Source organism: Bifidobacterium oedipodis, assembly GCF_012932425.1.
GTDB lineage: Bacteria > Actinomycetota > Actinomycetes > Actinomycetales > Bifidobacteriaceae > Bifidobacterium > Bifidobacterium oedipodis.
Genome location: NZ_JAAIII010000004.1, coordinates 288,358 through 346,028, shown reverse-complemented (window position 1 = coordinate 346,028; position 57,671 = coordinate 288,358). Strand labels below are relative to the sequence as shown.

The window sequence follows — 57,671 nt, the reverse complement described above, 5'->3', positions numbered from 1 at the left end:
TCGTCCGCGACAAAGCGGAATACCATTGTTTAGATTACTCGCTGCTTACTACAAATTCATGAGATGGTGCAGCAAACCATTGCTCATAACGTCGCATATCGGCAAACAGTTGCGTGAATAACAGTGAGCCCGTCATAGGGGATCCTGTGTGTGCTTCGAGTCATTCAGGCTCAACTGCACAGTGCAAGATCGGCATATGACGGGCTCCCTATAGTTGATATGCGTCAATGTGACGCGACCGATGTTTAACGGAACGTCACTGGGCTTCGATGGCGGTGAGTGCCACGGTGTTGATGATGTCCTGCACCAGAGCGCCACGGGACAGATCGTTCACCGGCTTGTTCAGGCCCTGCAGCACCGGGCCGACGGCCACAGCGCCGGAGGAGCGCTGCACGGCCTTGTAGCCGATGTTGCCGGCGCACAGATCCGGGAACACGAACACGTTGACGTGACCGGCGACGTCGTTGCCCTTGGCCTTGGTGGCGGCTACGGTAGGCGACCAGGCGGCGTCGAACTGGATGGAGCCGACGACGGCCAGCTCAGGAGCCTTCTCCTTGACGATCTTGGTGGCTTCCTCGACCAGATCCACATCCGGGCCCTTGCCGGAACCGAGGGTGGAGTAGGAGAGCATGCCGACCTTCGGCTCGATACCGAACGCGGCGGCGGTTTCAGCGGACTGGATGGCGATATCAGCCAGCTGCTCGGCGTTCGGGTTCAGGTTGATGGCGCAGTCGGCGAACACGGCCACATGATCCTTGAAGCACATGAGGAAGGCACCGGAGACCAGCGACTGACCGGGCTTGGTCTTGATGACCTGCAGGGCCGGACGCACGGTGTTGGCGGTGGAGTTGATGGAGCCGGAGACCAGGCCGTCGGCCTTGCCAAGCACCACAAGCATGGTGCCGAAGTAGCTGGCGTCGGTCAGCTGCTTGCGGGCCTGTTCTTCGGTCATGCCCTTCTTGGCGCGCAGTTCGCACAGCTTGGCGACCATCGGCACCAGCACTTCTTCGTCGCTCATGGACTGGAAGGTGGCCTTCTCCAGGGACTTCAGACCGAGTTCGGCACCGCGGGCCAGGATCTGATCCTTCTCGCCCACGATGATGAGGTTCACGATATCGCGCTCAAGCAGGTAGTCAGCCGCCTTGATGATGCGGTCTTCTTCGCCTTCGGGCAGCACGATGGTCTTCTTGTCGGCCTTGGCCTTGCCCAGCAGGCTGTACTGGAAGGCATAAGGAGTGACAGGAGCGTCGAAGTCGGCGGCGAGGGCTGCTTCGAGCTCTTCGGCCGGCACGTTCTCGACGAACGCTTCGGAAGCGGCCTCGGCAGCGCCTTCCTCGTCGAAATCGACCTTGGGCAGCACCCACACCGGCACGCCAGCGTTGGCCAGCGCTTCCTTGGAAGGGGCGACCTGATCGGCTTCTGCGCCGGTGACGAACACTCCGATCACCTTGGTGCCGGCGGCTTCGACGGTGGCGGTGGAGGCGGCCACAGTGGCGGCCAGCTGCTCAGGGGTGCGATTGATGGTGCACACAGCCAACAGCACGGGGGAGGCCAGATCGGCTGCCACGTCGGCATTGAAGGAGAAGAGGGAAGGATCGTTGATAGCGGACTTATCGGTGCCGACAATCACGGCGGCTTCGGCGTCGAGGGCGGCAAGGGCTTCGTGGTAGGCGGCCACGATATCAGCACGGGAGCCAGCCTTGTCTTCGCGGGCGCGCTTGGGGCACACGCCGGTGGCCTGCTCGCGGGTTTCTCCGGCGTTGGCAGCGGCCAGCAGCACGTCGGTGAACGTTTCCTTCTTGCACACGGCAGGACGGAACACAGCCGTCTTCTTGCCTGCGCTGGCGAGGGCATTGACAACGCCAAGGGCGACGACATTGCGGCCGTTGGCGGCTTCAGGGCTGATGATGGTAACGGAAGTAAGACTCACGATGTCTCCTATTCGAACTGCTCATTGTGTGATTGTTACTGGTTCACACCAGTGCTCATTCTAAAACAGGAGCGTTATCGTTCACGGCGGTGTTGCTGTCAGTTTCGTTTGCATACATAGTGATATGGCTCACAGTTGCATGTTGATATACGAAAAGGGATCCGAGATTGCTCTCGGATCCCTTTCAACCGTTAACTAGAACGGTGAGTCAGTGAATTAGACTCACTCGTTGTCGCCGGCGGTGGCAGCGGTGGCGGAGACGGCACCCTGCTTGTTGGTGTTCACATCGGAGTAGACCCAATCGGTGTAATCCGGGTGATCGTAGCCGTTGTCGACAGCGAACTGGAAGGCTTCGGTACGGAAGGCCTCGAGCTCGTCGATCTTGGCGGCGTACTTGTCGGCGTCGATCATGCGCAGAGCCTCAGCGGTCAGGGCGTAGCGATCCATGTCGTTCACGCGAACCATGTCGAACGGCGTGGTGGTGGAGCCCTGCTCCTTGTAGCCATGCACGTTGAAGTTGTCGTGGTTCGGGCGATCGAAGATCAGGCCACGCACGTCGTGAGCGTAGGAGTGGTACGCGAACAGCACCGGCTTGTCGGCGGTGAAGATGTCAGCGAACTCTTCATCGGTCAGAGCCTCGTTGTTCTCCTTGGCGGACTGCAGCTTGACCAGATCCACAACGTTGACGACCTTGAACTTGATGCCGAGCTCGTTGAGCTTGTCGGCAGCAGCCATGATCTCCTGGGTCGGAACGTCGCCAGCGGCGGCGAGCACAACCTGAGCCTCATCGTTGGACTTGGCGGTGGAAGCCCACTTCCACTCGGCGGCACCGGCGGCGAGCTCTTCACGAGCCTCGTCCAGGGTCTGCCAGGTGGCGGCCGGCTGCTTGCCGGCGAAGATCAGGTTGATCTTGTTGGTGGACTTGTAGCACTTCTCAGCCACGGCCAGCAGCATATTGGAGTCAGCCGGGAAGTAGATGTCGACCACGTGATCGTTGTTGAACGTCTTGTTCAGCATCACGGAGGAGACACCCGGATCCTGGTGGGAGAAGCCGTTGTGATCCTGACGCCACACGTGAGAGGACACGAGCAGGTTCATGGAGGCGATCGGCTTACGCCACGGGATCTCGCGCACGGTGGCCTCAAGCCACTTGGCATGCTGGTTGAGCATGGAGTCGATCACGTGCACGAAGGACTCGTAGGAGGACCAGATGCCGTGACGGCCGGTGAGCAGGTAGGCCTCGAGGAAGCCTTCCATCTGGTGCTCGGAGAGCTGCTCGACAACAGCGCCGGAGTGAGCCATGTGCTCGTCGACCAGCGGGGAGATGTAGCCGGCATCCCACTGCTTGTTGGTCACTTCGTAAGCGGCCTGCAGACGGTTGGAAGCGGTCTCATCCGGTCCGAAGATGCGGAACTGGCCCATGTTGTTCTTGAGCACGTCGCGGGTGTAGACGCCCAGACGACGGGTGGCCTCGAGCTGACCCCAACCGTGGCCGTACTCCTTGACTTCCTTGACCTCGTAATCGTCGAGGTTCGGCAGGTCGAGGTCCTGACGCAGCACACCACCGTTGGCGTTCGGGTTGGCACCGATACGCAGCTCGCCCTTCGGCATGAAGTTGGTGACTTCGGGCTTCAGAGCGCCGTTGGCGTCGAAGAGCTCCTCAGGCTTGTAGGACTCCAGCCAGTTCTTGAGGACTTCGAAGTGAGCCTCGGTATCGCGGGCGGAAGCCAGCGGCACCTGGTGAGCGCGCCAAGAACCCTCGGTCTTCTTGCCGTCGATGAACTTCGGGCAGGTCCAACCCTTCGGGGTGCGGAAGATGATCATCGGGTAGAACGGACGGTGCATGTCGTCGAAGTCGGCGGCGTGCTTGATGTCGCAGATTTCGTCCCAGATCTGCTCGAACAGGTCGGCGAAGCGACGGTGGATGGACATGTGGTCCTCATCGTCGAAGCCAGCAACGAACTCGTAGGGTTCGTAGCCCATGCCGTGGAAGAACTCGTGCAGCTCTTCGTCGGAGATACGGGACAGGATGGTCGGGTTGGCGATCTTGTAGCCGTTGAGGTGCAGGATCGGCAGCACGATACCATCGGTGCGCGGGTTCACGAGCTTGTTGGACTGCCAACCGGTAGCCAGCGGGCCGGTCTCGGCTTCGCCGTCGCCGACGATGGCCGGCACGAACAGGCTCGGGTTGTCCATGATGGCGCCGTAAGCATGAGACAGAGCGTAGCCCAGCTCGCCACCTTCGTGGATGGAGCCCGGGGTCTCCGGAGCGAAGTGGGAGGGGATGCCGCCCGGGTAGGAGAACTGACGGAAGAACTTCTGCAGACCAGCTTCATCCTTGGTGATCTTCGGGAAGGTCTCAGTGTAGGTGCCGTCGATGTAGGACTGAGCGGTACCGGCAGGGCCACCGTGGCCCGGGCCCATGATGATCACGGTGTTCTGGCCGTGGTCAGCGATGAAACGGTTGATGTGGCCGATGAGGAAGTTCAGGCCCGGGGTGGTGCCCCAGTGTCCGACCAAGCGGTGCTTGACGTCCTCACGGGTGAAGGGCTCCTTCATCAGCGGGTTGCTGCGAAGGTAAATCTGTCCGATGGACAGATAGTTCGAGGCGCGCCAGTACTTGTCAACGCCTTCGAGCGCTTCCTCAGAAACCGGAGCATTCAGCTTCTTCCAAGGGGTGCCAATAACAGGATTCGTCATGTGTACTCCTGTACTCCTGCACATATGTGCGATTGATTATTTCCGTTTGGTTTGCGGGCCGTGGTTCCTTGCGTTGCCATGGTTTTCCGTTCCCAATCACTCGTCATGGTACGTGGACAACGCGACTTTATGAACGATTTGTTGCGGGTGTGTTTGAAATTGTTAAGAAAAATTCGCTATTTGTTAGTTTTAGGCGTTCGATTGTCCGTATCGATTATATCGATAAAGAGTTATAAAAGCTTGAGATTTCAAGGAAAATAGGGATTTTGAATGCGTTTGCACGTTCGATTCGCAGTGTGCGGAATCGGCGTGTTTTGATGGTTGGGCGTAGTTTTTGTGAGATTTTCGCACATCCTGTTCGCGTGTCGGTCTTGTCGGCTTGACCGGCGATAATCGAGCCTGTCTAGCTTATACAGTCCCGATGAACGTTAGGGGAATATCAATGGCAAATGGTCCTGTGCTTGTCGTCGATTTCGGCGCCCAGTACGCCCAGCTCATCGCCCGCCGCGTGCGTGAGGCCGGTGTCTATTCCGAACTGGTGCCCCACTCCATGCCTGCCGACGAGATTCTAGCCAAGGATCCGAAGGCGATCATCCTGTCCGGCGGACCGGCGTCGGTGTTCGAACCCGGTGCCCCCTCCATAGATACTAAGGTATTCAATGCCGGAGTACCGGTGCTCGGCATTTGCTACGGCTTCCAGGTGATGGCCTACGAGCTTGGCGGCAAGGTAGATAAGGCCGCGCTTGGCGAATATGGCAAAACCGAAGCCGTAATCGACGATGCCGCCGATATTCTTGCCGGTTCCCCGGCCGAACAGACCACGTGGATGAGCCACGGCGTAGCCGTGGAAACCGCTCCCGAAGGCTTTAAGGTGCTTGCCCATACCGAAGGCGCACCCGTGGCTGCCATGGCCGACGAGGCCCGCAAGCTTTACGGTGTGCAGTGGCACCCGGAAGTCAAGCATTCTCCGCTTGGCCAGGCCTTGATCGAAAACTTCCTGCATGAGTGCGCAGGCCTGCCGCGCGACTGGGATGCCTCCAGCATCATCGAGGATCAGGTCGCCAAGATTCGCGCCCAGGTCGGTGACGCGCAGGTGATTTGCGGCCTGTCCGGTGGCGTCGACTCCGCCGTGGCCGCGGCCCTCGTGCACAAGGCCATCGGCGACCAGCTCACCTGCGTGTTCGTGGACCACGGTCTGCTGCGCAAGGGTGAAGCCGAACAGGTCAAGCATGACTTCGTTGAGGCCACCGGCATTAAGCTCATCGCCGTGGACGCCTCCGAAGACTTCCTGACCGCGTTGAAGGGCGTTTCCGAACCCGAACGCAAGCGCAAGATCATCGGCGAGAAGTTCATCCGCACCTTCGAGAAGGCGCAGCGTCAGGTCATTGCCGAGGCAGGGGAGAACGGCAAGGAGGTTAAGTTCCTTGTGCAGGGCACCCTCTACCCGGATGTCGTCGAATCCGGTGGCGGCGATGGTGCGGCCAACATCAAGAGCCACCACAACGTCGGCGGCCTGCCGAAGGATCTGAAGTTCGAACTCGTCGAGCCATTACGTACCCTCTTCAAGGATGAGGTGCGTGCCATCGGCACTGAGCTCGGTCTGCCCGAAGCTATGGTGTGGCGCCAGCCGTTCCCCGGCCCGGGCCTGGGCATCCGCATCATTGGCGAGATTACTAAGGAACGTCTTGATCTGCTGCGCGAGGCCGACGCCATCGCTCGCGAGGAGCTGACCCGCGCTGGTCTTGACCGCGATATCTGGCAGTGCCCGGTTGTGCTGCTGGCGGACGTACACTCCGTCGGCGTGCAGGGCGACGAGCGCACCTACGGCTCTCCGATTGTGCTGCGCCCTGTTTCGTCCGAGGATGCTATGACTGCTGACTGGTCGCGTGTGCCCTACGATGTGCTCGCCACGATCTCCACGCGCATCACCAACGAATGCCGCCAGATTAACCGCGTGGTGCTGGACTGCACCTCCAAGCCCCCGGCAACCATCGAGTGGGAATAATAAAATTAGCAGTTATCGGTGCATAAATTGACGATACTGAAAAATATTCCCCGATAAACGCAATATTTGCTATACTGGCTTCAATCGGAAGATTGGAGCCAGTATGCGTTTGTTCAAACGTGAGGACTACCTTCGAAAGATTCGTGGGTTCTATCATGACGACGGGATGATTAAGGTCATCACCGGGGTTCGCCGCTGTGGCAAGTCGTGTCTCATGCAGTGCATCGTCCAGGAGCTCAAAGATGAGGGTGTATCTGACGACCGCATCATGCACTTTGATCTTGACCGGTATGGGTTCCGATCCGTTAAGACTCCGGACCAGCTTGAGGCTCTTATCGAACCCGCCCTTGAGATTCCGGGAATGAAGTACCTCTTCATCGACGAGGTTCAAAACATCGACGGCTTCGAGGAGGTCGTCAACGAGTTTCGCAACGAGGGCAATTTCTCGATTTTTATAACCGGCTCCAACTCGTATCTGCTCTCGGGCGAGCTTTCGACCAAGTTGACGGGACGCTACATCGAGTTCGAGATGCAGACGCTGAGCTTCAAAGAGTACTGCGATATGAAGCGGTTCCTCGACCTATCCGTCGATGCGAACCTCGCTACCGAGCTTGACCGCTACATCTTGGAAGGCGGATTCCCCAAGTCGCTCGACTATCCCGATATGGCGGATAAACGCACGTATGCGCAATCGGTCATCAGGGAGATCTTCGACAAGGATGTCCGTGGTCGCGTGAAGGTTAAGAACGTATCGGTGTTCAACCATGTGCGGGACTACGTGATCAACAACTTTGGTGCGACGACCTCGCTCACAAACATTCTCGATGACCTCAACAAGAAGCAGGGCGTGAAAATCAAGCGCGAGACGCTTCATAGGTATCTGCAGATACTCGAGGATGCCAAAATCATCAGCAGGTGCACGCGATTCGACATGAAGTCGCGCAAATCGCTGCAGGGGGAGCAGAAGTACTACCTCGCCGACCTGAGCTTCTACTTCGCCTTGAACACCGACAACCGCATCAACTACGGTCCGGTGTTGGAGAACATCGTTTACAACTACGCGCGTAGCCGTGGTTATGAGGTGAGTGTGGGGCGCATCGGCAATCTGGAGTGCGACTTCATCCTGCGGGACAGTGAGATGGGGTATGCGTACGTCCAAGTGGCGATGACCATCATGAACGACCGTGCGACCGAAGACCGCGAATACCGTCCTTTGGAGAACATCAAGGACAACTACCCCAAGTTCGTCATCACGCGCAACGATCCCATTCAGAGGCGCAGCGGCATCGTGCACGAGAACATCACTGAGCTGATTGGAGAGGGCCGAGAGTTCTCGCCGGGCGAATAAGTGAGCTTTAGATATGGACGTCTTTGCTAAGTGCGGCTGGAAGGATTGACAATGGGACGGCTTAATGTAATTCAAAGTGAGCTGAAGCAGCTCGACGGGGGTTTATTCCAGAAACTCGCTGAGGCTTATGTGTGTCGTAAGCTTGGTCTTCGATTTATAACAACTCTAGGGTCGCAACCTGGTACGAATAAACCGACAAAAGGTATCCCTGACGCCCATAGTTTGACGGACTCCGAAGCAATTCTTATTCCGTTTACCACCGCGCAATGCGATTCCTACAAAAAGCTAAAGCGCGATATCGAAGAGTGCATTTCCGTTCGGATTCCTGAAGGACGCAGCAGAAGAATCGTTTGCTGTCACCTTGTATGGCGGCTAACCCCAGAACAAGAGGGTAAGTTAAAGGAACTTCACCCCCAAGTTGAGCTACTAGGCCCATCGATCATTGCGATGGACTTGGCACACAAGTATTACGATCTTGCGGCGGACTATCTTCATATACACGTGGGTGTCGATGCTCTTGTCACTCCGGCTGGATGGGTCGAAAGGGAGGAACGAAGAGGCTATGCAACTCCACAATCGGGATTGATTCGCAATAGGGAAAAAGAACTAGTAGAATTCAGAGACGCTTTCGCTCGAAGTCAGATAATCGTTATTCACGGCCCCTCCGGAAGCGGAAAGACAAGGTTGGCGCTTGAGCTCGTGAACCAATACGCGCACGATAAGCAGGTTGGTTCATATGTTTTGTCGAAAATGCATGGCGTGGGCGTGGCGGAAGATGTCAATGCTTTCCTTTCGGAAGGTGAGGCTGTTCTTCTTGTTGACGATGCACAACAGTGTGATGGTCTCGACGCGGTTCTTGAGACGGTTGTGAAGAACACTAGGCTCCGAGTAGTGCTCACCGTGCGGGAGTACGCTTTTAAGCATCTGATGAAAAATGTGCGCAGTTCGGTGAGATACGAGGAATTCTTCTTGAAACCATTGGAGGATGAGGATGTAGAGGCATTGCTGCGAGATGATTATGAAATAACCAACCCCTTTTTCCTTGAGAAGATAAGGAAGATTGCTCGCGGTAACTTGAGACTTGCGATAATGGCTTCTCTATGTGCGAAGAGGGATGGCTATTCTGGCATCGAGAGCGCCTATGAGATCATGGATCTCTTCTACAGAGGGCTCGTCAACGGGCTTAAGAAGGATGACCTTACCCTGTTGTCGTATCTGAGTGTTCATTCTCCCTGCGATTTAAAAGAGAATGATCCGGTTTACGGCAACCTTCTATTGAGTGGAATGTCCCATTCTGTGATGGTGCAAAGAGCGAGGGTGCTGCACGACCGTAATATTCTCGATCTTTTAGAAGGTCCTGATGGAACCATCGCAATCAAGTTTGAGCAGTTGAACCTTCGAGATTACTGCATATATAAAGCGATTTTTGAAGAGCATCTTATTGATCTGGACGTTTTCATAGCGCGGTTCATTTTTGAGGAACGGGCGAAGGTCGTCGTGGTTCTCAATGTCCTCATTTCCGTATTCGGTGATGAACAAACGCTTTCCCACATCACATCGGAGTGTGAGAAGGTTTGGAGAGAATCTGTCACAAGGCCAGACGCAGAGCGCTGCGAAATCATGGACGTTCTGCATCCGCTTATACCTGATGACGCATATCGCTACGCATGCAATGAGATTGATGAAATGTCGGTGTCTGTTATTCCGATATCAGAGCAGGGGAATTACGGACGGGAAGCGACCGGCGTGGTTCCCGTTAGCTTGGCTATTCTCTGTGGACTCAAGAATCTAGACCGTTATCCTGATGCAATCCCCGTCCTGCTTGATGGTGTAGAAAAAGGCTGCTTTAGGCTCGGGGACTATAAGTCAGCTGTTGAAGGGCCTCTGGCGATAAATATGCATTCTGCTGGAGGTGAACTCAGATACGAATTTAAGCTTCTTGATGAGATGCTGCGAAGGGCTATTGAGAACCCTGATTCTCGCAACCTTCAGTTTTTCGGATTGAAGCTATGCGAGCAGTATCTAGCTCTTTCTCATGTGTCGACAGAGGCTGATGAAGGAGGGACGATTCGTTTCTTCAGCATTGAGATGCCAAAAACCGAAGCCGTTCTCGACTTAAGAGATCGAGCGATAGCTTTTCTCTGCACTTTGCTTGGAGTATCGGACTATCGAGCCGATGCGGCCAAAGTCCTTTTCCCACATGTCGGGATATGCAAAAAGGGTTCGGTTGACGAAGATGTCCGTTTCTTTTTGGAGAGCGGCATAAAGTCGTTCTTACGAGCCATGCCTGACGACTATGTTCCCGTTTCACGGGAAGAGCGCGAGCTTGTTTATCGCTGCTCGCTGGCTTGTGAGGCGCTTTCCGCGGAAGGACGGGAGAAAGTGAGGTCTATCCTACCCCCGGCTTATTTCGACCGCGAAGAACTGATGAAGAGCTTCAGGCCTGATGAGGATGAGATTCTTTCTGTCACTAAGGACTGGGGAACAAGGCGTTTCGAGGCTGTGCTCCGCGTCAATCAGGGAATGTGGCAGCGGCAAGAGCTTGACCAGTACGATGCCGGGTCTCTTATAGATAGGGTGTTTATGTCTTTGCTGGCAGAGGATAGACCTCCTATTGACGTCGAAAAGACATTCGGTTTTTTCTGCGACCTTCATGACGCCGATCAGAAGATATCTCTCGGTCCGGTAATCGTCGAAAGAATCGCGCAGAGGATAGGTTGGCGACTGATGCTCGATCAAATGCAAGCGCATGGCCTTTCGGCTTTGGCAGCGATAGGTATTGCGGCTGCGCCCTCTGAGTTTTTGACGGAGAATGATCATGACATTCTCATCGCAATGGCTGAATCTGGTCAGATTATGATGCACATTGATGATGTCATTGGCATCGAAGCAAAGTCAGTCGGTTTTGCGAGAACCTACTGCGCAGCGGTCAAGGATCCATTACTTTCCAGACCGGGATACGCAAGCTTCTTTTTTCAGTCACTTTTCGGATCAGACGACCTATTGGCTTTTCTTGATACTTGTTTTGGAAGCGACCTAGAAGACTTGATGGAGATATATGGGTCTAATATCTTGGATGACCATTTCGATTACTTCGGCGTCCTGTTCAGGTATCTTGACGAAAGGGGAGCCGATCCGATTGGCTGTCTGATAAAACAACTTGAGGGCGCTGACTCTTCCTGCAATCGTTGCAAGTTAATTCGAAGAATGGGTCATGCTTCGGGACTTTGTGATTCGAAAGAGAGGGTACTTGAGGCTATTCAGCGATTGATTTCCTGCAGTGAGTTTCCGGAGTATGACGTTTATGACCTGTTGTCTTATAATGAATATCTAGAAAATGACTTTGATGTTTCTGGATTTATTTTTGACGTTCTGGAGCGCGGGCTGAATGTGGGAGACGTGCCAAAGTACTATTCCATAGTTCTGTCGGATATTCCGTTCAAGGATCGAGCGGAGCCGTATGTTTCCTTATTAAGCAAAGATCCAGAAGGCAAGTTTTTGAGTATCCTTCCGTTCGGATCTTCGTCTTATGTCGGGTCTGGTGAAGAGGGGTTTGCTTCAGCGTATCGCGAGGAGATAGAAATAATCGAGTCGATATCAAAGTCTCTTCCAAGAGACAGTCGTTTTAGCTCTCACAGAGGGCGTCTGCATGAGATTGTTCAGGCAAAGAAGCGGGAGATTGAGCGGGAGAGGTGGCGGAAGTTCCACGAGTCAATTTGATCCGAAGTGAAGTGGCCTGATTTTTGTTCCGCCTCACTATGAAGGCGGAACAAAAATCAGGCCACTTCAATCCATTTCACCGTGGGGTATGTTTGAGATGAGGAAGATCTCGCTTTATATGTTTCAAACCTTGGGATTGGGATAGCAGGCGAGGCTGACGTGGCAACTAGAGCGAAAATCAAGATTTCGGACGATATCGAACCCGCAAAATGCTGGACGATGAATATGAGAGATCCGGATGTGTGGACAACTGGCTGTAGTGGGGTTGCTTCAATTTGAAAAGCATGCGGTTGGGAATAGGAATCCATTCGGGAAAAGTACTGCTGGTATTTCATATTGGTTTCACATTGCCGGGATAGCCTGCGTGCAGAGTTGCGGATATCAGGCTTGAGGTATGCCGCAGAAGGACACGTATAAGGAGTGCGGCAATGGTAAAACGAGCTTGGCTGTATATCACAAGGAAAAGAATCAAGACGTTGGTTCTGCTTCTGGTGCTGTTTGTGATGGGAACGTCGCTGATCAGCGCGTTGGCCATCCAAAAGGCGGCGGCGGTCTCGGAGGAGCGGATGCTGGAAAGAATCGGCTCGGGATTCTCCATCTCCAACAATCTGCAGTACAACATGGGCACCAGCCGCGGCGAGGGCAATGTGCCGGCACAAGCGGTCGATGCGCTCTGCGAGGTGGAGGGCGTCACGAAGTGCCTGAAACGTATGAACGGCATCGCCGAAATGGAGAACGCCAAGTTGGTTCCGCTCTCCGGAGCGACAGGAAGTGCGGAACCGAAGGAATATGAACGGGTGCTGGCCTTTACCGGAGAAAACGATTCCTCTCTGGATAAGAGCTTCACGGGAGGCATTCTCAAGCTGAAAGAAGGCAGGCATCTGCAAGATGGCGACCGTAACAAGGTGCTGGTGCATGAAACCTTCGCCAAGAAGAACGGATTGCATATCGGCGACGCGCTGACCCTGTCACCTAGCGCATATGACCAGGAGAACCGCAACCAGTCAGGACAGGCGGTGAAAGCACAAATCGTCGGATTGTTCTCAGGAACGAATCCGATAACGCCGACCATGCGGGAGGAGATGTGCGAGAACACCGTGTTCAGCGATCTCGATACGGTGAAGCAGCTGTACGCGTATGACGAGGGCGAAGAGATCTATCAGGACGCGACCTTCTATACCAAAAGCGTCTCCGCTACACCGGAGGTCATGAACAAGGCGAAGAAGCTGGATGTGGACTGGAAATCCTACGAATTGACGCAAAACGGAAGCGACTATGTGGCGCTTGGAGAGTCCGTGGAAACGCTGGGCAGAATGATTCGCCTAATGCTGGGTGGAAGCATTATCGTCGGAGTTGTAGTGCTGTCCTTCTTCCTGTTCATGTGGGTACAAGGGCGCAAAAAGGAGATGGGCATCCTGATTTCCGTAGGTATCTCGAAAGGGAAAATCGCAGGACAGTTGTTATGCGAGGCTTTGATCATTGGAGTGTGCGGACTGGGACTGTCTTACTTCGGAGGGCGGGCGATCGCCAAGTCGGTCGGAGCGTATTTTGTGAACCGGGTATCTGAAGAAAGTGTCAACAACCTCAACAACGGACTTAGCGGTATGCTGGGAGCGGATCTGGAATCGGCTGCTACGGCGCAGACGATAGACCATCTTGACGTTATGATCGGCAATGAGGAGGTTATCGCTCTTTTTGCAATCGGTATGCTCGTGATTATGGCAGCGGTTTTCGTCTCTGTCCTGCCGATCCTGAAGAAAAAGCCGAAAGAGATTCTGACGCAGATGAGTTGAGAAGGATATGGCTCAATGAAAATATTGGTGGTTGAAGACGAGGAATCGATCAGAGAAGGAATTGGCGAATTTCTACGAAGCCAAGGATATGAGGTGAAAGAAGCCGCAGACGGCTTGGAAGGCTTAGATGTTTTTCGGGAATTCCAGCCGGATCTGATGATTCTCGATATTATGATGCCAAAGATGAACGGGCTTGCCATGCTCAAGGAGATTCGAAAAACAAGTCGTTTGCCGGTGCTGATGCTGACGGCAATGAGTGATGAGAAAACCCAGGTGGCGAGCTTTGATGCTCTGGCGGATGATTACATCAGCAAACCATTTTCCCTGCTTATTTTGAAGAAGCGTGTGGAAGCACTGCTTCGCAGAAGCGGCAGGTCTGAATCCGTGTGGACATGCGGAGAGGCGAAAGTCGATTTTGATGGATTTCAGGCTTGGTATCAGGAGGAGGAAGCTGATCTCAAGCCGAAAGAAATTCGGCTTTTGAAGTATCTGGTAGACCACACAGGGCAGGTGCTTACCAGACAGCAGATGTTGGATCAGTTGTGGGATATGGAGGAAGCGCCGTTCGACCGAGTAATCGACGTCTATATCAAGAACCTCAGAAAGAAACTGCATTTGGAATGCATCACAACGGTGAAGGGAGTCGGCTATAAAATCCAGTGAGAAAAAACACAAAGATCTGTTTTGGAAAACATTTCTTTGGATTCTGCTGTTGTTCGGATGCATCATCGCGGTGGTGCATCTGTCGCTGTATGCTTTGTTCCCGGTCGTGTACACACAGCAGATACAGTCGGCATTGGACCGCGATGCGGCGGTCATCGGGGAAATGCTGCAAACAAGCGATCGGGAGTCAAGCGAGGAGTTTCTCCAGACCTATGCGAGGAAGAACCAGCTAGGCGTGCTCGCGCAATTCGGTGATGAGACGGTGTCTTTTCAGGAGGGGACAATCGCCGTTCTGGAGTTCTTGGACTCCGGAGAAGAACTCTCCGTTCGGGGGAGCGGGGATGTCGAAACGATCCTCACTGCGCATGGAGCAGTGCGTCTGCAGGATGGAACGGCCGTGCGGTTTCAGGTTATGGAAAGTACGGCACCGGTAAAAGAAGCGTGGCGGATCACACGTCTTGTACTTCCGGTGACGACGCTGCTGTCACTGGTGATATCGTTTGCGTTCTCGTGGCTGTACTCGAGAAAAGTGACCCGACCGGTGCTGGCCATGATGGAGGAAACAAGGGAAATGAAGGTGAATTTCCTCCGCAGCGCATCCCACGATTTGAAGACGCCATTGGCGGCACAACGGATTCTTCTGGAAAACATGCTGTTGGGTGTGGGGAAATATAAGGATCGAGAGAAGTATCTGGAAGAGGCGATCGGACAAGTTGATCAGTTTACCAATATGGTCAAAGAGATTCTGGATGCATCCAGAATGTCGGAATTTTATCAGGAGACGAGCCGCATTTCCATTACCGAAAAACTTCATTCCATGCTGGGGGAGCAGGACATGCAGATTCAGCAGAAAGGACTTGAGGTAGCGCTTCAGGTTCCGGAACAATATACCGTCACCATGAATGAGACGCTCGCCGACTGCATACTTGGCAACCTCGTCGATAATGCGGTGAAATACTGCGAGGATGGTGGGCGCGTGGAAATCACGTTAAGAGGGGACAACCTGCGGATCTTCAATTCCTGCGTGCCGCTTCAAGAAGAAGACTTGGAGCAGGTCTTCGAAGCATTCTATAGGCCGGAATATTCAAGGCATACGCATGCGGAAGGCAATGGTCTCGGGCTCTATATGGTCAAAGAAGGATTAAGGCTCTCGAAGATTCCTTACACGTTCCAAGCTCAAGACGATGGCATGTGTTTCCAAATGAATCTAAAAAAGGTTCGTAATTTCATATAGGTTTCATATCTGCCAGTTAACGTCCATATCAGAATACAGCAAGGAGACGTGTATGACGGTATGGAGACAAGCCTGGTATTATGTTGCCAGAAAACGAGAAAAAACCATGGTCGTGGTGGCGATACTGGTCACTATTATGGTTTTGCTTAGTGCGGTCCTGACTATGCAACAGGAGGAGTCCAGCAAGCGGCTGGATTCCGGGCAAGGCGTGCAGCAGTTTTCGACTCAAGTAGACATGGCACAAGTCGAAACGGTTAAGGCCGTGGAAGAGACGAACAGTACGATGCAGACTCTGCTTCAAATCATGGTTGTGATTCTGATTGTTATGAGCATTGTGGTGTTGTCTTGTTTGCTGGTCTTCCGAATTCGAGAGAGAAAATATGAGATCGGTATTCTCATTTCGATAGGAAGAAGAAAAGAACAAATCGTAGCGCAGCTTGCGGTGGAAATGCTCTATCTGATAGGGATGGCGATTCTTCCGGCATTGGTTATAAGCGTGGGGCTGTTGCAACTTTTGGGCTACGGGATTCGCATAGAGAGTTTTCTGGAAGCGATCGGCATTTGGATAGTGGCGGTGCTGGTGTCCCTTGTCGTATCCGCTCTGGGAATCATGACCAGAAACGCCAAGACAATTTTGATGCAAATCGATTAGGAGAATAACAGTATGTTGCAGTTACAGCAGGTAGGGTACATCTATCATAACGAAGCCCAAAAGCAGGTTTTGAACAATGTGACTCAGACGTTTGAGCCGGGGAAATTCTATGCGATTGTTGGAAAATCCGGCGCAGGAAAGTCGACGCTCCTGTCGCTTCTGGCAGGACTGGACGAGCCGACCACCGGAAAGGTATTGTTCCGCGGGGAAGACATCGCACAGGGCGGATTCGAGAAGCACCGCAAAGAACACGTATCGCTGATTTTTCAGAACTACAATCTCATCGATTATTTGACGGCGTTGGAAAACGTGCGTCTGGTTCAACCCAAAGCCGGAGTGGAAGTTCTGGAAAAACTGGGAATCAGCGCGGATGAAGCCAAGAGGAACGTACTGCAGTTATCCGGCGGACAGCAGCAGCGAGTGGCCATCGCGAGGGCAATGGCGGCCGATACTCCGGTGATTCTGGGCGACGAGCCGACCGGCAATCTGGATGAGCAGATGGCGGCGGAGATCATCACCATCCTGCAGAAGCGTGCACATGAAGAGAACAAATGCGTGATCGTCGTCACGCATAGCAGCCAAGTCGTCAAGGGCGCGGACGTGGTGTTGGAGCTTGCGAGGAAAACACTGGTTTCCCGTTCCTGATTTGCCTTTTGAACGGCTACAATTGTCGGGTTCGAGTGGCTTCCATCTCGCAATGTTCGTCGATAAGGAGTGGTGATGCAGCGTCCGATTATGACTTCCCGTTCGTTCCTGCGCATGCCGTGCGCTGAGGCTGGGGCCGACGATGAGTCCGTGGCACAGGATCTGGTGGATACGCTGGAGGCCAACCGGTCGCGTTGCGTCGGCATGGCGGCGAATATGATCGGCGTGAACAAGCGAATCATCGTGTTCGTAGACGATGAGCTGAGTGGGCGTATCAGCGTGATGTTCAATCCGGTGATCACCGCCTGCGACGGCGCATTCGACACCAAGGAAGGCTGCCTGTCCTTGGACGGCGAACGCCGCACATTACGCTACCGTCGCATCGAAGTCGATTATCAGGATCGTCGCCTGCGTGCGCGCCACGCCACCTTCACCGGTTGGACCGCGCAGATCATCCAGCACGAGGTCGATCACTGCAACGGCATCGTCATCTGATAACTGCTCGCTAATGACGAAGCGGGCGACAGTCAGCCGGCCAACGATCGTAGGAGGAATTTAATCTCGGCGAAGAATTCGCGCACCATATTGTTGACCAACATATCGGGAGGGGAGCCGGCTGGCAATCCCTGCGCCTGCGGCAATCCTTGGACATGCGCAATCTGCAGCGCGCGGAACATGTGAAAGTTGTTGGTGACCAATCCTACGGAGGCATCGGCAGTGCTTTGACCTCCATCAGCCGAAGCTTTATCAAGCAGCTTCAGACTGTAACGGATATTTTCTTCGGTGGTGGTTGACTTGCTTTCTTCAAGAATACGGTCGGCGCTGATGCCGTGCTCTTCAAGATATTCCGTCATGCCCTGTGCTTCAGGGAACGGCTCGTTGGCACCCTGCCCGCCGGAGACCACGCATATGGTTTTCGGATTATCGTTGAGATAGTCGATTGCTGTGTTCAGTCGATAGCGCAGCACACGACTGGGCCCGCTTTCACGCACCTGCGCGCCCAGCACAATCACATAGTCGAGTCCTGGGCCCGCAGTGGTGTTCATTGCAGCGATGATGCGCGCCTCCACCACGCCGAAGCATGCCACGCCTAGAATCAATACCGTGACGATTACGTTGCGCATCATCTTTGGCAGTAGCGCCCACCAATGCAAGAGGAAACTGAACCCCAGCAGTGCGAACAGCGCGGCGAACACCAGCCAAACCATCCAGAAACTTGTGCCGGAATGCGTGCCGAGCACGGCCATAGAGTAGGCGGCGCATGCCACCGCCAACACTATGCAGATACCGAATACAACACGGCTGCCGATTGTCCCCATAATCAGACCTCCTCATGCGTTCCCCCAAGCCTAGCACCGGCGAATATGATACGGTTTGCCCAATTTAGCGTTCTTTGAAATATGCGAACAGATGGCTCTCCTTGATGAGCGCGACATTGCCCATCGCCGATAACACATATGCCGTGTACACAGTAAGACAGGGTTGCACAATCGTTGTTGTTACGGCGGCAAAATCCACCGCATCAACAAGCCATGCGGACAGGGCATATGACAGAGGTACGGTAAGCAGTGCACAGATGAGGATTGCTGCACTTGATTCGATGCAGAGCTGCAATACCAGAGCTGATTTGGATACGCCGCAATGGAGCGCGGAAGCAAGTTCCATACGTCGCAATCGTACGATGATCGTACCGAATAATGCTCCAAGGATTGCGGCCAGAGCGGGTAACCCGATGGTAAGACGGTTCATCCACATAGCCTCGCCATCGAAGGCCTCGCCTTGTGAGGAATTGAGCTGACTGAGCGTGATGGAATTGCCGTTGTCGGACTTTGCGGTCGGTGTGAGCGCTGACCATATGGCATCGCGAACCTGATCGGATTGAGGCCATGTGCGGACCCAGCAGGCGTCGAAGATATCCGTGTCAGGAACTTCCTCCAAAGCCGCGTAGGAATAACCAGGCATTCTGCCATCGTCCGGATAGTCATAAGTGCCTTTGACGAGTGCATGCTGCCCATCCTTTAACGCTAAGGTATCTCCTTGCTGCAGGTTGAGTGTTGAAGCGAGTTCGTTCGAGATCAACAGACCCTGTTGTGTTGCATCTTGCTTGGCTTTGAGCACTTTGGCGAATCCGGAGGTGATTGCATATCGCGGCGTCTGCGTATCGGGAAGCGCCGAGACGACAAGAGAGTCAATTTCCCTGATGGCTCCGGAAGCTTGGACATCGTATAGATCGGACAAATTGTCGCATGATGTTCCATCAATACCATTCGGAGCGCCAAGCACAAGGATATTCGCACCAATGGCTTGATATTGCGTCGCTTTATTGAGGATTTCCGTAGAAATTCGCAGTTCGATAGCTGCCGCACCGCCAGACAGTAGCGTAAGAGTTGTCACGATGGTGATGAATCTGGCGGAACCTGCCATGATGCCGCGCCACGCTTCGGAAAGAATCGATGATAATCTCATTGGTAATCTTTCAAATCAATAATGTCTGTGCAGGCGTCACGAGTGCGTGAATCATGAGTGGAGACTACGACTATGGTGTTGGCTCCCGCCATATGCGCTAGCGATTCGCTTACGACAGCCGCAGTGGTCATATCGAGTTGGGCGGTCGGTTCGTCAACGAGCATCAGCGAGGGGCAGGCGGCAAAGGCCCTGGCCAGCATTAGCCGTTGAGCTTCTCCGCCTGATAGATCGGAAAAACGCTGAGTTGCTATTTTTCCCAGATTGAAACGTTCAAGTAGATGCGATGCCTGCGATTCTGCCTGCGAACGAGTGCGCCCTTTGGCAAGCAATGGCAGACAGACGTGATCGATGGCGGTACGCTGGGCGATTCCATGAGGATTTTGAAATACCCAGCGCATGGAGGCTACCTCGTGGCGCTCCACTGTTCCCTGCGTCGGTCTGGTCCATCCTGCGATGATGCCAAGCAGGGTAGATTTGCCGGACCCGCTGGGACCCGTAATCGCATAGACATGTCCCGGTAAAAGTGTGGCGTACAGATCGTGAAAGAGCAACGGGCCGGTGCCATAATGGTGAGCGATATTGCGGAGTTCAACTTGCATCGCACGATTGCGTTTCTGGTGAGATCTGAATGGTCTTCGGAGCGTCGCCGTCTATGGTGATCAGTGTGCGGCCCAGCGAACTGCCTACCACATGTGCGTTCACGGGTTTGTTATTGCTGGAATCGACTACACACCCATCGGATCGGTTAAGTCCGATCAATGATTCAGCCGGCACCGAATATACATTGATGCTTTGTTTGAGTTTGTAGTTCACCGGCACACTGGTAGTGGATTGCTCGTCTTTGTGATTGTCCAGATAGGTGTTCCACGAAAGCATGGCTGCCAGAGCGTTTGGATCTGTCACTTCGCCATTGTCGTCAATGGGATAATCCTGTTCGTTGATGGTGACGACCCGTTCCCCGGCGATACGATTCTGCGGTAAGGCATTGGCTTTGATCCGCTGTACCCCAAGGCTGGTTGTGAATGCCGGCATATCGGAATCCGCAGTGACACTTGCTCCTAGTTCCGCCGCGCATCCGGTGGTGGACATATTATCTGTGGAAATCCAGACGATGAGATTGTGATCGAATACACCGTTTTGCGCGGTTCCTCCGGCCAGAGCGTATAGCGCGCGCCAAGCGTTCCACGTATTCCAATCGAACGTGCCGGAAAGGGAAGTCCCATACCCCAGCCGTGCCAGTTCATTTTGTAAGGCTTGTATGTCATCGCCTTTGTCCCCGTATGCAAGGTCGCGGAACAGCGGCACTTCGGTATGCAAACTGATCAGCGGAATACCATCAATGTCATATTCGTGAGAGCCAGATGCGATAAGCCCATCGGTGGGGCATTCAGCATACGTGATTGTGCCATCCATCGGGAACGGTATATTTCGAGCCTGCGAGGAGGTGACGTCAAGATTCAAGGTGCGTGCATCGTCATATTGAACCTGATGCAGAGCCATTGAACCCACATTGTTGGATGATGCAAGTGAAGGTGGCGTCGCATGATGTGTCAGGCCGATGGCTAATCCGGCTCCAGACGCCAAACAGGCGACCATGCATGCCGCGACAACAGCTATACCGTGTGCGTGGTGCCCATGTTTCGGTGCCTCTTCCATGTGAGGGTGTCCTTTCGACTTCCCGGTGTCACTTATTGGGGTTTGCCAGACATTGAGCGAACTCGTTTGAGCCGGTGTCTAATTGCGAACTTCCCTGAGGTTTTGCTGATTCGGTGAGATAATCCTGCTTGGTGAATGATTGGGGAACGATTTTCTTGCGCTTCAGACAATCCACAATGAGCTCAATCTCGTCTGCATTCGTTGGATTGGTTGCCATGCGTTCATACAGATCACGGATCAGCAGGTTGGTTCCCCGAGCACATTCCATGCTATCGGCAGTGACTTTTTCCGAATCATATCCGTCATCTGCGTTCATGCTTTCCTGCATAAGACCAGTGGATTGATCCGTAGTGAATTCAATGTTGTCACCCTTGGAAACCATGCACTGCTGATAGCGTTCATTGGCCTCGCGATAGTCGGATTCACTGATTTTCCCTGCATCGATCGCTCGTTTGAGTACTGTGCGTTCAAAATCGCTTGTGGCGGATTGCAGTGCCTGCTGCAATTGAGCATCATATGAAGCATCCGGTTGAGATGATGATTGCGTTGGCGGGTTTTCATCTGCTTCAGAAAATGATGAGCAGGCTGACAGCGGCAATATGAACGATATGACGCTCACGGCAACCACTACTTGTGTTCGTATATTCATGAGTCTCGAATGTATGGGGAATGCGTGCGAAGCTGGGCGATATTGACGTGCTTTTGACTGGAATTGACCTATTGCTGACCTCGTTGAATGAGGCTGCTACAGTGAGCCCCAATATCGGATAAGGGGGTGCCCATGAAAGCGCTGATTGCGGAAGACAATGCGAATCTGGCCGATGTGGTGAGTATGGGATTATCAATGGAGGGGATTCAGACGCGTGTTGCATATGACGGTCGTGATGCCATGGAGGAGTTGGACAGTTGCGATTATGACCTGCTGATTCTCGACAGGGATTTGCCTGGCGTCCACGGCGACGAGATAGCTCGCAGACTGAGCGAGCGTCATGATCCAGTCCACATTCTTATGCTCACTGCCGCAGATAAAACCGAAGATGTGGTGCAGGGGCTAGGGCTTGGTGCGGATGACTATGTAACCAAACCGTTTGATTATGCGGTGCTGCTGGCGCGAGTCAATGCTGTGCGTCGCAGAAAAGAACTCTGCGATGACGCGGTGATTCAAAAGGGAGAATTTCAAGCCAATTTTCATACCGGTGTCATCACCGTTGAAGGGAGGCGCCTCCGGTTTGGACAGCGAGAGCTTGCTGTTCTGAAAACATTAATTCAGGCCCAAGGCGGCGTGGTTGGCGCAGATCGTTTATACAAGGAAGTTTGGAAGGACGACCATGCTCGTACCCGAGGCATCGTCAAAACAACAGTGTATTCGATACGTAACAAAATAGGTTTGCCTGGTTTTATCGAAACCATTCCAGGTCAAGGATATCGGATTCCATGAAGCGCATCGGATTCATGATTCGGCGTTCTGTTATGAGACCACATGTGAAGTGGTCCACCCGTGCGCAACTTATTGTCGTTATCGGTGTCGTATTTGTTCTTTTGACAGCCATTGTTGCGATAGGCACTGCCGTTATTGTCGATAGACAAATTGACACAGTGACGGTAGGACGTGCGTTGCATGCGGATGCTGGGACTGCCGAACAATATCGCCAATTGGATTCTGAACATAGCTTTTCCGCGAATCCTGATGACCCGTATGTGTCGGTGGGTGCGAACGGCACGACTCGTGAGCTTGCCATCAGCGCGTCACGTGGCAACGAGACAGCGCGCAATCTTCTGCTTGCCGCCACTGTTCTGCCGATTGTGGTATTTGGTATGTTGTCCGCCGTAGCGACGTGGATTATTGCCACGCGAGTGCAGCATCGAATCAACTGCGTCGCGCGGCAGTTGCGCACATCCGATAGAGGTTTGCTCAAACATGCCATTCATGTTCCCCAACGCAACGATGCGGCGTCCATTATTACACAAGCATATAACACTGCGGTAGGGGATTTGAATGAGACAATCGCCAGAGAAAAGCGGTTTATAGCCGACGCCTCGCACGAGCTCAAGAATCCGCTTGCCGCAACATCCGCTGCTCTGGAGATACCGTTGCATAACGGTATCCTCGATGATCGAGCATTGCCTTTTATCGAGAAGGCACTGGCCTCCAACCGAGGCTGCATCATCCTAGTAAATCGCTTGCTGGAGCTCGCCAAAATTCAAGGACTCGATCAAGCCCATGTCGATACGATTGACCTGGCAGACATTGTCAGGGAGGCCCTGTGCCAGCTCGGCGATTCTATGCCAAGTGACTTGAGCGTAAGCATTCAGTCGGAGTCGGTTATCGTCCACGCAGATGAGCTTCTCATGATCCAACTCGCTAAGAACCTAATCCAGAATGCAGTCGAGCATAACTGTGCCGGTGGGCATGTATGGATTGTTACTAAGCAAGACAATGATGCGCGCGATACCTGCTATGCCATGCTCATGGTGAGTAATACGGGCGAGGATTTGACCAATATTGCGATGGATGATTTGTTGGTACCGTTCAATCGTGGGCATGCCAGCAGGACTAGCGCTCGCGGATCATCTGCAGACCTGCGTGTTAATCATGGGCTAGGACTATCAATCGTCCACGAAATTGTACTGTTGCACCACGGCATGATGAATCTTCAAGCAAGAGCGGAAGGTGGTTTATCCGTCACGGTTCGAATTCCCCTGGACTCGTATGAGAATTGATACTGGTTTCCGGTCTGTGGTTAATCTTCTTGAACTGAAAATCGGTTTTTCGAACGTGTGTGTGGTGAATTCGTACCAAACTTCAAGCTAGAAGACGTGGTGCGGGCGGTGGTGTAAACTCCCTATGGTTTTGAGTGAGGTATGGAGAATAAGGACCGCTGACGTGACAAGCCAGAGATTCGTCGGATTGGATGGCATCAAGGGGTTCGCCCTGATTGCCATCATGCTGTATCACTGCCGACAGGGCATGCTGCCTGGTGGCTTCTATGGGGTGGACGTGTTCTTCACCGTGTCGGGTTTTCTGACTGCGGTGAGCCTGTTCCGCTCCCTTGCCCGCACTGGCAGTGTGGATTTGGCGCGATATCTTCCCAAGCGTGCTGTGCGCCTATACCCGGCGATAGTAGCCATGGTGCCGATTATTGTTTCGCTGGCATGGCTGTTCGACCACGATATGCTGGTCGCCATTCGCGATCAGGTCATCACCGTGGCGCTTGGCTGCTACAACTGGTATGCCATCGCCTCAGGGCAAAGCTACTTTGATCAGATGAATCCCCAGGTGTTCCGCCACCTGTGGTTCGTCGGCGTATTGATGCAGTTCTACATAGTGGTGCCACTGATTGCATGGCTTATGTGGCGCATCCGGCGAAGCTGTTTCGTTCTGCTGATCCCGGTGGGATTGGCGGCTGTCAGCAGTCTGCTGATGTGCGTGTTGTACCAGCCCGGCGGCGATCCCACGCGCGTCTACTTCGGTACCGATACCCATGCCACTGGTTTGTTGCTTGGTGTGGCTTTAGCATGGCTGGTCACTGGGGCAGAGCGCACGCAAACGCATGGTGAAGCTCAATCGCACGCTCCACGCACCATCCAATCCGCGAATATGGAACAGTTGTCCCAACAACTGCCACAATCTACTGAACCTCCTGCACCATCTCTTGTACCTGTTACACCTGCCACGCTGCCCCCAGCGAGCAATACGGGCCGATTGGTTGGCGGACGCGTATGGAATGCAGTCATGCCTCTGCTGGCCTTCATCAGTCTGATCGTGCTGATTGCGCTCGCGATCAACGGCAAACAGGATGATTTCGCCTTCCGCGGCGGCATCCAGCTTGCCAGCGTGCTGGCTGTGCTGCTGATTGCTGGAACCATCAGTGCCGAATCTTGGATGCAGGATCTGATGGTATTCAAACCATTGGCGGCTCTCGGCACCTATTCGTATGGCATCTATTTATGGCATTGGCCATTGTGGATTGCCGTCACCGCGCTTGCCCCGGCGTTCATCACATCCAGCGGCACGAGGGTGCTGGTGTTTACCTGCATACTGACGGCTGTGGCCGCGACCGTGTCTTGGCTGGCCGTCGAACGGCCGGCGGCCTCACATTCGCTGCTGGACGTTGTGCTGCCATGGCGTGGCAACGCATTCCGCATCGCCATCGTCGACGTGATACTGGTGGCCAGCATCTTCGGCTGTGCGCAAGGCATTATCCATGCCCCTGCCAAAACGGCCATGCAGTATCAGTTGGAGCAGCAGGCGCGCGAACTGGAGGCCACACAGCAGCGAACCGGCAACCTGTTGCGTCATCCCGCGCCGGCACCGCCCAAGCCCAAGCATGTGATGCCTGCGGGGCGGGATATCACCGCCGTCGGCGACTCGGTGATGTTGGCCTCATCAACAGGCCTGTCCGCAGTGTTTCCGGATATTATGACCGATGCCAGCGTATCCCGTTCGATTATGGTGGCGCCGCAGATCCTGCAGGATTATGAGCATGCGGGCACATTGCGGCAGTGGGTTGTGGTGGGTCTCGGCACCAATAGCACCATTACCGGCGACCAGTTGGATGGGCTGCGCAAGATTATCGGTCCGGATCGTGTGTTGGTGCTGGTTACCGCGCACGGAGATCGCACCTGGATCCCTGAAGCCAACCAAGCCATGTCCGACTATGCACAGGCTCACAAGGATGATGTGGTGCTTGCCGACTGGAACGCGGCGGTGAGCGCGGATACGGCGATACTGGCGTCCGACGGCATCCATCCGTCCCTAGACAGTGACCTGTATGCGCAAACGATTAAGTCGTCCATCGAACAGTGGATAGCGGCGGGGCACTGAGAGGGAATTAATCGGGAGCTGATCGCTACTAGCTGGTGCTCACCGAACGAAACGATGCGCGGCGACGCGGTATGGTCGGTCCCAGTCGCCAATCGCGGCTAAACTAGGATTTTGCATCTGCGAAAGCACACGTTGGGAGTAATGGTGAGCGCAATCCTTGAAGGAAAGCCCGATAAAAACCTGATTCTCGTCACCGGACGGATTCACCCGAAACTGGCTCAGGACGTCGCCGATCAGCTCGGCATCGACGTGCTGGAGACCACCGCATACGACTTCGCCAATGGCGAGATGTACGTGCGCTACACCGAGTCGGTGCGTGGTGCCGATGTATTCGTGCTCCAAAGCCACTACCAGCCGATTAACAAGGCGATTATGGAGCAGCTCATCATGATCGATGCGCTGAAGCGTGCCTCCGCTCGTTCCATCACCGCCGTCTGCCCGCTGCTTGGCTATTCTCGCCAGGATAAGAAGCACCGTGGTCGCGAGCCCATCTCCTGCCGCCTGGTTTTCGACCTGCTGAAAGCCGCCGGCGCGGATCGTATCATGTCGGTTGATCTGCACGCCGCGCAGTCGCAAGGTTTCTTCGATGGCCCAGTGGATCACTTGGTGGCTATGCCGGTACTGGTGGACTATATTCGCGATCGTTTCCAAGGTCATCTGGACAATGTCGCCGTTGTCTCCCCGGATGCCGGCCGTATCCGCGTGGCCGAACAGTGGGCCCAGCGTCTTGGCGGCGGCCCGCTTGCCTTCGTGCACAAGACGCGCGATATCACCCGTCCGAACCAGGCCGTCGCCAACCGTGTGGTCGGTGACGTGGCCGGCAAGGATTGCGTGCTTGTCGACGATTTGATCGACACCGCAGGCACCATCGCCGGTGCGTGCCGGGTACTGCAGGACGCCGGTGCCAACTCGGTGACCGTGGTCGCCACGCATGGCGTGCTGTCCGGTCCTGCTGTCGAGCGTTTGAGCAATTGCGGTGCACGTGAGGTTGTGCTCACCGACACGGTGCCGATTCCTGAGGAAAAGCGTTGGGATGGCCTGACAGTGTTGTCCATCGCTCCGCTGCTCGCTTCCGCCATTCGTGCGGTTTTCGAGGATGGGTCGGTGGCCGAACTGTTCAACACCTATCCCGAGCATCACGGGCAGGGCTTCCTGTTCGCCTGACCTCCCGTCACTCTGCGTTGTCGACATTATCGACGCTGTTGGCAACCGCGCGACACTTCGGTGGCGGATGGCGCAGGGCTATGGTATAAATAAACACTTGTGAGCTTTGGCTCACGATTCCCCCATGGTGTAATGGCAGCACACGGGTCTTTGGAACCCTTTGTCTTGGTTCGAGTCCAGGTGGGGGAGCAGCGAGACGGTTACCCGACATCCGGGTGACCGTCTATTGTTTTTCACAGCAATACTGTCCACGGTCGTTGTCTGCTGTCATGCATGCCCTGTGCTGCGCTGATAATGCTGATAATCGCGACCGTCACACCAAGGAAGGGACAACCGCACCCATGGCACTATCCGCCGCCATCATCCTCGCCGCCGGCGAGGGCACCCGTATGCGTTCCAACAAGCCGAAGGTTCTGCACTGTTTCGCAGGACGCACATTCCTGCACCGGGTTATGGATTCCGTGGCAGCGCTCGAACCTGAAACGCTGGCTGTGGTGGTGCACTATCAGGCCGAACGTGTTTCCGAATATGCACGCAACTATTATCCGCAGGTCACTATCGTCAACCAGGATGATATTCCCGGCACCGGCCGCGCCGTGCAGTGCGCGATGTCCCAACTGTCACAGAACAGCGAGCTGACCGGCCCTGTGCTGATCGCCGCCTCCGACATGCCCTTGCTGGATGCCGACACGTTGCGCCAGCTGCTGGAATTCCATGAGCGCAGCGGCAACGGGGCAACGGTACTGACCACCATCCTCGACGATCCGACCGGCTACGGGCGTATCATTCGCGACCGCGACGGCAATGTGCTGCGAATCGTGGAACAGAAAGATGCGAATCGCAGTGAACTGGCGGTACAGGAAATCAACACGTCCGTTTATGTGTTCGATGCCCAGGTGCTGGCACGCGCCATCGCCGGACTGAAATCGAATAACGCACAGGGCGAATTCTATTTGACCGACGCATTGGAAACCGCCAAGGCCGATGGTGCCGTCGGCGCCTTCGCCGCGCCGGATCCGCTGAGCGTGGAAGGCGTGAACGATCGCGTGCAGCTGGCGGCGCTGTCCAAGGCACATAACCGCCGCGTCTGCGAACATTGGATGCGTGAAGGCGTGACGATTCTCGATCCTGATACCACGTGGATTGAGGACGAGGTGACCATTGGGCGCGATGCCACCATCCTGCCGGGCAGCTTCCTGCAAGGGCATACGGTGATCGGCGATGATGTTGTGGTCGGCCCCTACACCACACTGATCGACGCAACCGTTGATGACGGCGCCGTGGTGGAGCGTTCGCGTGTGCAGGAATCGCATATTGGTGCACGTACGAATATCGGCCCGTGGACCTACCTGCGTCCGGGCAACGAATTCGGCGAAGAGGCGAAGGCCGGCGCGTTCGTGGAAATGAAGAAGGCACACATTGGCAACGGCACCAAGGTGCCGCATCTGAGCTATGTCGGGGACGCCGAAGTGGGCGATCACACCAACATCGGCGGCGGCTGCATCACCGCCAACTACGATGGCGTGCACAAGCATCGCACCACAATTGGTTCCGGTGTACACGTTGGCGCGGGCAATATGTTCGTCGCGCCGGTGCAGGTGGGCGACGGTGTAACCACAGGCGCGGGCTCGGTGGTACGCCATGCCGTGCCGGACGACGCCATGGTGTATTCGGAAAACACGCAACACACTGTTGAAGGCTGGAAGCCTGCCTGGGAGCGCTGAAAGGAGTTTCATGTCCGCTCTGCAATCATCCATAGACGCCATCCGCATCGCCGCCGAAGCGGCCGACCGCATCAAAGCCACTGATATCGTGGCCTTCGACGTGGCCGACCTGCTGGGCATCACCGACATCATGATGATCGCCGGCGCATCGAATGAACGCCAGGTGCTTGCCGTGGCCGAGGAAATCGAAAAGGATCTGTTCGTCAAATGCGGCGGCCGCCAGCCCCGCTCGCGCGAGGGCGTGAGCGAAGGCCAATGGGTGCTGCTTGACTACGGTGATTTCGTCATTCATGTGATGCATGAGGAATCTCGCGAATTCTACGGGCTGGAACGCCTGTGGAAGGATTGCGCACAGATCGATTTGCAGCTGGCGCATCCCGAGCGCTCCGGCGACGAATCCGACTGAGGGGAGAAGCCAATGGCTGCACAGCATGTTCGTTCCATTTTTCTGGTCCGTCATGGGCGCACGTCGTATAACGCGGCCCATCGCCTGCAAGGACAGGTTGATATTCCGCTTGACGCCGTGGGCGAATGGCAGGTGCGTCAAAGTGCGGCGGCGTTAAAGGATTTGTATGTGGATCGTCGCCCCGAAGTGACGAACCGACTGATTGTCTGCTCTGATTTAAGCCGAGCCCGCGCTACGGCGCAGGCTTTCGCCGACGCGCTGGCTGACGGGACTGAAGTGCATCCCGACGTGCGCGTGCGCGAACGCAGCTTCGGTGATTGGGATGGCCATGCCGTCGCCGAATTGGCCGAACGTTATCCTGAGGATTTCCGCTCATGGATGGAACATCGCGGCGGAGAGCTCAAGTACGGTGCCGAGCCCAAGGAAGACGTCGGTCGTCGAGGCGTCGAAGCGTTGCATGACTGGTCCACGCGCGCCGGAGCGGACACTGACCTCTACATCTTCTCGCATGGTGCGTGGATTTCGCAAACCCTGCAAACCCTGCTGGGTATCAGCGTTGTCGATCCGACGTTCGCATCGGTGCTGTCCATGAGGAATGCCCACTGGGTTCGTCTGATTCCCATGGATCTGTCGGATGGCAGTGTGCGCTGGCGTCTGATGGACTATAACCATGGTCCCGCCGTGGCGGATACCGAGGAATGGGAACGCGAACGGTAAGGGGCTCTACAGGCGGCCGTAAGGGCGGTGGTGTTTGTTGCGCGTCGGGCTGATTTCGTTGCGGAATTGGTTCGACGCGCGACACGCCCACACTGGTCTGGCTTGCCAGATTGAATTTCTTTGGGTAGAGTAACTCAGGTTTGTTGCTAAGGCTTACTTGGCAATAACGAATAAATGAATTTTGGGGCTATAGCGCAGCTGGTAGCGCATCTCCATGGCATGGAGAGGGTCAGGGGTTCGAATCCCCTTAGCTCCACGAGGAAGCCGGCTTGTTCGGTTTCTCTGCTGGTTCGCAGCGGGTGGTATGCTCCTGCGAATCGGATAACTTCATACGGGGCTATAGCGCAGCTGGTAGCGCATCTCCATGGCATGGAGAGGGTCAGGGGTTCGAATCCCCTTAGCTCCACAGATAAAGAGGCTTGGAAATGTTCGTATTCCAAGCCTCTTTGCTTATCTGGCTGCTGTCGTCAAAAAGTGGCATGGGCGGCGAACGTCATGTTCCACTGGGCAATCACCCAATCGGGATTAGAGTATCCCAGTGCTAGCCACCAGACCAGCAGCAATACGAATGTCATCGTAGCCATAGGAATGCGTTCATTGAATAGTCGCACGAAGGCGAGCGCCAATACTATCGCCAGTACCGCGATGAAGCTGAGCGACAACCATCTGAGCCAGGTCATGCCGTATGCGGCGATATACAGTGCAAGCCGTGTCGCGGCGGAAGCCAGCATCACGCCAGTGGCGGCAAGCAACCCAATCTGCATGCCCATAATCGGTTTCGTGCGTGGCGCGAACAGCAGCACCAGAGCGAAGCCGCCGAGATTCAACGCGGCGACCAGCAGCAGCTGGAAGAACCCTTGGCGAGCGTATTCGGAGTAGGTATATCCCGCAGGCAGACCCGCTCCTGCGAACAGGAACGTGAACTGGAACGCACAGAATATTACGTACAAGGCCAGTACCATGGCGAGCACCACAGTGGTGATCGTCGCGTCACATGCTCGCCGCTGCTGTGCACGTGCGAGGGCATGCAATTCGGGTTCCGCACGGCGTTCATCCACGCTTGCCAGCAACGAATGCGCAAGCGGAACAAGCACGATGATGATGGACGTATGGAAGACGAATGCGCTCACGTTGATGGTGTCGATGACATGCACCACGGCATAGGAAAACACCTCGTCCGCCTGCATGAGCAATGGAACCAACAGTGCGACGATAGGCAGCGCGATGAGCAATGCGATACCGATTTTGCGCAATGTGCTGCCCTGCGCCCCCGAGCTTGTGCCGCTGCGGTTCGCCGAACTCAGATCCGACAGTGTGCGCGCCAACGCGCCCCAGCGGGTAAATGGGCTAACAAACCAACCTCCCAGCCAGTCTACGACAAGCTGAGCGGGCCGGCGTCGGTCGAATAATCCGGGGGAGAGCTGCAGAGCGGCCATAAGCAGCGAAGGCAGCACCAGTACGGAAGTCAGTGCCGCATATATCGCATTCGCCGGTATGCCAGACGGGCTAATGCTGGCGAATGTGTGATTGAACATCATCAGCCATACGCAGCAGGCGACGGCGGCGGTATTGGTGAGCCACCACAGGGGAGAGCGTTTGGCTTTCACGGCAAACAGAGCAATATCTATGGCGGTAACGGTCAGGCAGAATAATCCCCAGGTCGTCCATACGCAGGTGCGGCTGTCAATGGTAAGCATCAGGCGATCGAATAGTACCGGAACCGCAATCGCCGCAGCCAATATGGCGAGGCGATGGGGGAACGGCGCTTCTGGAACGGGTGCCGGCGACGGCTGGGTGGCGGTTGCGTTGTTGATGGTGCTGGTGTCGTTTGCGTCGTCGGCGTTGGTTGCTGCGCCGGTGGTATCTGTGGTGTCGGCGTCGACATCGGCATTGGTGTTGACGCCGACATTGGTGTTGACATCGGGGGCTTTGGTGTCTTCGGATGTGGCCATGGACTTGTTCGTTGTAGTCATGCCTCACACCATAAACTATCGAATAACGATAGATTGTTATCGAAACTCATATTCTTCACCAATGTTGCATATCGAATAACGATAGTTTATTATCGAATTGCAATTACTGTCTCCTTAGTTGAATGGAGGAAGCCATGGAATCGACAATTCATGAGGAACGTCATCCCGCGGCCATCAGAGCGTTGAAGACGTTGATTGTAGTGGGCGAGCTCATCTGCCTGTTCGGACAATGGCTGGTATTCGAGCTTTCCGGCGAAATTGTGCGCATGATTCCCGAAACCGCGCCGGCATTATGGCCATATCGCATCGCTGGCGTGCTGGGCGTACTGTGCTTCGAAATCGCGCTGATTGCCGTATGGCCGCTGCTGACGCTGGTCGAACGACAGGATGTGTTCTCCGGCCGGGCGGTGCGCTGGGTCGACCTCATCATCGGCTGCGCCTGTGCGGAAGGGGTGGTCATGCTTGCTGTGCTGGTCTTCTCCAATCTTGGGCTCAGCTATGCGTCCCCCGATGGAAGCGGAACGATCGCGGCCGTTCTGGGCGCGCCGCTGTTCGAGATTGCGTTGGTCTGCGCACTGCTGCTGATCGCCGCATTCGTCTTGCTCATGCTGGTCATGCGCTCGCTGCTGACCCAAGCCATCGCTCAGCGTCGCGAGCTTGAGGCGGTGATCTGATGGCCATCCGCGTGAATCTTGATGTCATGCTCGCCAAGCGCAAAATGAGCGTGAATGAGTTGGCGGATGCCATAGGCATCACGCCGGTCAACGTATCGGTATTGAAGAACGGCCGCGCGAAAGCCGTGCGATTCACCACGCTCGACGCCATCTGCAAGGTGCTTGACTGCCAGCCCGGTGATCTGCTGGAATATGAGGCTGAAGAAGGCTGAGGCTGCGCAACATGCCGAAGCGGCAATTATTTTCTTTAGGCAAGTATTTGTGATTGAATGTTGGCGATATCGACAAAACATTGCATAAAGGAGCGAGTGTGGCCAGTCTGCTGCTAGCGGTTATCTATCTGGCGTTCATCAGTCTGGGGTTGCCAGACGCATTGTTGGGGGCGGCCTGGCCCATGATGACCGAGGATTTCGGTGTGCCGGTCTCATGGCAGGGCGGCATTTCGATGATTATTTCCGCCGGTACTATCATCTCAGCGCTACTGAGCGACCGCATGACACTGCGTTTTGGCGCCGGCCGCGTCACCGTGGTGTCTGTGGCGATGACCGCACTGGCGCTGTTGGGCTTCTCCCTGGCGCCAAACTATTGGGTATTGCTGCTGATCGCCATTCCCTACGGCCTTGGCGCGGGCGGCGTGGATGCGGCACTCAATAATTATGTCGCCATCCATTACGAAAGCCGCCATATGAGCTGGCTGCACTGCATGTGGGGCCTCGGGGCATCCATCGGCCCATACATTATGGGCTTTGCGCTTGCCGGCGGGCAAGAATGGCCGTGGGGCTACCGCTACATCGGCATCCTGCAGGTGGTGCTCACCGCCATCTTGCTCGTCAGCCTGCCGTTGTGGAAAGCTCGCAAGCAAACGGCACAGGATGCCATTGCAGCTGAGGGGGAGAGTTCTCCGACCGAGCCCGTCAAACCTCTTGGTGTTAAAGGCGTTATCGCCATCACCGGTGCCAAAGAGATCCTGGTGATGTTCTTCTGCTACTGCGCGCTCGAATCCACCGCAGGATTGTGGGCCAGCAGCTACATGGTGCTCCATGAGGGCGTGGATAAGGCCACAGCCGCCAGCTGGGCCAGCTTATTCTACGTGGGCATCACCGTGGGGCGCGGTCTGTCCGGATTCCTGACCATGCGATTCGACGATCCCGCCATGATCCGTATCGGCCAAGCCGTGCTGCTGATTGGCCTGCTGACCATGTTCGTGCCATTGCCGAACCATCTTGGCGTTGTGATCGGACTGGTGATCGTGGGACTTGGCTGCGCGCCGATTTACCCCTGCGTTATCCACTCGACCCCTGGATATTTCGGTGAAGACAAATCGCAGGCCATTGTCGGCGTGCAGATGGCATGCGCCTATGTGGGCTCCATGCTGATGCCGCCTGTGTTCGGCCTTATTGCGCAATACGTGTCGATCAGCCTGTACCCGTTCTACATGCTGGCGATTCTGGTGCTTATGGTTGTTATGCATGAGCGTTTGCGCAAACTGCATGCCATGCAGACGCTGCGCGCGGCCTGATACTGCGGCGTACGCCAGATTCGCGCTACGGGTCGTATAATCGAACACATGTACGATAGTTTGCGCCTGTTCGCCGAACCCACCAGGGCATGGTTCGCCCATGCCCTCGGTGTGCCCACCGAAGTGCAGGCCCAAGCATGGCCAGCAATCCGATTCGGGAGCAATGTGCTGGTTATCGCGCCGACCGGATCCGGCAAAACACTGACGGCCTTTCTCTCCGCCATTGACCGGTTGATGCAGGGGAGTTCTTCTGCGTTTTCTGGCAACGCCAATACACAGTCCGCCGAAACCTCCTCTCAGACCGTTGCTGACTGCGCACCCGCCCCCGAACATAATCCGAATGATTCAGGGAAACAGTCACACGTGCGCAAGGCAAAGCCCACCAAAGGCGTTCGGGTGCTGTATATCTCACCATTGAAGGCGCTGGCGGCGGATGTGGCCAAAAACCTGGAAATACCGCTTGCCGGCATTGCCGCCGAATGCGCTGCCTGCGGACTGCCTGCGCCAACAGTCAGCATCGCCACCCGATCAGGCGACACCACGGCGGCTGAACGCCGACGTATCGCCACGCACCCGCCTGACATTCTGGTGACTACGCCCGAATCGTTCTATCTCATGCTCACCTCCAAGGCCCGCACGGTGTTCACCACTGTGGACACGGTAATCGTTGACGAAGTGCATGCGCTCGCCGGCACCAAGCGCGGTGCCCATCTGGCGCTGAGCCTTGAGCGGCTGGAGGAGCTGGTACCGTCATCCTTTCAACGCATCGGGCTCTCTGCAACGGTGAATCCGCCTGAAACGGTGGCGCGGTTCCTTGGCGGCAATCGACTGGTGAATATCATCAATCCAATCTCATCGCCGCAGATGGATCTTAGCGTTGTCGAGCCGTTGGCTGATATGCGCGATTTGCAATCCGCGAACGTCAAACATCGTGCGGGAGGAATTGATGCGTCTCAGCCGGGCACACCGGAGATTTCCGGCGTGACGCCCGCCATGCGACGTCTGGCGGAACGCAAAGGGCTAACCGGGCGTCGCACGCTGGCCAAACCCGATGGCGACGGCATCGGCTATCAGGCCATCGTCGGGGCAGCGGGGGATGGGCAGGGCGGTATGGGCTCGGCTACCGACGGCAATACCGGCTCAATGTGGCCGATTGTGGAGCATAGCGTGCTGGATGCCATCCTCGCCCACCACACCACGTTGGTATTCGTCAATTCGCGCGGACTCGCCGAAAAACTCACCGCCCGCTTAAATGACCTATACGCTGAACGCACGGCATCGTCATCAACTACTCCTTTCGACACCGGCTCCCCAGAAGGTCGCTCCTCATATGCGCAGCATTACGATGCCGTGGTCGGAGGCACCACACAATTGGTGCAGGCGCATGATGCCGCCGATACCATCGCCATGGCCCACCATGGGTCGGTGTCCAAAGATCGACGTAAACGCATCGAAGAGGACTTGAAACACGGGCGTTTGCGCTGTGTAGTGGCAACCAGCAGCCTCGAACTCGGCATCGACATGGGATCGGTTGATCTGGTGATTCAGATCATGCCGCCGCTATCCGTCTCCAGCGGTTTGCAGCGCGTGGGCCGCGCCGATCATCGTGTCGGCGGCGTCTCTCATGCACTGTTCTACCCGATGACCCGCGAACAGATCATCGGTGTGGCAGCAAGTATCGAAAGCATGCACGCCGGCGATATCGAGCCGATTCACGTGCCGCGCAATCCACTTGACATCCTCGCCCAACAGACCGTGGCCGCGGCGGCGATGGAAGATCTCGACGCCGATCGATGGTATGCAATCGTGCGTCGCGCCGCACCGTTCGCGCAGTTGGACAGGGCGACATTCGACGCGGTGATGGGCATGATGACCGGTGCCTACAATACCGAGGATTTCTCCGCCTTCCGCCCGCCGCTGATGATGAACGAAGACAATGGACAGATCGCCGCCCGCCCCGGTGCGCAACGGCTGGCCGTCACCTCAGGGGGAACGATACCCGATCGTGGCCTATACACCGTGGTGCTGCCGGAAACCGACGCCGGCAAAGGGCCTCGCCGGGTGGGCGAACTCGATGAGGAAATGGTCTACGAATCACGCGTCGGCGATGTCATCACGCTTGGTACCTCCACATGGCAGATTCAGGAGATCACCCGCGACCGTGTAATCGTCACACCTGCACCAGGGCGCACGGCACGACTGCCATTCTGGCATGGCGACGGCGCAGGACGCGACGCTGGCTTCGGCCGAGCCAAAGGCCGGTTCCTACGCGAAATCAGCGCCGGATTACTATCCCGTTCCTCTGAGCAGAGTGTAGTGGAAGCGGAGTCGAAGGATCTCGCCGCACGCTTCTCGCCGGCGATCATGCAACGCCTTGCCGCCGATGGTCTCGACCACAATGCCATCAGCAATCTTGCCACTCTGCTGGGCGAACAACGCGCCTCCACCGGTGTGATACCGAACGATCGGCATCTCATCCTTGAATGTTGCCCCGACGAGGAAGGCGATTGGCGCATCATCCTCCACTCGCCCTACGGGCGGCGCGTGCATGAACCGTGGGCGATGTCTGTGAACACCCGTATCAAGCAGCATTACGGCTTTGACGGACAAACCTATGCGGCGGATGACGGTATTATCATCCGGTTGCCCGACGGCGCTTCGGCTTTGGGTGGCTTGGTACAAGGCCTCCATAATGCTAATTCGTGGCTGTGGAATCTCTTTGTGTTTGACCCGGACGAACTCACCCGCGATATTGAAACCCAAGTTGGCGAATCGGTATTGTTCGCCGCACGATTCCGCGAATGTGCGGCACGATCGCTGTTTCTGCCGCGTGCCAACCCTGGCAAACGAGTACCTCTTTGGCAGCAACGGCTGCGGGCCGCCCAATTGCTGAATGCCGCGCGTAGCCAGCGCAACTTCCCGTTGCTGCTGGAGACTGCGCGCGAATGCCTGCAGGACGTTTACGACATGCCTGCATTGCGCGCAATCATGACCGATCTCAACGCCGGAACAATCATCTTGGATGAGGTGCACACCGACCAGCCTTCACCGCTGGCCGAAAATCTGTTGTTCGGCTATGTGGGGCAGGTCATGTATCAGTATGATGTGCCGCAGGCCGAACGCAGCGCACAGCTCTTGTCTGTGGATCCACAGGTGTTGGAACGACTGCTTGGTTCGGATGACATGGCCGGTGTGCTTGACCAGCAGGTTATCGCCGAAGTCGAAAACGAGCTTGCGGAGCGAACATTCTGGAACGAACTCGACGCCAATGATGTGATCGGGCGCACGACGCGATACGCCAAAATCCACGGCCCATTCACCGCGGATGAACTGATACAGGCATTGGGCGTTGACGCGACCACCGCAGTGCGCACGCTGGATGAGCTCACCGCCAAAGGTGAGCTGATGCAAGGGCATTTCACACAGGGCAGTGCGACACAACAGGCGACACAACGGTCTTCAGGACTGTGCGTGGGATATGTAGGAGCAGACAGCGCGAATACGGTGACAAATGGATCGAATGCAACGTCGGCAGAGGGAGAAAACAAGTCCGCTGTCGATTCGCTGCGGCCTATGCAATGGCTGCATCGCGATGTATTCAGGCGTATCCGCAACCGGTCTCTGAAAAAAGCACGTGCCGCCATCACGCCCGCTGACCCCCATGTATACCAATCCTTCCTGCTGGAGCTACAAGGTATCGGCCCGGTTGGGGGAGAACGCTATGAAGGCGTGGATGGGCTGATGCGCGTGATTGAACAGTTGGAAGGCGTCGCCCTGCCCGCCCAAGAGTGGGAGGAGACGGTGTTCCCGTCCCGCGTGCGCAACTATACGCCATCCATGTTGGATGAGTTGATTGCTGGCGGTGAGGTCATATGGGCCGGCTGCGACCCCGGTGGCTCGGATACGTCGATCCGTATGCACGATGAGCCGGCACAAAGCATGCGCAAACGGAACAATCGCACGGCTGATAGCACAGCATCAATCAAGCAAGGTCTCATCGCTTTCCATCCTGCGGGTTCAATATTGATCCCAAGTGGCAAACAGCATGGCGTACACTCCGCGAAACTACCGTATGCGCAGCGTGCCGCCCGTGCCGGCGTCGGCACGCTGCCCGATGCCATCATGGATGTACTTGAGCGCGGTGGCGCTTATCGTGCCGATCAACTGGCTTCGCTGGTGCGACAAGTATGGGAGGAATCGGCTCCGAGCATCGACCCTGAAACCGGTGAGATCATGGCCAAACCATGGTCAAACCAACAGTTCGAAGAAGCATTATGGTCACAGGTATGGCGCGGGGAGGTAACCAATAGCTCCTTTGTGCCGGTGCGTGCGTTGCAGGCCAATGCGCGCACCGTACGAACACCGGCTCGGGCTTCGCGCAGACATATTCGCATCCAAAGCACACTGCCGGCCACCATGGGCGGTTTGTGGATGGCTGTAAGCGGCGAAAGCGGCGACAACAACGATCGAGACGAGCAACAGCCGGCCATTCCGGAGGCCATCGCCCTCGAACGTGTGGAAACGCTGCTCGACCGCTACGGTGTGATAGTGCAGCCCCTGATCGACAAAGAACGTCTGCCTGGTGGATTCTCCGGCCTGTACCCGGTGCTGAAACGTATGGAGGAACATGGGCGGCTGGTGCGCGGCATGTTCGTCCAAGGGTTTGGTGCGGCGCAGTTCGCTGAAACAGGCACGGTGAACGCACTGCGTGCCCAAGCCAATCGTCTAGCCGATCGCCAAGCCAAACGCTCTGAGCAGTCGCCGGTTGCCATCAGTGCGATCGACCCGGCCAACCTCAGCGGTGCGGCGGTCGCATGGCCTCAAGTGCCGTCCGGCACTGTCAAACCGTCGCGTCGCGCTGGCTCTATCGTGGTGATCGGGGGAGGCAGGCTGATACTGTTCGCTGCGGTAAAAAGCAGGCATCTGACGGTCTTTTCGAGTGCTGTACCGGAGCAGTCGCAGGAAACCGCAGCGCAGGAAGCAATGAATCGCAACGTGACGTTGTTGCGCAGCGCTTGCACGGAACTTGCGTACGCACTGCGTCGCGCAGGCAGCCGATCCATCACCTTCGCCGATGCGAACGGCGAAGCATTGGCTGCCAGCCATCCACTTTCCCGCGTCCTCCATCAAGCCGGCTTCACCCCCGTCCCGCAAGGCATGCGTCTGTATTAGGCGATCGAGGCAATAAGAAATGATGGCAACGGGCGAGGTGGGGAGAGACGGCCGGCCTAGGGTGAAGACGTATTGCAACGATGCCCTAGAAAGGAACGAATATCATGGCTGATACTGTGTGCGCATATTGCGATGAAGGTGAGGCGTTGGACGCCTTCGGCATCAAAATCGCCGAACTGCCGGCCAGCAAGGTGGTGCTGTTCAAGGAGCAAAGCCATAAGGGGCGTGTGATCGTGGCATCCAAACACCATGTGGCCGAAATGGTGGAGCTTACGGTCGAGGAGCGCGCCGCGTTCATCGAGGATGTGAACCATGTGGCCGAAGCCGTGCACGCCGTATTCCACCCCGATCGCGTGAATTATGGTGCCTACAACGACACCGGCCACCACCTGCACTTCCATCTTGTGCCCAAGTATGCTGATGACGAGTTCGAATGGGGATCCACCTTCGCCATGAACCCGAATCGTGTGCATTTGACCGACGCCGAATACGACGAACTGGCCAAGGCCATCGTCGCCGCGCTGTAACCACATGCGGAAGACGGACTGCGGCAGCGCGGTCGAATCCGATAGCGGGATACAGCCGATATAAAGGCTTGTGCATGTAACGGTGGCTCGCGGTATCATCCGCGTACCACCGTTTTTTTTGATCGTCTGCGATCCGTTACGCGATGAACGTGCTGGACGATCGATGCGGGTGTTTGTCAGATGATTTTCTTATCGAAACGGTAATAGGTTTTCTCGAAACCATTCGATTCATAGAAACGATGGCTGGATTCATGGAACACCCTGGAACACATGGTGATTCTTCCGCAGCCGGCGTCGCGTGCCACTTGTTCTGCCCAAGCAAGCAGTTGGTCGCGAATATCCTTGTCCTGATGCGCTTTCGCTACTGTAAGCTCTTTTGTTTCAGCCAGTCGTTCCCCGGCATGTAGCTGCCAGGTGCACAGGATTCCAACGAAACCAATCACCTTGCCTTCCTCCTCGTACACCCCCAGTTTGCGGTCAATGGTATTGAGCTGATTTACGAATGTCTGTGCGAACATTTGGAAGTTCAGATCGCATTCGCTGGTCTCATTGACGAGATCGTATACGGCTTTGAGGTCTGAGCTGGTTGCTGGCCTGATCATAGTATGCCTTTCTCTTGAAAAATCGCGTGCCGCGTCGGGGAAGAATGATTTGATGCGTGCTCGTCATTGCAGGAACGCGTCATGTCCGTTGTCGGCGGTGCTTCCATCGTATGTGTGCGCGTGCGAGCCAAGGATGTCTCGCATACCAGAAAAAACGTTTTGCAATGAAGAAAATGCTGTCGTTCATGACTATGCAAAAACGGGACATCAAGCGGCATGCTGGTAGAAGAAACGTTGCCAATAAACATTTTGTAATACGTAAAAGCCGATGGGCCTGGCCCTGTGATGCGTCACGACGGCTGTGATGCGGGTCGCAATCGGCTGAGTGATTCCAATGGAAGGACTGGTCCGGTGAATATCCCTCTGGCCATACTGGGCTTCGCGACGATGATCGTCATCACGGTAGTGCTCCTCAAAAAGAAAGTCAGCATTCTGCTTGCCTTTACCGTCATTCCTCTCGCAGCGGCCCTGATAGCGTTGCCGTTCATTGGCGGACAGATTGGAGACATCGGTTCGTGGATTGGCATCGGCATTGGAAAAACCTCCGACATCACGCTGATGATGCTGTTCTCACTGCCATACTTCATGCTCATCGATGACACCGGTCTGTTCGATGACATCGTCAAAGGCATCATGAAACGGGTGAAGATGTCAGCGCCAGTGATTTGCGTGCTCACCATTGTCGTGGCCTGCATCGTCGAACTCGACGGTTCCATCACCTCGGTGTTTCTCATTACCGTGCCGCTCATGCTTCCCCTCTATGAACGGTTCCGCATCGACAAGCGCGTGCTGCCGTTCCTGATCTGCGTGGCGATCCTGATCATGTGCAATACGCCTTGGAACCCGAAGATTCTACGTGCGGCCTCGCTTATGGACGATGCCAACGCATCCACCTCCCTGTTCCTCAGGCTGGTACCCATACAGCTGTTCATGCTGGTGCTGCTGATCGGATTCGCGGTCTTCTATGGTCTGCGGTCTCGCAAGAATCTTACAGGCAAGGTCGAAGTGAGCAACGAGGAGCTGCTGGCCCAGTTCAAGGACACCGAGTTGACACGACATAACATGTTCTGGGCGAACCTGCTACTCACCGTATTCTTAATCTTCTGCCTCATCGCATTCCAATTCATCCCGCAGTACTATGTGTTCGCTTTTGGCCTGGTGGTGGCGCTCGCCATCAACTATCGTGATTTGGGCCAACAGGGCAAATTGCTGAAGAAATATGCAGCATCGTTGTTCCCCGTGGCACCGGCTGTGCTGTTGTCGGGCGTGGTCGTCGGCGTAATGCAGGAAAGCGGCATGCTTGAAGCCATGGTGCAGGCGCTGATGGCTGTAGTGCCGGCACAGATCGGACCGTACTTCTATCTCATCATCGCGCTGTTCAGCACGCCGCTGATGCTGCTGTTTACCAATGACACCTGGTTCTACGCGCTTATGCCGCTGGTGTCCGCGTTTTCCGCCAAATACGGTGTGGGCGCCGAGACAGTGATCGTGACCCTGTTCATGAACTTCGGTTCGATGATTTCCGTAATCGCCCAGCCTCAGCTGTATATTGGCACCGATTTGGCCGGCACCACCATCGACGAGCACATCAAATTCTCGTGGTGGCGTCTGTGGCTGATCAACATCGTTGTAGTCGCATTCGGTGTGCTCACCGGTGTGTTCCTGCCTTAACCGGCGGCGAACCAGATTGAATGATGGCCGGGTAGGATCCGTTGCGCACGTCCTCGTCATGGCGTGCGGAACGGAACTTGCCGGCCATCATCGGATCACGCCTGATACTGCGGTATCGTCTGCTGACGTTTGAATCGCAAGTAATCCCGGAGTTTGAAGGCGATGTCCAGTATGGTGTATTCCCTGAGAATGCGTGGATTATAACCGGTTTCGCGGGCGATTTTGTTCAACCGGTTCTGCAAGGTGTTCTTATGCAGGAAGAGTTCGTCGGCGGCATGGATGATACTGCCGTTGTGCTTGGCATAGGCGTTGAATGCGGTCTGGAACATATCGAGATCATCGTCGTCCAGCCCTGAGAAGATGCGCTCGACAAAGCGTGAGGCGTTTTCGTGATTCAACGATGAGATCAGCAGTCCGAAATCAAGATTTTCATAGTATTCCACGTCGTTGAGCCCCGTGAATATCTGCCAGTCCACGGTTTTGCCAGCCTCGTCATAGCTCCGCCAATATTCGTCGGCATTGGGTGCAACAGTACCCACGCCAAAGCAAACCGGCGATTTGGTGGATGACCTGATGTCATCCGACAGTTCATGGAGGAATGCGGAGATCGCGGATTGATCCGGTTCGTCCAGCAGAATGCAGCATCCGGTGGCGTTCACGGTGAAGAAACTTTCGCTCATAGACCGCAGGTGCGTGCTGATGATGGTATGCCATCCGTCTTGGGAGGCTATGATCGAGTCTCCGCTGCAGGGGCGTCCGACCAGAACACGTCGTGGTCGCAATAAGTCGACGTTCATCACCGAGGCAAGGTAAGCGGTTACGGCGGCGTCATGCCGTCGCATGGTGAGCATGCCTACCAGATTGGACATCATCATACGCTGATCGAACCGAGTGACCTGTTCCAAATTCTCGCGAATGAGTATCTCCGTCATCTTTTTGATGACGTTGCCAAACGGCTCAACCTCTTCGCGAACACCGGTGATACCGATAACCGCTACCACCGAATCATTGAACAATACCGGCACATTGATGCCATTTCGTGCACCTTCGAATTGATGTTCGTCATCGATGACGACGTTTTGTTTAGTGCTCACGGCCAGACGTGCACCATCGTGTGAGGTGCCGATGCGTGAGCGGTCAGTGCTGGCGATAATCAGACCATGCGTGTTGAATAGATTGATCTCATGCTGAATGACGCCCTTGATGTTCACTACGATGGTTTCGGCGATTTGAGGATCAATGTCCATGCGCACTCCTTGCTTCCTTGCCTCGTTACCGGACGATCGATTGCATTCATCTCGATGGTGCCCGAGCATCGTTGTTCTTCTACGCATAGTACACAGAACATGGTTTGGCCGGTAAGACGTGTCTCTTTTAGGCATCTGGACCTTGGCGGGGAAGCACACGATTCACGCATAATGAAGCCACAACGTTTCTGCATCGACGGCACAACCATTCAAAGGAGAACAACGTTATGGTCGCAACAATCGAGAAGATGGAAGTCTTTCCGGTCGCAGGTTACGACAGCATGCTGCTGAATCTGTCCGGCGCACACGGGCCGTATTTCACTAGGAACATTGTGATTCTCACTGATTCCGAAGGAGTGGAAGGCATTTCCGAGGTGCCGGGTTCCACGAAGATCACCGAGGTGCTTGAAGAGATCAAGCCGATGGTGGTGGGCACTCCTATCGGACAGTACAAGAATCTGGTCAAGTCGATTCGCGACCGCTATCAGTCGCTTGATCAGGCAGGTCGTGGAGACCAGACGTTCGACCTGCGTACCACTGTGCATGTGCAGACGGCTGTGGAGACCGCATTGCTTGACATTCTCGGCAAGCATCTGGATGTGCCTGTCGCCGCACTGCTCGGTGATGGGCAGATCCGCGACTCGGTGAGGTTCCTCGGCTACCTGTTCTATGTGGCCGACCGCACGAAAACCGACCTTCCCTACATCCATGATGATGACGATTCCGATGCGTGGGGTCGTATCCGCCGCAACGAGATGCTCACGCCCGAGGCCATCGTCGAGCAGGCCCGTGCAGCAGAGGAGCGATACGGATTCAAGGATTTCAAGCTCAAGGGAGGTGTGTTCGACGGCCATGAGGAGATCAAGGCCATCAAGGAGCTGAAGAAGGCTTTCCCGGATGCGCGTATGGATCTCGACCCCAACGGATGCTGGTCGCTGGAGGAGGCCGTAGACATCTGCAAGGACATGGTGGGAACACTGACCTATTGCGAGGATCCGTGCGGTGCCGAGGGACGTTTCTCATCGCGTGAGGTGATGGCCGAATTCCATCGCCGCACCGGCCTGCCCACCGCCACGAACATGGTGGCCACTGACTGGCGTGAGATGAAGGCCGCAATCCGTCTCGATTCCGTGTCCATCCCGTTGGCCGACCCGCATTTCTGGACCATGCAAGGCTCCGTGCAGGTGGCACAGATGTGCCACAATTTCGATCTGACCTGGGGCGTGCATTCCAACAATCATTTCGATATCTCCCTGGCCATGGTAGCCCACGCGTGCGCCGCCGCTCCTGGCTTCGTTAATGCGGCTGACACGCACTGGATCTGGCAGGACGGACAGTTCCTCACTAAGAATCCGCCGGTGATTCGTGGCGGTGAGATCGCTGTGCCCCGCAACGTGCCCGGCCTCGGCATCGAAATCAATCGTGAGGCGCTCGCAGCGGCGCATACCCTGTATGTGAAGAACGACTGCGGTACCCGCGATGATTCGGTGGGCATGCAATACCTCATCCCCGGTTGGAAATTCGATGGCAAGCGCCCGTCGATGGTTCGATGAATCGCCTATGGAGACTGCGAACATGATCACATCCGTTGATGTTGCGAAATTCCGCGGCATTTTCGTGCCGATTCTCATGCCGGTGACCGATGCCTCCGATGGCGTGATTGACATGCCTCGTCTGCGCAGACAGGTCAACCATGTCATCGAACATGGTGTGGACGGCATCCTCGCCTTCGGATCGAATTCGGAGTTCTACATGTTCTCCGACGATGAGATGCTCGAAGCCACCAAGGTGATCGTTGAGGAGACCGCAGGTCGTGTGCCGGTGATGTTCGGCGTGGGGCATATCCGCACCAGTCAGAACGTGGAGTTGGCTCGTCGGGCCGCTGCTCTTGGCATCGATGCGATCTCTGTGCTGCAACCGATGTTCATCACCCCCACACAACCGGCGTTGTACCGTCATTTCAAGGCCATCGCGGATGCCGTGCCGGATACTGCCGTGCTGATCTACAACAATCCAGGTCTTGCCGGATATCCGATTGCGCTCGATACGATCGTCTCCCTCGCCCATGAGGTGGATAATATCGTCGGCATCAAGGATTCCTCAGGCAACATCACCAATCTGCAGGAACTGGTGCGCCGCACTTCGGACATCGACTTTCAGGTGTTCGCTGGCAAGGATACCGTCGTATATGCAGGATTCTGCTGTGGCGCGGACGGCGCGGTATGCTCTACGGCCAATATCTACCCCGAATTGGTATGCGGCATCTATGACGCGTTCGTCGCTGGTGAATTCGACAAGGCCCGTGAGCTGCAGTTCAAGCTCAATCCCATCCGACTGTCGCAGGATGCGGCGAGTTTTCCTGCGGCCACCAAGGACATGGCCAATTTGCTGGGAATGGATGTGGGCCCGTCGGTACTGCCCACCGAGGCGACATGTGGATCCGCATTAGAAGGTATGAAACAAGCCATGAGAGAAGCCGGATATCTGTAATGCTCCTTTGTCGGAGGATTACACCAGACGGCAAGCGAAAGGAGGGAGATATGACCGATCTTACCGTGCTGTTGGCCAGCGATTCGTTCAAAGGATCGGCCTCCAGCGCCGAAATTGCGGAGCTGTTGGAGCAGGGTGTGCGTCGAGTCGTTCCCGAATGCGTAACGAAGGCGTATGCGATCGCAGATGGGGGCGAAGGAACCGTCGCCGCTGTGGTCACGGCATGTGGAGGCGAATACCGCACCGCGCGCGTCATTGGTCCCCTCGGCGATGAGGTGTTCGCACGCTATGGTCTGATTGGCGATGCCGCGGTGATTGAAGTAGCTCAATCCAGCGGCATCACATTGATCGAGCAGAATCATGGCAATGCATTGCGAGCCTCAAGCTATGGGGTGGGGCAGCTCATCCTTGATGCCCTGGATTGCAATGTCAAGCGTATCTATGTGGGGTTGGGCGGCAGCGCCACCAGTGATGGCGGTGCAGGTATGGCTCAGGCGTTGGGCGTGCGTTTGCTCAATGAGCAAGGTAACCCCATCTCCCGTGGGCTATTGGGTTTGGACGAACTGTTCCGTATCGACTGCTCTGGTATCGATTCGCGTATTACCGACGTCGAAATTGTGGCGCTCACCGATGTGTGCAATCCGTTGGTGGGCGCAGAAGGTGCCGTCAGTGTCTACGGGCCGCAGAAAGGCATCGAGCGTGATCAGGTCATGATGCTCGATGGCTGGATGAAGCGCTATGCGTCGTTGATCACTGAATCCACCGGGCGTGATGTTTCCGGTTTGCCGGGCGCGGGTGCGGCCGGCGGACTTGGAGCCGCACTGGTAGCGTTCTGCGGCGCTCGCATCACCAGCGGCATCGATACGTTGCTTGATCTTATCGGCCTGGAACAGGCGCTCGATGATGTGGATCTTGTTATCACCGGCGAAGGCCGCATGGATGCGCAATCTGTTCAAGGTAAAGCGCCGATTGGTGTGGCGAAGCTGGCCAAACGACACGGCAAACCCGTGATTGCCGTGGTGGGCAGCCGTGCGGACGATCTGGGCGACGTGTATGCGAAGGGCATCGATGTAGTGGTCTCCGCAGTTACTCAGCCGGCGACGTTGGACGAATGTCTGCAACGGGTGCGTGTCAGCGTCCCCATAGCTGCGGAAACTGCGGTGCGGGCATTCCTGCTCGGTCGTTCGCAGTAGGTCGGTTTCCCGACATAACTCAAACCTGCGGGTATGTTCCCGCAATAAAGAAAGATTCCAATGAAAGGACATGCTATGAAGGTTGGATTCGTAGGACTGGGCATCATGGGCAAGCCGATGGCCCTCAATGTGATTAAAGCGGGCTATGAGGTCACCGCGTTCGATTTCAATGCCGCGCCTTTGGAAGCCATTGTGGCAGCAGGAGGCAAGGCTGCCGCCAACGGCAGGGAGGTTGCGGAAAACAGCGACGTGGTGATCACCATGCTGCCGAATTCCCCGCATGTCGAATCCGCGCTGTTCTCGACCGGTGGTATCGCCGAGGGACTGAGCGCAGGCAAAGCGGTAATCGATATGAGCTCCATCGCGCCGTTGTCCAGCCGCCAGTTCGCCGAACGTCTGGCCGAACAGGGCGTCGAGTTCCTGGATGCTCCGGTCTCCGGTGGTGAACCCAAAGCCATCGATGGCACCATCGCCGTGATGGTCGGAGGCGAACAGACCGTATTCGATAAGTATGAGGCACTGCTCAACACTATGGCCTCCACAGTAACTTTGGTAGGTGGCGTGGGTGCCGGCAATATCACCAAACTCGCTAATCAGATGATTGTGGCCGTGAATATCGCCGCCGTGTCCGAAGCGTATTCGCTGGCCAAGAAGGCGGGCGTGGCACCGGAGAACGTGTACCAGGCCATCCGCTCGGGTTTAGCTGGCAGCGTGGTGATGGATCAGAAATCGCAGAAGATTTTTGATGGCGATTTCGCTCCGGGCTTCCGTATCGAATTGCACATCAAGGATCTGCAGAATGCGCTTGATACGTCACATGGTGTGAATGTCTCCGCTCCGTTCACCGCGCTTGCGATGGAGATCTTGCAGTCGCTTAAAGCTCATGGCCATGAGAAAGACGATCACAGCGGTATCGCCGAATGGTATGAGATGACAAACAATCTTAAGTTGCAGAGCGAATGATAATGGGTTTTCGCTGAAACTGCTTTTCCTATTAAGCGATATTCGGTGATCGGACTTTACAGATAGCGATGGCCTTGGCCGGTCCTTCATTGAGGATCAGCCAAGGCCATCGCATAACCTTATGTCAGCCGATGAAGGCGATGGGGGAGGCCAAGTCGGTTCCGGAACCATCGCGACGCATATCCGGCTTGGGCAGCTCGACCGGGGATCCGGCATCGGTGGAGGCACGCAGCGGGTAGACGCCGACCCAGGCCAGAATCAATGAATCCTGGCCTTTGAGGAAACGCTGCGAACGCACGCCACCGGTGGCGCGTCCCTTGGTCGGATACATCTCCAGCGGAGTGACCTTGGCGGCACCGTTCTCCGTGCCCGGCAACGCTTCGGAATCCCCGGCCACCGTAAGCACCACGGCACCCGAACCCGAGGTCAAGCCGTTCTCGCCCTCCTCATAGGTCCATGCCACCTTGCCAGCGGGCACCACGTTGAACGCTAGCACGCGTGCACCGTCCGCAAGTTTGATGCCGGCCATGCCTCCGGCCGTGCGGCCCTGCGGGCGCACATTCTTCGCATCGAAGGTGAGCAGCGAGGAATCCGAGGAGACGAATACCAGACGATCCTCATCGTTGGCCGTGGCAGCGAACACCACTTCGTCGCCGTCCTTCAGATCAATCACGGACCAGGAGTCCATAGTGGTGGGGGCTTCACGATTCCACCGCTTGACCACGCCATTGCGCGTACCAATCGCCAGCGAGGCAAGCGCGTCGGTGTGCGCCCCATCACTGTTATCGCTGTCATCGCCATCGGCTGTGGAAGCCGCAGACATAGCGATTGCAGCGACCACATGCTCGCCGATAATCGGATCGGTGGACTGCGTCTGCCCAATCAGCTCATCGGCGTTCACACCACCGGCCAACGACAGCTCATCACTTGCAGGCAATGCGGGCAAATTAACCACATGCGCGAGCACCAAGCGGCCCGCGGAGGTAATCAGCCCATAGGTGGCCTGGGTGGATGTGGCAAAGATCGTGGTGATCTGATCGTCGGGCACACGATGGTCCGAAACGGAACGTGCATGGAACACGTCCATTGCGCTCGGTGTGGAGCGTGCAATCAAACCGGTGGCGCTCATCATCACCACACATGGTTCGTCTTCAATCTTCAACGCTCCGGCCAGTGCACCTTCCTCGCCTCGCTTGGCTGCGGCTGCCGCAGCCTCCACATCGGCGGCGGCAGACGAGATGGTGGCAGCGGACTTCACCGCTTCCAAAGCGGAAGCGGACACGTCAGCCGAATCGGTGCCATGGGCAATCACTGGTGTCATCGTGCCATCTGGATCGGCGTCAAGTAGCACCGTGCGGCGCGGAGATCCCCATTTAGTGACGGCTGCGTCCATATCGCCGGTGACCACGCGATCCAGCTCTTCATTGGAAGACAGAATGCGTTCCAACTCCTCAAGCTTGCGCTTGAGATCATCGCGCTCCGCCTCCAATTCGATGCGGTTCATTCGAGTGAGTCTGCGCAGACGCAGGTCGAGAATATAGGAGGCCTGCGGTTCGTCCAGATCGAAAACGGCCATTAATCGGGTTTTTGCCGCATCCGCATCATCGGAAGTGCGAATCACCTGGATGACCTCGTCGATATCCAGCAAGGCCAGCAACAGGCCTTCGACCAAGTGCAGACGTTCCTGCGCCTTCTTCTTGCGGTATTCGCTGCGACGGCGAATCACCTGACGGCGGTGATCAATCCACACCTGAAGCATTTCTTTCAAGCCCATGGTGTGGGGGCGGCCGCCTACCAGCGCCACATTGTTCATGGCGAAATTGTCTTGCAACGGCGTGTGCTTGAACAGCTGCACCAACACGGCGTTCGGGTCGAAACCGGTTTTGATCTCAATGACGATGCGCGTGCCATTATGACGATCCGTCAGATCGAACGCGCCAGAAATGCCTTCAAGTTTACGGTTCTTCACACCGTCGGAAATGCGTTCGATGACTTTTTCCGGACCGACCATATACGGCAATTCGGTCACCACAATGGCCTGTTTGCGGGCGGTGACATGTTCGATATGCGTGGCGGCGCGCGTGGTCAATGTACCGCGCCCGGTGGCATAGGCTTCGCGAATGCCATCACGGCCGAGAATGATGCCACCGGTCGGCCAGTCGGGGCCGGGCACATAGCGCATCAACTGCTCCAGCGAAGCATCCGGATGAGCCATCAGATATTTGGCGGCATTCACCACTTCGCACAGATTATGAGTGGCAAGATTCGTGGCCATACCCACGGCAATGCCCGAACCACCATTGACCAACAAGTTCGGAATGGCGGCCGGCAGCACGGTCGGTTCCTTGAGCTTGTTGTCATAATTCGGCGTGAAATCGACGGTATCCTCATCGATGTCGGCATTCATGCCGAGCGCGGCAGGCCCAAGCCTGGCTTCGGTGTATCGGGAGGCTGCGGGACCATCATCCAACGAGCCGAAGTTGCCGTGGCCGTCCACCAGCGGCAGTCGCATAGCGAACGGCTGGGCAAGGCGCACCATGGCCTCATAAATGGCGGAATCGCCGTGCGGATGGAGCTTACCCATCACCTCGCCGACCACACGGGCCGACTTCATGTACGGGCGATCGGGAGTCAGGTTCATTTCGCCCATCTGATAGACGATACGGCGCTGCACGGGCTTCAAACCATCGCGCGCATCGGGCAGAGCGCGCGCGTAAATCACCGAATAGGCATATTCAAGGAACGATTTGCTCATCTCCTCGCCCAACGGCGTCTCGACGATGCGTTCCTTGACCGTACGCGGATCGTAGGCTTGTGCGGAGGACTTGCGGTGTGCTGCCATGAAACTCCCTTTATCCGATAAAACCCGGCCCATTCTAGCGAATCCCATAAACTCGCTTATCGCATAAGCGGCATCATGAACGCGATCCTTGCGTCATGGGTGGTGCTTGAATGGTGGATTATGAGTGTTGAGACGCCGGATATGGCCGAATTGCTGCGATTGATACCCACCGTGACATACGGGGACGAGGATCCTCGCACCAAGCAAGGCGATCAGGGCGGCTATCAGCCACAATATTCTGAGCAAACTGTTCTCGGCGGTTCCCTGCATCTGTCTGCCGTGTTACCGGCAATCACCTCGGCCATAGGGCATCCGGTGCCTACCGCTGTACACCACGATCCCCAAGCCGCGCAGAATGCACTTGGATTGCCCGATGCACAATCCGCCATTGTGGTGCTGGTGGATGGACTGGGCTACTGGAATCTCGCCATGCGCCTCGGTCATGCGCCATATTTGCGCTCGCTGATGCGTGATAGTGCGAATCGCCGTCCGATCGCCACCTGTGCGCCGAGCACCACTGTGGCGGCGATGGCCAGTTTCGGCACCGGCACCTGCCCTGGGCTGACCGGTATGGCCGGTTATACGCAACTTGATCCGGCCAGTGGCAAGCTCATCCAGCTCATTCAGTTCAAGGATCCGCTGCAGCCTAAACCCAATAATCGAACGGTGTTGCCGCCCATGGTGCCGCCGCAGGATTTGCAGCGCGAACCCACCATATTCGAGGCGCTGGCCGCGCAGCAGGTGCGCGTCACCAGCTGCGGTTTGGCGAAATTCAAGGATTCGCCACTAACCGAGGCTGCGTTGCGCGGGCCCAGTTATATAGCCAAGGTCACGCCGCGTGATCGTGTGCTGGCTGCCGCCCGCGCCGCCCGTGAACCCGGACTGACCTACCTGTATATTCGCGACGCTGACAAGGTCGGCCATAACTATGGTTGGAATTCCGAACAATGGGTGGGCGCTTTTGAACGCATTGATGCGCAGCTTGGTTTGCTCAAACGCAGTGCTCCCAAAGGCACGCTGATTGTGATCGTGGCTGACCATGGCATGGTACAGACCGATATGGATCAGCGCATCGACATCGCCGAGGATCCCACGTTGGCGCAGGGGGTGCGTCTGGTGGGCGGTGAGCCCAGATCGGTGATGCTGTATGCCGAAAATGATGAGGATCCGCAGGCCCTGGCTTCGCGTTGGCATGAATGTTTGGGGGAGCGGGCTCTGGTGCGAACCAAAGAACAGGCGATTGCCGACGGAGTATTCGGACCGGTGTGCGATCGCGTTGTCCCGATGCTTGGCGATGTGATTGTGCAGGCCTCTGGTGCGGTTACCATTGTCGATTCGCGCACGCAAAGCGACAAGGCGACGCATCTGCCCAGTGTGCATGGATCCCAAACCATGCTGGAAATGGACATTCCCTGCCTGATTGATGTGGCCTGAATGGGTCTGATCTGGCCTGAACCGTTCCGAACCGGCTCTAACCGGCTCGGAACGGTTCAATGTTCAACATCTCGTTCGGTTTGGAATCAGTCGCCGAACAGGATTTCGTCCCAACTGGGCACCGCCGAACGCCCGGATCTGCGCTTGGCCGGTTTGCTGGCCGGCTGCTGCGTTTTGGCAGGATCGTCGGCACTGGTGCCAGTCGATTGTGCAGATGCGGACTGTTCCGATGTGTTAGTTGATGATTCCGCGCCGGAAGTTGTGCCAGGAGCCGCGCCGGCAGCAGCGGAATCCTGCTGTGCTTGAGCCGCAGGGGAGTGTGCGGAGTCTGTCACAGCCGTCGTAACCGGAATGGAGCCGGTAGTCGGCAATTCAATAGGCGGCATTGAACCGGTGGTAGTGGCATGCGGCGTTTCATGACGTGCCAACGGAACAATCGGTGCCGACGGCGAGGGATGCGGGTTCGGCAGTGCGGCGGACCAAGCCGACACCGTGCGCTCGATACGCGCTGACCGCACGGAATCGCCCGGCAGTTGCGCGGCGGCACCCTGCGGGGAACCGGCATCGGTTTTGAGCCCCTGCTCGCCCAACAGCTTGCGTGCGGTATTGTTCAAGCACACCACGGAATTGTCATGCATATTCCATGTCCATTCGGCGTGAATCTCACGACCTGCGGAAGTGAACTGCGCCACGATGCGCCACGGTTCCAATCCTCGGCGCGTGGCCTTCCACGTCACCGATTCCATACCGATTGACGCCGCCGCCAACGTGCGCTCCACCAGCTCGGATACGGTGCGCACTCTGCTGCCCTTGGGCGCGGGCACCGTCAAAAACTGTTCGATGGCGTACTGTTTTTCGGTTTCCACCGCCGAAGAGAAACGCCTGACCAACGCTTCACTCAGCTGATACTTCTCAGCCACCTTCGCAGGATTCGCGCCGGCGCGAATCAGCGACTGAATCTGCGAAATGGGCAGCGACGACTGCTGACGCGGCTGATATTGAGGCTGCGTTTCGCTTTTGACCTGCTTGGCCTCCAAAATGGCACGTTCCAGCGTATCGTCCACGGTGACGGCGAAAGTGCGACCGTCTACGCAGAACAGCAGATCACCGGTCTCGCCCACGCGCGAGAAACGGGCTACCTCGGGCCGATCCTGTGGCATGTGCGCCCCACTTTCCTGAAAAATAACGTACTTCTTTAAGTATGCCCCACGTGTCGAACTTTACGGGTATTTCAAATCGTGTATCCTATGGGCGAGTACGACGCTACAATCCTAGCGGCCAGCCGTAAGGAATGAGACGAAAGGATCTTGAAATGGCTCAGGATTATGATTCCCCCCGCAATAAGGATGAGGACGAGGAATCGCTGCAGGCTTTGGGCAAGTCCGCGCAGAGCTCGTCCAGCGACATCGACGACGATGAGAACGCCATTGCCGAGGATTACGAGCTGCCCGGCGCGGATCTGAGTAACGAGGATTCCTCGGTGACTGTGATCCCGATGCAGGGCGACGAATTCATCTGCTCCCAGTGCTTCCTGGTCAAACACCGCAGCCAGCTTGCCTACATGGATGAAGACGGTCAGCCGGTGTGTGAGGAGTGCGCCGCCTGATGGCGTTCGACGAAGCCTACAATGAGCCCGAATCCACCGAGGTTCTGGTCAAGTCCCTTGACCCCGAGCATCTGGCCCAACTGCATTACGCCCATGCGGGCGATGCCGGTGCCGACCTGATCACCACCGTTGACGTGACGCTCAAGCCCTTCGAACGCGCGCTTGTGCCCACCGGTGTGGCCATCGCACTGCCGGCAGGCTATGTGGCGTTGGTCCACCCGCGCTCGGGCCTTGCCGCCAAACAGGGCGTGACCGTGCTCAACGCGCCCGGTACTGTGGACGCCGGATATCGCGGCGAAATCAAAGTGCCGTTGATCAACTTGGATCCGCAGCATACGGCCGTGTTCCATCCGGGCGATCGCATCGCGCAGTTGGTTATCCAGCGATATGTCGAAGCGCGGTTTATTCCGGCTGAGACATTGCCGGGTTCCGATCGTGCGGAACGCGGCTTCGGCTCGACTGGCGTACAATAAGCTTCACACGAGGGAGGTGACGGCATGAGCGAGAACGAAGGCGGGCAGTATGCCGCGCGCAAGCTGGGCTGTGAGATCAGCGCTGATCCGCTCAACCCGCTTGAGCCGATCAAGAAGGTGTGCGAATCGCATCATCCAGGTGAGGATCTCACCATTCTTGACCGGGCCTATCGGCGTGCCGTCATCCAGCATTGTGTGCAGCGGCGCAAATCTGGCGAGCCGTACATCATCCACCCGCTCGCCGTCTCCCAAATCCTCGCCGACCTTGGTATGGGGCCGGTTGTCGTAGCTGCAGGTCTGCTGCACGACACCGTGGAAGACACGGATTACACGTTGGATGAATGCCGCGCTGAATTCGGTGACACCGTGGCCGGCCTCGTTGACGGCGTTACCAAGCTGAGCCAGCTGGAGGTGGGTGATTCGGCACAAGCCGAAACCATCCGCAAGCTTGTGGTGGCCATGAGCCGCGACGTGCGCACGCTGGTGGTCAAGCTTGCCGACCGCGTGCACAACGCCCGCACCTGGCGTTATGTGAAAACTTCCTCGGCACAGAAGAAAGCACGCGAAACCCTCGACGTGTATGCGCCGTTGGCCAATCGCCTCGGCATGAACGCCATCAAAACGGAGCTTGAGGAACTGAGCTTCAAAGTGCTCTATCCCAAGATCTACAACGAAATCGTGGTGTTGGTGGCTCGTCGCGCAGGCCAGCGCGATGTGTATCTCAAGCAGATTCTGGCCGAAATCAACGAGGATCTCGACGAGCAGAACATCAAAGCGTATGTGACCGGACGCCCGAAGGACTACTTCTCGATTTATCAGAAGATGATTGTGCGCGGCCATGATTTCGCCAACATCTATGACCTGGTGGGCGTGCGCATCATCGTCGACACGATTCAGGACTGCTATGCGGCGCTTGGTGCCGTGCATGCGCGATGGAATCCGGTGCCCGGCCGGTTCAAAGACTACATCGCCATGCCCAAGCTCAACATGTACCAGTCGCTGCACACCACAGTGGTTGGCCCCGGCGGCAAGCCCGTCGAAATTCAGATCCGCACGTGGGATATGCATCGCCGAGCCGAATTCGGCATCGCCGCGCACTGGAAGTACAAGGCGAACGGTCAGGCCGGGCGCGCGTTGAGTTCGCCGGATAAAGCCGATCGCAAACGTGACGAAAACAATCAGGAGCTCAGCGAGGCCGACAACCTCAAGTGGATTCAGCAGCTTGCCGATTGGACCAGTGAAACTCCGGACTCCAACGAATTCCTTGGATCCCTTAAGGAGGATCTGGGTTCCTCCGAGGTGTATGTGTTCACCCCGAAGGGCAAAATCGTCTCCCTGCCCGCAGCGGCCACGCCGGTTGATTTCGCCTATGCCGTGCACACCGAAGTCGGCCACCGCACGATGGGCGCACGCGTCAACGGACGTTTGGTGCCGCTCGACACCAAGCTCGACAACGGCGACACCGTGGAGATTCTGACCTCCAAATCAGACACCGCCGGCCCCTCGCGCGACTGGCTGAGCTTTGTGAAAAGCCCCAAGGCACGCAACAAGATCCGTCAATGGTTCTCCAAGGAACGTCGCACCGAAGCCATTGAAGAAGGCCGCGACGAACTGACGCGCGCAATGCGCAAGCGCAGCCTGCCAATCAACACGTTGCTGACGCCAGAGGCATTGGTTGGCGTGGCAGTCGATTTGAACTTCCCGAACGCCGAAGCCGTGTTCGCCGCCATCGGCGACGGGCAGATTTCCACGCAGAATGTGATCTCGCATCTGGTCAAGGATGCGGGTGCGGATGAAGTGGATGAAGAGGTTGAGCAGGAGGTTCTGCCGCTCAAGCCCGTGGAGCGTAAGGCTTCCAGCTCGTCCACCGGCGTATCCGTCAAGGGCGTGGGCGATGTGTGGATCAAACTGGCTCGCTGCTGCATGCCGGTGCCCGGCGATCAGATTCTTGGCTTCATCACCCGCAATCAGGGCGTGTCCGTGCATCGCACCGACTGCCAGAACATGATCGATTTGAAGGCCAAGCAGCCCGAACGCGTGGTCGAGGTGGAGTGGACCAGCACTAAGGGCCTGTTCATGGTCAAGATTCAGGTCGAGGCTTTGGATCGGCGCAATCTGCTCAGCGATGTGACGCGCGTGCTCTCCGACCACGGCGTGAACATCATCTCCGGTACCATCGCCACTGGCTCCGACCGTGTGGCCACTAGCCAGTTCAGCTTCGAGATGGCCGATCCGCAGCATTTGAATTCGCTGCTGGCCGCCGTGCGCAAAATCGATGGTGTGTTCGATGTGTACCGCATCACCGGTGCCAAGGAATCTGCTGAGCCGCGCCTGCGCAAGATGCAGGGTTGATACGTCGGATTCGTTGCCTTTTCCTAGGGAAACTCTGCCTGCGGTGGCCGGTCATGCCCGTTAGGGATGGCTGAGGCATAGATTTCGGCGTGTCGCAGGCATAGTGGCTTATTTACGCCAAAAACACTAGGTTTTAGCGTCCACATATAGTAACCGTTTACTATTTTTTAGTTCTGAGTTTGACTTTAGCTGTTCTTAGGGTTTAATCTATCTTATGTAAGCAAAAAGAAACCGGTTGCTACACTGGTTGGCGCAAGTGATATTGAGCGAATCAGGAACGCGAAGGTATCTTCCAAGTCGCAACAGCCCAATGATGGGGTAAATCAAAGGAGAAAACATGACTTACGGATTCGCAAGAAATGTGAAGCGTGCCATTGCTGCGGTAAGCGCGGTCGCTGCCCTGTGCGGTGTCGCCGCATGCGGTGCCGGCAGCAAAACCGCATCGAGCGGGGATGCGAATGGCGGCAAGACGGCACGGTTCCTCTATGCCACAGGCGACGAAACCTGGAACGCCACGGTCAAGGCTGTTGTTGATGCTTACAACAAGCAAAGCACAATGGGCACGGTTGTTGCTGAGCCTCTGACCGCCGGCTCCGACTACGCCACCGCTATGAAGACCATGGATGCCACGAACAATTGGCCCACCATCGTGGATATGCGCGATTACACCACCTATGCTAAGGCCGGCAAGCTCGCCCCGATTCCTTCCGAGGTCACCGATCTGCTGCAGGACGACGCCTATGCCCCTTACTCCGACGGCAATGTGTATCTGGTGCCGAGCTCCGCCAACAACGGTGAGATCGGCATCAACATCGTCTACAACAAGGATTACTTCAACGAGCATGATCTCGAAGTTCCGACCACATGGGACGAATTCATCAAGCTCATGGATGACATTAAAGCTAACGGTGACACCCCGCTTGCCACTGCTGCGGCTGAAAACTGGCCGTCCGACCAAATCTTCAAGCCTATCGCCAACTCCGTGTTCGCCAAGCATTCCGCCGAACATGGCGGCTATTGGATGGATGTCGCCAATGGCAAGGCTTCTCTCGATGAGCTGAAGGAACCGATGGAAAAGGTCAAGATGCTTATCGACAACTACGTGCTGTCCGGCTGGCAGTCCACGCAGGATGCCCAGACCACCACATTGCTGGTCACCGGCAAAACCGTGATGGCCACCACCTCCGCCGGCCTCGGCCGCCTGAAGGACATCAACAAGGTCAAGTCCGATTTCAACGCCGGCATGTTCCTGATCCCCGATGAAGAAGGCAACTTGAACGTCGTG

Annotated in this window: 43 protein-coding genes and 3 tRNA genes (1 of these 46 running past the window's edge); 34 read left to right on the top strand and 12 right to left on the bottom strand. The window is 56.2% G+C overall.

From position 1 onward, the window contains the following. Window positions 1-256: 256 nt before the first annotated feature. Both pta and G1C95_RS08365 read right to left on the bottom strand, forming a co-directional pair. Complete coding sequence (gene pta / locus G1C95_RS08370; RefSeq protein ID WP_169172484.1) at window positions 257-1,930, bottom strand: phosphate acetyltransferase; 1,674 nt, start codon at window positions 1,928-1,930, stop codon at window positions 257-259. A 222-nt stretch (window positions 1,931-2,152) separates the two neighbouring features. Beyond that, entirely contained in the window at window positions 2,153-4,630 is a 2,478-nt protein-coding gene (locus G1C95_RS08365; RefSeq protein ID WP_169172483.1) for a phosphoketolase, read from the bottom strand. Window positions 4,631-5,072: 442 nt separating this feature from the next. On the opposite strand from G1C95_RS08365, the gene guaA reads away from it, so the two are divergent. From guaA to G1C95_RS08320, 9 genes are all read left to right on the top strand, one after another. Further along, a complete protein-coding gene (gene guaA / locus G1C95_RS08360; protein WP_169172482.1) occupies window positions 5,073-6,635 on the top strand; it encodes a glutamine-hydrolyzing GMP synthase in 1,563 nt (520 codons plus the stop codon). Between the two features lie 103 nt (window positions 6,636-6,738). Then, a complete protein-coding gene (locus G1C95_RS08355; protein ID WP_169172481.1) occupies window positions 6,739-7,983 on the top strand; it encodes an ATP-binding protein in 1,245 nt (414 codons plus the stop codon). Between the two features lie 51 nt (window positions 7,984-8,034). Next, window positions 8,035-11,703 (top strand): nSTAND3 domain-containing NTPase, encoded by a 3,669-nt coding sequence (locus G1C95_RS08350; protein ID WP_169172480.1) that lies wholly within the window; start codon window positions 8,035-8,037, stop codon window positions 11,701-11,703. A 428-nt stretch (window positions 11,704-12,131) separates the two neighbouring features. Beyond that, a complete protein-coding gene (locus G1C95_RS08345; protein WP_169172479.1) occupies window positions 12,132-13,496 on the top strand; it encodes an ABC transporter permease in 1,365 nt (454 codons plus the stop codon). A gap of 15 nt (window positions 13,497-13,511) precedes the next feature. Continuing rightward, on the top strand, window positions 13,512-14,159 hold the full coding sequence (locus tag G1C95_RS08340; RefSeq protein ID WP_169172478.1) for a response regulator transcription factor: 648 nt from the start codon (window positions 13,512-13,514) through the stop codon (window positions 14,157-14,159). 49 nt (window positions 14,160-14,208) lie between these two features. Further along, entirely contained in the window at window positions 14,209-15,393 is a 1,185-nt protein-coding gene (locus G1C95_RS08335; protein ID WP_169172477.1) for a sensor histidine kinase, read from the top strand. Window positions 15,394-15,445: 52 nt separating this feature from the next. After that, window positions 15,446-16,045: an ABC transporter permease gene (locus G1C95_RS08330; protein ID WP_169172476.1), complete on the top strand. Its 600-nt coding sequence runs from the start codon at window positions 15,446-15,448 to the stop codon at window positions 16,043-16,045. Window positions 16,046-16,057: 12 nt separating this feature from the next. After that, window positions 16,058-16,690 carry an ABC transporter ATP-binding protein gene (locus tag G1C95_RS08325; RefSeq protein ID WP_169172475.1) on the top strand — a complete coding sequence of 211 codons (633 nt, stop codon included), beginning with the start codon at window positions 16,058-16,060 and terminating at the stop codon, window positions 16,688-16,690. A 75-nt stretch (window positions 16,691-16,765) separates the two neighbouring features. Then, window positions 16,766-17,185, top strand: a complete 420-nt coding sequence (locus tag G1C95_RS08320; protein WP_169172474.1) for a peptide deformylase — start codon at window positions 16,766-16,768, stop codon at window positions 17,183-17,185. A gap of 32 nt (window positions 17,186-17,217) precedes the next feature. Here the strand turns inward: G1C95_RS08320 and G1C95_RS08315 are convergent, their stop codons facing one another. The 5 genes from G1C95_RS08315 to G1C95_RS08295 form a co-directional block, all read right to left on the bottom strand. After that, window positions 17,218-18,009: a YdcF family protein gene (locus G1C95_RS08315; protein ID WP_169172473.1), complete on the bottom strand. Its 792-nt coding sequence runs from the start codon at window positions 18,007-18,009 to the stop codon at window positions 17,218-17,220. Window positions 18,010-18,073: 64 nt separating this feature from the next. Further along, complete coding sequence (locus G1C95_RS08310; protein WP_169172472.1) at window positions 18,074-19,114, bottom strand: ABC transporter permease family protein; 1,041 nt, start codon at window positions 19,112-19,114, stop codon at window positions 18,074-18,076. Window positions 19,115-19,152: 38 nt separating this feature from the next. Further along, window positions 19,153-19,755, bottom strand: coding sequence for an ATP-binding cassette domain-containing protein (locus tag G1C95_RS08305; RefSeq protein ID WP_169172471.1), 603 nt, complete (start codon window positions 19,753-19,755; stop codon window positions 19,153-19,155). Further along, window positions 19,745-20,656: a peptidoglycan-binding domain-containing protein gene (locus G1C95_RS12425; protein ID WP_240947491.1), complete on the bottom strand. Its 912-nt coding sequence runs from the start codon at window positions 20,654-20,656 to the stop codon at window positions 19,745-19,747. Before G1C95_RS12425 ends, G1C95_RS08305 begins: the two co-directional genes overlap by 11 nt. A 184-nt stretch (window positions 20,657-20,840) precedes the next feature. Further along, window positions 20,841-21,431, bottom strand: coding sequence for a hypothetical protein (locus G1C95_RS08295; protein ID WP_335341420.1), 591 nt, complete (start codon window positions 21,429-21,431; stop codon window positions 20,841-20,843). A 162-nt stretch (window positions 21,432-21,593) separates the two neighbouring features. On the opposite strand from G1C95_RS08295, the gene G1C95_RS08290 reads away from it, so the two are divergent. The 10 genes from G1C95_RS08290 to G1C95_RS08245 all read left to right on the top strand — a co-directional run bounded on the left by G1C95_RS08290 (window position 21,594) and on the right by G1C95_RS08245 (window position 30,054). Then, window positions 21,594-22,250, top strand: coding sequence for a response regulator transcription factor (locus G1C95_RS08290; protein WP_169172470.1), 657 nt, complete (start codon window positions 21,594-21,596; stop codon window positions 22,248-22,250). Beyond that, a complete protein-coding gene (locus G1C95_RS08285) occupies window positions 22,247-23,533 on the top strand; it encodes a sensor histidine kinase (protein WP_169172469.1) in 1,287 nt (428 codons plus the stop codon). The genes G1C95_RS08290 and G1C95_RS08285 overlap by 4 nt, the downstream gene beginning before the upstream one ends. 163 nt (window positions 23,534-23,696) lie before the next feature. Further along, window positions 23,697-25,637, top strand: coding sequence for an acyltransferase family protein (locus G1C95_RS08280; protein WP_335341419.1), 1,941 nt, complete (start codon window positions 23,697-23,699; stop codon window positions 25,635-25,637). Between the two features lie 141 nt (window positions 25,638-25,778). Continuing rightward, window positions 25,779-26,801, top strand: coding sequence for a ribose-phosphate diphosphokinase (locus G1C95_RS08275; RefSeq protein WP_169172467.1), 1,023 nt, complete (start codon window positions 25,779-25,781; stop codon window positions 26,799-26,801). A 118-nt stretch (window positions 26,802-26,919) separates the two neighbouring features. Then, window positions 26,920-26,990, top strand: a tRNA-Gln gene (locus tag G1C95_RS08270). Between the two features lie 152 nt (window positions 26,991-27,142). Next, complete coding sequence (gene glmU / locus G1C95_RS08265; protein WP_169172466.1) at window positions 27,143-28,525, top strand: bifunctional UDP-N-acetylglucosamine diphosphorylase/glucosamine-1-phosphate N-acetyltransferase GlmU; 1,383 nt, start codon at window positions 27,143-27,145, stop codon at window positions 28,523-28,525. 10 nt (window positions 28,526-28,535) lie between these two features. After that, on the top strand, window positions 28,536-28,931 hold the full coding sequence (gene rsfS, locus G1C95_RS08260) for a ribosome silencing factor (protein WP_169172465.1): 396 nt from the start codon (window positions 28,536-28,538) through the stop codon (window positions 28,929-28,931). 12 nt (window positions 28,932-28,943) lie between these two features. Further along, window positions 28,944-29,648, top strand: a complete 705-nt coding sequence (locus tag G1C95_RS08255) for a histidine phosphatase family protein (protein ID WP_169172464.1) — start codon at window positions 28,944-28,946, stop codon at window positions 29,646-29,648. A 183-nt stretch (window positions 29,649-29,831) separates the two neighbouring features. Further along, window positions 29,832-29,904, top strand: a tRNA-Ala gene (locus G1C95_RS08250). 77 nt (window positions 29,905-29,981) lie between these two features. Then, window positions 29,982-30,054, top strand: a tRNA-Ala gene (locus G1C95_RS08245). A 61-nt stretch (window positions 30,055-30,115) separates the two neighbouring features. Here the strand turns inward: G1C95_RS08245 and G1C95_RS08240 are convergent. Next, window positions 30,116-31,621, bottom strand: a complete 1,506-nt coding sequence (locus tag G1C95_RS08240) for a DUF4153 domain-containing protein (protein ID WP_169172463.1) — start codon at window positions 31,619-31,621, stop codon at window positions 30,116-30,118. A gap of 134 nt (window positions 31,622-31,755) precedes the next feature. Between G1C95_RS08240 and G1C95_RS08235 the strand changes: the two genes are divergently transcribed. The 5 genes from G1C95_RS08235 to G1C95_RS08215 all read left to right on the top strand — a co-directional run bounded on the left by G1C95_RS08235 (window position 31,756) and on the right by G1C95_RS08215 (window position 39,513). Continuing rightward, window positions 31,756-32,295 carry a DUF2975 domain-containing protein gene (locus G1C95_RS08235; protein WP_169172462.1) on the top strand — a complete coding sequence of 180 codons (540 nt, stop codon included), beginning with the start codon at window positions 31,756-31,758 and terminating at the stop codon, window positions 32,293-32,295. After that, on the top strand, window positions 32,295-32,507 hold the full coding sequence (locus G1C95_RS08230) for a helix-turn-helix domain-containing protein (RefSeq protein ID WP_169172461.1): 213 nt from the start codon (window positions 32,295-32,297) through the stop codon (window positions 32,505-32,507). Before G1C95_RS08235 ends, G1C95_RS08230 begins: the two co-directional genes overlap by 1 nt. A 98-nt stretch (window positions 32,508-32,605) precedes the next feature. Further along, window positions 32,606-33,814 (top strand): MFS transporter, encoded by a 1,209-nt coding sequence (locus tag G1C95_RS08225; protein ID WP_169172460.1) that lies wholly within the window; start codon window positions 32,606-32,608, stop codon window positions 33,812-33,814. Between the two features lie 48 nt (window positions 33,815-33,862). Beyond that, a complete protein-coding gene (locus G1C95_RS08220; protein ID WP_169172459.1) occupies window positions 33,863-38,986 on the top strand; it encodes a DEAD/DEAH box helicase in 5,124 nt (1,707 codons plus the stop codon). Window positions 38,987-39,090: 104 nt separating this feature from the next. Next, window positions 39,091-39,513 (top strand): HIT family protein, encoded by a 423-nt coding sequence (locus tag G1C95_RS08215; RefSeq protein WP_169172458.1) that lies wholly within the window; start codon window positions 39,091-39,093, stop codon window positions 39,511-39,513. 176 nt (window positions 39,514-39,689) lie between these two features. On the opposite strand, the gene G1C95_RS08210 is transcribed toward G1C95_RS08215, so the two are convergent. Next, a complete protein-coding gene (locus G1C95_RS08210) occupies window positions 39,690-40,115 on the bottom strand; it encodes a GNAT family N-acetyltransferase (RefSeq protein WP_169172457.1) in 426 nt (141 codons plus the stop codon). A 351-nt stretch (window positions 40,116-40,466) separates the two neighbouring features. Between G1C95_RS08210 and G1C95_RS08205 the strand changes: the two genes are divergently transcribed. Beyond that, the gene (locus G1C95_RS08205; RefSeq protein WP_169172456.1) at window positions 40,467-41,786 is read left to right on the top strand and encodes an SLC13 family permease; all 1,320 of its coding nucleotides are present in this window, start codon (window positions 40,467-40,469) and stop codon (window positions 41,784-41,786) included. 95 nt (window positions 41,787-41,881) lie between these two features. Here the strand turns inward: G1C95_RS08205 and G1C95_RS08200 are convergent, their stop codons facing one another. Continuing rightward, window positions 41,882-43,033 carry a CdaR family transcriptional regulator gene (locus G1C95_RS08200; RefSeq protein ID WP_169172455.1) on the bottom strand — a complete coding sequence of 384 codons (1,152 nt, stop codon included), beginning with the start codon at window positions 43,031-43,033 and terminating at the stop codon, window positions 41,882-41,884. Window positions 43,034-43,260: 227 nt separating this feature from the next. Between G1C95_RS08200 and G1C95_RS08195 the strand changes: the two genes are divergently transcribed. The 4 genes from G1C95_RS08195 (at window position 43,261) to garR (ending at window position 47,679) form a co-directional block, all read left to right on the top strand. Beyond that, a complete protein-coding gene (locus G1C95_RS08195; protein WP_169172454.1) occupies window positions 43,261-44,586 on the top strand; it encodes an enolase C-terminal domain-like protein in 1,326 nt (441 codons plus the stop codon). 22 nt (window positions 44,587-44,608) lie between these two features. After that, a complete protein-coding gene (locus G1C95_RS08190) occupies window positions 44,609-45,523 on the top strand; it encodes a dihydrodipicolinate synthase family protein (protein WP_169172453.1) in 915 nt (304 codons plus the stop codon). A gap of 50 nt (window positions 45,524-45,573) precedes the next feature. Next, window positions 45,574-46,716, top strand: a complete 1,143-nt coding sequence (locus tag G1C95_RS08185) for a glycerate kinase (RefSeq protein ID WP_169172452.1) — start codon at window positions 45,574-45,576, stop codon at window positions 46,714-46,716. Between the two features lie 75 nt (window positions 46,717-46,791). Further along, window positions 46,792-47,679, top strand: coding sequence for a 2-hydroxy-3-oxopropionate reductase (gene garR, locus G1C95_RS08180; RefSeq protein ID WP_169172451.1), 888 nt, complete (start codon window positions 46,792-46,794; stop codon window positions 47,677-47,679). 124 nt (window positions 47,680-47,803) lie between these two features. On the opposite strand, the gene G1C95_RS08175 is transcribed toward garR, so the two are convergent. Beyond that, on the bottom strand, window positions 47,804-50,521 hold the full coding sequence (locus G1C95_RS08175) for a DNA gyrase/topoisomerase IV subunit A (RefSeq protein WP_169172450.1): 2,718 nt from the start codon (window positions 50,519-50,521) through the stop codon (window positions 47,804-47,806). Between the two features lie 120 nt (window positions 50,522-50,641). Between G1C95_RS08175 and G1C95_RS08170 the strand changes: the two genes are divergently transcribed. Beyond that, window positions 50,642-51,955, top strand: coding sequence for an alkaline phosphatase family protein (locus G1C95_RS08170; RefSeq protein WP_169172516.1), 1,314 nt, complete (start codon window positions 50,642-50,644; stop codon window positions 51,953-51,955). Window positions 51,956-52,041: 86 nt separating this feature from the next. On the opposite strand, the gene sepH is transcribed toward G1C95_RS08170, so the two are convergent. After that, window positions 52,042-53,115, bottom strand: a complete 1,074-nt coding sequence (gene sepH / locus G1C95_RS08165) for a septation protein SepH (protein ID WP_169172449.1) — start codon at window positions 53,113-53,115, stop codon at window positions 52,042-52,044. A 152-nt stretch (window positions 53,116-53,267) separates the two neighbouring features. On the opposite strand from sepH, the gene G1C95_RS08160 reads away from it, so the two are divergent. The 4 genes from G1C95_RS08160 to G1C95_RS08145 form a co-directional block, all read left to right on the top strand. After that, the gene (locus tag G1C95_RS08160; RefSeq protein WP_169172448.1) at window positions 53,268-53,561 is read left to right on the top strand and encodes a DUF4193 domain-containing protein; all 294 of its coding nucleotides are present in this window, start codon (window positions 53,268-53,270) and stop codon (window positions 53,559-53,561) included. Continuing rightward, window positions 53,561-54,034, top strand: coding sequence for a dUTP diphosphatase (gene dut / locus G1C95_RS08155; RefSeq protein ID WP_169172447.1), 474 nt, complete (start codon window positions 53,561-53,563; stop codon window positions 54,032-54,034). The genes G1C95_RS08160 and dut overlap by 1 nt, the downstream gene beginning before the upstream one ends. 24 nt (window positions 54,035-54,058) lie before the next feature. Next, the gene (locus G1C95_RS08150; RefSeq protein WP_169172446.1) at window positions 54,059-56,386 is read left to right on the top strand and encodes a RelA/SpoT family protein; all 2,328 of its coding nucleotides are present in this window, start codon (window positions 54,059-54,061) and stop codon (window positions 56,384-56,386) included. Window positions 56,387-56,723: 337 nt separating this feature from the next. Next, window positions 56,724-57,671, top strand: partial view of an ABC transporter substrate-binding protein gene (locus G1C95_RS08145; protein ID WP_169172445.1) — the 5' portion only. It continues 399 nt past the right edge of the window; only the first 948 of its 1,347 coding nucleotides appear in the window; it begins with the start codon at window positions 56,724-56,726; its stop codon lies off the right edge, out of view.

Bases quoted from the DNA above. Each gene is read 5' to 3' on its own strand.
- G1C95_RS08275 (WP_169172467.1), top strand. From the start codon at position 25,779: ATGGTGAGCGCAATCCTTGAAGGAAAGCCCGATAAAAACCTGATTCTC.
- G1C95_RS08170 (WP_169172516.1), top strand. From the start codon at position 50,642: ATGAGTGTTGAGACGCCGGATATGGCCGAATTGCTGCGATTGATACCC.
- G1C95_RS08320 (WP_169172474.1), top strand. From the start codon at position 16,766: ATGCAGCGTCCGATTATGACTTCCCGTTCGTTCCTGCGCATGCCGTGC.
- glmU (WP_169172466.1), top strand. From the start codon at position 27,143: ATGGCACTATCCGCCGCCATCATCCTCGCCGCCGGCGAGGGCACCCGT.
- G1C95_RS08255 (WP_169172464.1), top strand. From the start codon at position 28,944: ATGGCTGCACAGCATGTTCGTTCCATTTTTCTGGTCCGTCATGGGCGC.
- G1C95_RS12425 (WP_240947491.1), bottom strand. From the start codon at position 20,656: ATGGCTCTGCATCAGGTTCAATATGACGATGCACGCACCTTGAATCTT.
- G1C95_RS08160 (WP_169172448.1), top strand. From the start codon at position 53,268: ATGGCTCAGGATTATGATTCCCCCCGCAATAAGGATGAGGACGAGGAA.
- G1C95_RS08365 (WP_169172483.1), bottom strand. From the start codon at position 4,630: ATGACGAATCCTGTTATTGGCACCCCTTGGAAGAAGCTGAATGCTCCG.
- G1C95_RS08200 (WP_169172455.1), bottom strand. From the start codon at position 43,033: ATGGACATTGATCCTCAAATCGCCGAAACCATCGTAGTGAACATCAAG.
- G1C95_RS08210 (WP_169172457.1), bottom strand. From the start codon at position 40,115: ATGATCAGGCCAGCAACCAGCTCAGACCTCAAAGCCGTATACGATCTC.
- G1C95_RS08315 (WP_169172473.1), bottom strand. From the start codon at position 18,009: ATGGGGACAATCGGCAGCCGTGTTGTATTCGGTATCTGCATAGTGTTG.
- G1C95_RS08235 (WP_169172462.1), top strand. From the start codon at position 31,756: ATGGAATCGACAATTCATGAGGAACGTCATCCCGCGGCCATCAGAGCG.
- G1C95_RS08340 (WP_169172478.1), top strand. From the start codon at position 13,512: ATGAAAATATTGGTGGTTGAAGACGAGGAATCGATCAGAGAAGGAATT.
- G1C95_RS08175 (WP_169172450.1), bottom strand. From the start codon at position 50,521: ATGGCAGCACACCGCAAGTCCTCCGCACAAGCCTACGATCCGCGTACG.
- G1C95_RS08330 (WP_169172476.1), top strand. From the start codon at position 15,446: ATGACGGTATGGAGACAAGCCTGGTATTATGTTGCCAGAAAACGAGAA.
- G1C95_RS08305 (WP_169172471.1), bottom strand. From the start codon at position 19,755: ATGCAAGTTGAACTCCGCAATATCGCTCACCATTATGGCACCGGCCCG.
- G1C95_RS08220 (WP_169172459.1), top strand. From the start codon at position 33,863: ATGTACGATAGTTTGCGCCTGTTCGCCGAACCCACCAGGGCATGGTTC.
- G1C95_RS08150 (WP_169172446.1), top strand. From the start codon at position 54,059: ATGAGCGAGAACGAAGGCGGGCAGTATGCCGCGCGCAAGCTGGGCTGT.
- G1C95_RS08290 (WP_169172470.1), top strand. From the start codon at position 21,594: ATGAAAGCGCTGATTGCGGAAGACAATGCGAATCTGGCCGATGTGGTG.
- sepH (WP_169172449.1), bottom strand. From the start codon at position 53,115: ATGCCACAGGATCGGCCCGAGGTAGCCCGTTTCTCGCGCGTGGGCGAG.
- guaA (WP_169172482.1), top strand. From the start codon at position 5,073: ATGGCAAATGGTCCTGTGCTTGTCGTCGATTTCGGCGCCCAGTACGCC.
- G1C95_RS08230 (WP_169172461.1), top strand. From the start codon at position 32,295: ATGGCCATCCGCGTGAATCTTGATGTCATGCTCGCCAAGCGCAAAATG.
- G1C95_RS08185 (WP_169172452.1), top strand. From the start codon at position 45,574: ATGACCGATCTTACCGTGCTGTTGGCCAGCGATTCGTTCAAAGGATCG.
- G1C95_RS08285 (WP_169172469.1), top strand. From the start codon at position 22,247: ATGAAGCGCATCGGATTCATGATTCGGCGTTCTGTTATGAGACCACAT.
- G1C95_RS08325 (WP_169172475.1), top strand. From the start codon at position 16,058: ATGTTGCAGTTACAGCAGGTAGGGTACATCTATCATAACGAAGCCCAA.
- rsfS (WP_169172465.1), top strand. From the start codon at position 28,536: ATGTCCGCTCTGCAATCATCCATAGACGCCATCCGCATCGCCGCCGAA.
- dut (WP_169172447.1), top strand. From the start codon at position 53,561: ATGGCGTTCGACGAAGCCTACAATGAGCCCGAATCCACCGAGGTTCTG.
- G1C95_RS08195 (WP_169172454.1), top strand. From the start codon at position 43,261: ATGGTCGCAACAATCGAGAAGATGGAAGTCTTTCCGGTCGCAGGTTAC.
- G1C95_RS08240 (WP_169172463.1), bottom strand. From the start codon at position 31,621: ATGACTACAACGAACAAGTCCATGGCCACATCCGAAGACACCAAAGCC.
- G1C95_RS08355 (WP_169172481.1), top strand. From the start codon at position 6,739: ATGCGTTTGTTCAAACGTGAGGACTACCTTCGAAAGATTCGTGGGTTC.
- garR (WP_169172451.1), top strand. From the start codon at position 46,792: ATGAAGGTTGGATTCGTAGGACTGGGCATCATGGGCAAGCCGATGGCC.
- G1C95_RS08190 (WP_169172453.1), top strand. From the start codon at position 44,609: ATGATCACATCCGTTGATGTTGCGAAATTCCGCGGCATTTTCGTGCCG.
- G1C95_RS08345 (WP_169172479.1), top strand. From the start codon at position 12,132: ATGGTAAAACGAGCTTGGCTGTATATCACAAGGAAAAGAATCAAGACG.
- G1C95_RS08350 (WP_169172480.1), top strand. From the start codon at position 8,035: ATGGGACGGCTTAATGTAATTCAAAGTGAGCTGAAGCAGCTCGACGGG.
- G1C95_RS08215 (WP_169172458.1), top strand. From the start codon at position 39,091: ATGGCTGATACTGTGTGCGCATATTGCGATGAAGGTGAGGCGTTGGAC.
- G1C95_RS08310 (WP_169172472.1), bottom strand. From the start codon at position 19,114: ATGGCAGGTTCCGCCAGATTCATCACCATCGTGACAACTCTTACGCTA.